This is a genomic window from uncultured Tateyamaria sp. (assembly GCF_947504105.1).
Lineage (GTDB): Bacteria > Pseudomonadota > Alphaproteobacteria > Rhodobacterales > Rhodobacteraceae > Tateyamaria.
In genome coordinates, this window is record NZ_CANNGP010000015.1 from 1 (window position 1) to 57,671 (window position 57,671).

46 protein-coding genes and 1 pseudogene are annotated in these 57,671 nt (G+C 57.5%); 24 read left to right on the forward strand and 23 right to left on the reverse strand.

What is annotated here, in order from left to right:
- Positions 1–266, reverse strand: a pseudogene (locus Q1A75_RS11050) (IS3 family transposase); the annotation flags it as partial.
- An 89-nt stretch (positions 267–355) separates the two neighbouring features.
- Entirely contained in the window at positions 356–1,330 is a 975-nt protein-coding gene (locus Q1A75_RS11055) for a siderophore-interacting protein (RefSeq protein ID WP_299546278.1), read from the reverse strand.
- A 128-nt stretch (positions 1,331–1,458) separates the two neighbouring features.
- On the opposite strand from Q1A75_RS11055, the gene Q1A75_RS11060 reads away from it, so the two are divergent.
- Together Q1A75_RS11060 and Q1A75_RS11065 are read left to right on the forward strand one after the other, a co-directional pair.
- The gene (locus Q1A75_RS11060) at positions 1,459–2,742 is read left to right on the forward strand and encodes an MFS transporter (protein ID WP_299546280.1); all 1,284 of its coding nucleotides are present in this window, start codon (positions 1,459–1,461) and stop codon (positions 2,740–2,742) included.
- Positions 2,742–4,910 carry a TonB-dependent receptor gene (locus Q1A75_RS11065; RefSeq protein ID WP_299546281.1) on the forward strand — a complete coding sequence of 723 codons (2,169 nt, stop codon included), beginning with the start codon at positions 2,742–2,744 and terminating at the stop codon, positions 4,908–4,910. Before Q1A75_RS11060 ends, Q1A75_RS11065 begins: the two co-directional genes overlap by 1 nt.
- Before the next feature lie 51 nt (positions 4,911–4,961).
- Here Q1A75_RS11065 and Q1A75_RS11070 read toward each other — a convergent pair whose 3' ends face one another.
- Positions 4,962–6,269, reverse strand: a complete 1,308-nt coding sequence (locus Q1A75_RS11070) for a SidA/IucD/PvdA family monooxygenase (RefSeq protein WP_299546283.1) — start codon at positions 6,267–6,269, stop codon at positions 4,962–4,964.
- 1 nt (position 6,270) lies between these two features.
- The gene (locus Q1A75_RS11075) at positions 6,271–7,371 is read right to left on the reverse strand and encodes a hypothetical protein (RefSeq protein ID WP_299546285.1); all 1,101 of its coding nucleotides are present in this window, start codon (positions 7,369–7,371) and stop codon (positions 6,271–6,273) included.
- 93 nt (positions 7,372–7,464) lie between these two features.
- Here Q1A75_RS11075 and Q1A75_RS11080 point away from each other — a divergent pair, with 93 nt between their 5' ends.
- The 10 genes from Q1A75_RS11080 (at position 7,465) to Q1A75_RS11125 (ending at position 22,543) form a co-directional block, all read left to right on the forward strand.
- Complete coding sequence (locus tag Q1A75_RS11080; RefSeq protein WP_299546287.1) at positions 7,465–9,111, forward strand: IucA/IucC family protein; 1,647 nt, start codon at positions 7,465–7,467, stop codon at positions 9,109–9,111.
- On the forward strand, positions 9,108–9,998 hold the full coding sequence (locus tag Q1A75_RS11085; RefSeq protein ID WP_299546289.1) for a GNAT family N-acetyltransferase: 891 nt from the start codon (positions 9,108–9,110) through the stop codon (positions 9,996–9,998). Before Q1A75_RS11080 ends, Q1A75_RS11085 begins: the two co-directional genes overlap by 4 nt.
- Positions 9,995–11,767, forward strand: coding sequence for an IucA/IucC family protein (locus tag Q1A75_RS11090; RefSeq protein WP_299546291.1), 1,773 nt, complete (start codon positions 9,995–9,997; stop codon positions 11,765–11,767). The genes Q1A75_RS11085 and Q1A75_RS11090 overlap by 4 nt, the downstream gene beginning before the upstream one ends.
- Before the next feature lie 154 nt (positions 11,768–11,921).
- A complete protein-coding gene (locus Q1A75_RS11095) occupies positions 11,922–12,956 on the forward strand; it encodes a hypothetical protein (RefSeq protein ID WP_299546293.1) in 1,035 nt (344 codons plus the stop codon).
- Positions 12,957–12,961: 5 nt separating this feature from the next.
- Positions 12,962–13,612, forward strand: a complete 651-nt coding sequence (locus Q1A75_RS11100; RefSeq protein WP_299546295.1) for a hypothetical protein — start codon at positions 12,962–12,964, stop codon at positions 13,610–13,612.
- A 167-nt stretch (positions 13,613–13,779) separates the two neighbouring features.
- Positions 13,780–15,204 carry a biotin/lipoyl-binding protein gene (locus tag Q1A75_RS11105; RefSeq protein ID WP_299546297.1) on the forward strand — a complete coding sequence of 475 codons (1,425 nt, stop codon included), beginning with the start codon at positions 13,780–13,782 and terminating at the stop codon, positions 15,202–15,204.
- Positions 15,197–16,786 carry a glycosyltransferase gene (locus Q1A75_RS11110; RefSeq protein WP_299546299.1) on the forward strand — a complete coding sequence of 530 codons (1,590 nt, stop codon included), beginning with the start codon at positions 15,197–15,199 and terminating at the stop codon, positions 16,784–16,786. The genes Q1A75_RS11105 and Q1A75_RS11110 overlap by 8 nt, the downstream gene beginning before the upstream one ends.
- A gap of 100 nt (positions 16,787–16,886) precedes the next feature.
- Positions 16,887–18,302 carry a mannose-1-phosphate guanylyltransferase/mannose-6-phosphate isomerase gene (locus Q1A75_RS11115; protein ID WP_299546301.1) on the forward strand — a complete coding sequence of 472 codons (1,416 nt, stop codon included), beginning with the start codon at positions 16,887–16,889 and terminating at the stop codon, positions 18,300–18,302.
- 197 nt (positions 18,303–18,499) lie between these two features.
- Complete coding sequence (locus Q1A75_RS11120) at positions 18,500–19,894, forward strand: nucleotide sugar dehydrogenase (protein ID WP_299546302.1); 1,395 nt, start codon at positions 18,500–18,502, stop codon at positions 19,892–19,894.
- A 36-nt stretch (positions 19,895–19,930) separates the two neighbouring features.
- Complete coding sequence (locus tag Q1A75_RS11125) at positions 19,931–22,543, forward strand: calcium-binding protein (RefSeq protein ID WP_299546303.1); 2,613 nt, start codon at positions 19,931–19,933, stop codon at positions 22,541–22,543.
- Between the two features lie 17 nt (positions 22,544–22,560).
- Here Q1A75_RS11125 and Q1A75_RS11130 read toward each other — a convergent pair whose 3' ends face one another.
- Positions 22,561–23,175, reverse strand: a complete 615-nt coding sequence (locus Q1A75_RS11130; RefSeq protein WP_299546391.1) for a response regulator transcription factor — start codon at positions 23,173–23,175, stop codon at positions 22,561–22,563.
- A gap of 350 nt (positions 23,176–23,525) precedes the next feature.
- On the opposite strand from Q1A75_RS11130, the gene Q1A75_RS11135 reads away from it, so the two are divergent.
- The 4 genes from Q1A75_RS11135 (at position 23,526) to Q1A75_RS11150 (ending at position 29,288) form a co-directional block, all read left to right on the forward strand.
- The gene (locus Q1A75_RS11135; RefSeq protein ID WP_299546304.1) at positions 23,526–24,017 is read left to right on the forward strand and encodes an oxidoreductase; all 492 of its coding nucleotides are present in this window, start codon (positions 23,526–23,528) and stop codon (positions 24,015–24,017) included.
- Between the two features lie 24 nt (positions 24,018–24,041).
- A complete protein-coding gene (locus Q1A75_RS11140; protein ID WP_299546306.1) occupies positions 24,042–26,561 on the forward strand; it encodes a PAS domain-containing hybrid sensor histidine kinase/response regulator in 2,520 nt (839 codons plus the stop codon).
- Between the two features lie 88 nt (positions 26,562–26,649).
- On the forward strand, positions 26,650–27,291 hold the full coding sequence (locus Q1A75_RS11145; protein WP_299546307.1) for an ABC transporter substrate-binding protein: 642 nt from the start codon (positions 26,650–26,652) through the stop codon (positions 27,289–27,291).
- A gap of 431 nt (positions 27,292–27,722) precedes the next feature.
- Positions 27,723–29,288, forward strand: a complete 1,566-nt coding sequence (locus tag Q1A75_RS11150) for a glucan biosynthesis protein (RefSeq protein ID WP_299546309.1) — start codon at positions 27,723–27,725, stop codon at positions 29,286–29,288.
- A gap of 43 nt (positions 29,289–29,331) precedes the next feature.
- On the opposite strand, the gene Q1A75_RS11155 is transcribed toward Q1A75_RS11150, so the two are convergent.
- Genes Q1A75_RS11155 through Q1A75_RS11175 form a run of 5 tightly spaced genes read right to left on the reverse strand, consistent with a single transcriptional unit; the run spans position 29,332 to position 34,987 of the window.
- Entirely contained in the window at positions 29,332–30,930 is a 1,599-nt protein-coding gene (locus Q1A75_RS11155; RefSeq protein ID WP_299639890.1) for a hypothetical protein, read from the reverse strand.
- A gap of 1 nt (position 30,931) precedes the next feature.
- Entirely contained in the window at positions 30,932–31,693 is a 762-nt protein-coding gene (locus tag Q1A75_RS11160) for an SDR family oxidoreductase (protein ID WP_299546313.1), read from the reverse strand.
- The gene (locus tag Q1A75_RS11165; RefSeq protein ID WP_299546314.1) at positions 31,690–33,015 is read right to left on the reverse strand and encodes an FAD-binding oxidoreductase; all 1,326 of its coding nucleotides are present in this window, start codon (positions 33,013–33,015) and stop codon (positions 31,690–31,692) included. The genes Q1A75_RS11160 and Q1A75_RS11165 overlap by 4 nt, the downstream gene beginning before the upstream one ends.
- On the reverse strand, positions 33,012–33,431 hold the full coding sequence (locus Q1A75_RS11170; RefSeq protein WP_299546316.1) for a GtrA family protein: 420 nt from the start codon (positions 33,429–33,431) through the stop codon (positions 33,012–33,014). Before Q1A75_RS11170 ends, Q1A75_RS11165 begins: the two co-directional genes overlap by 4 nt.
- Before the next feature lie 11 nt (positions 33,432–33,442).
- A complete protein-coding gene (locus tag Q1A75_RS11175; protein WP_299546318.1) occupies positions 33,443–34,987 on the reverse strand; it encodes a UbiA family prenyltransferase in 1,545 nt (514 codons plus the stop codon).
- 552 nt (positions 34,988–35,539) lie between these two features.
- On the opposite strand from Q1A75_RS11175, the gene Q1A75_RS11180 reads away from it, so the two are divergent.
- From Q1A75_RS11180 to Q1A75_RS11205, 6 genes are all read left to right on the forward strand, one after another.
- On the forward strand, positions 35,540–37,324 hold the full coding sequence (locus tag Q1A75_RS11180) for an AsmA-like C-terminal region-containing protein (RefSeq protein WP_299546320.1): 1,785 nt from the start codon (positions 35,540–35,542) through the stop codon (positions 37,322–37,324).
- A 74-nt stretch (positions 37,325–37,398) separates the two neighbouring features.
- Positions 37,399–38,946 (forward strand): DUF2723 domain-containing protein, encoded by a 1,548-nt coding sequence (locus Q1A75_RS11185; protein ID WP_299546322.1) that lies wholly within the window; start codon positions 37,399–37,401, stop codon positions 38,944–38,946.
- A 207-nt stretch (positions 38,947–39,153) separates the two neighbouring features.
- Positions 39,154–40,353 carry a DUF4185 domain-containing protein gene (locus Q1A75_RS11190; protein ID WP_299592458.1) on the forward strand — a complete coding sequence of 400 codons (1,200 nt, stop codon included), beginning with the start codon at positions 39,154–39,156 and terminating at the stop codon, positions 40,351–40,353.
- 290 nt (positions 40,354–40,643) lie between these two features.
- The gene (locus Q1A75_RS11195; RefSeq protein ID WP_299546326.1) at positions 40,644–40,898 is read left to right on the forward strand and encodes a hypothetical protein; all 255 of its coding nucleotides are present in this window, start codon (positions 40,644–40,646) and stop codon (positions 40,896–40,898) included.
- Complete coding sequence (locus tag Q1A75_RS11200) at positions 40,895–42,385, forward strand: sulfotransferase (RefSeq protein ID WP_299546328.1); 1,491 nt, start codon at positions 40,895–40,897, stop codon at positions 42,383–42,385. Before Q1A75_RS11195 ends, Q1A75_RS11200 begins: the two co-directional genes overlap by 4 nt.
- A complete protein-coding gene (locus Q1A75_RS11205) occupies positions 42,382–43,674 on the forward strand; it encodes an arylsulfotransferase family protein (RefSeq protein WP_299546330.1) in 1,293 nt (430 codons plus the stop codon). Before Q1A75_RS11200 ends, Q1A75_RS11205 begins: the two co-directional genes overlap by 4 nt.
- Before the next feature lie 242 nt (positions 43,675–43,916).
- Here the strand turns inward: Q1A75_RS11205 and Q1A75_RS11210 are convergent, their stop codons facing one another.
- The 5 genes from Q1A75_RS11210 to Q1A75_RS11230 all read right to left on the reverse strand — a co-directional run bounded on the left by Q1A75_RS11210 (position 43,917) and on the right by Q1A75_RS11230 (position 47,015).
- Positions 43,917–44,333 carry a rhodanese-like domain-containing protein gene (locus Q1A75_RS11210; protein ID WP_299546332.1) on the reverse strand — a complete coding sequence of 139 codons (417 nt, stop codon included), beginning with the start codon at positions 44,331–44,333 and terminating at the stop codon, positions 43,917–43,919.
- A gap of 54 nt (positions 44,334–44,387) precedes the next feature.
- Complete coding sequence (locus tag Q1A75_RS11215) at positions 44,388–44,867, reverse strand: Rid family hydrolase (protein WP_299546334.1); 480 nt, start codon at positions 44,865–44,867, stop codon at positions 44,388–44,390.
- 24 nt (positions 44,868–44,891) lie between these two features.
- Positions 44,892–45,659, reverse strand: a complete 768-nt coding sequence (locus Q1A75_RS11220) for an alpha/beta hydrolase (RefSeq protein WP_299546336.1) — start codon at positions 45,657–45,659, stop codon at positions 44,892–44,894.
- Between the two features lie 260 nt (positions 45,660–45,919).
- Positions 45,920–46,360 (reverse strand): MarR family transcriptional regulator, encoded by a 441-nt coding sequence (locus Q1A75_RS11225; protein ID WP_299546338.1) that lies wholly within the window; start codon positions 46,358–46,360, stop codon positions 45,920–45,922.
- Between the two features lie 118 nt (positions 46,361–46,478).
- Complete coding sequence (locus Q1A75_RS11230) at positions 46,479–47,015, reverse strand: peroxiredoxin-like family protein (RefSeq protein WP_299546340.1); 537 nt, start codon at positions 47,013–47,015, stop codon at positions 46,479–46,481.
- Between the two features lie 221 nt (positions 47,016–47,236).
- Between Q1A75_RS11230 and Q1A75_RS11235 the strand changes: the two genes are divergently transcribed.
- Complete coding sequence (locus Q1A75_RS11235) at positions 47,237–47,869, forward strand: AraC family transcriptional regulator (protein ID WP_299546342.1); 633 nt, start codon at positions 47,237–47,239, stop codon at positions 47,867–47,869.
- A gap of 242 nt (positions 47,870–48,111) precedes the next feature.
- Here Q1A75_RS11235 and Q1A75_RS11240 read toward each other — a convergent pair whose 3' ends face one another.
- On the reverse strand, positions 48,112–48,531 hold the full coding sequence (locus Q1A75_RS11240) for a heme-binding protein (RefSeq protein WP_299546343.1): 420 nt from the start codon (positions 48,529–48,531) through the stop codon (positions 48,112–48,114).
- A 66-nt stretch (positions 48,532–48,597) separates the two neighbouring features.
- Here Q1A75_RS11240 and gndA point away from each other — a divergent pair, with 66 nt between their 5' ends.
- Positions 48,598–50,019, forward strand: coding sequence for an NADP-dependent phosphogluconate dehydrogenase (gndA, locus tag Q1A75_RS11245; protein WP_299546345.1), 1,422 nt, complete (start codon positions 48,598–48,600; stop codon positions 50,017–50,019).
- Here the strand turns inward: gndA and Q1A75_RS11250 are convergent.
- From Q1A75_RS11250 to Q1A75_RS11280, 7 genes are all read right to left on the reverse strand, one after another.
- Complete coding sequence (locus tag Q1A75_RS11250) at positions 50,008–50,931, reverse strand: SMP-30/gluconolactonase/LRE family protein (protein ID WP_299546346.1); 924 nt, start codon at positions 50,929–50,931, stop codon at positions 50,008–50,010. The genes gndA and Q1A75_RS11250 overlap by 12 nt on opposite strands.
- On the reverse strand, positions 50,891–51,634 hold the full coding sequence (locus Q1A75_RS11255; protein WP_299546347.1) for a cytochrome b561 domain-containing protein: 744 nt from the start codon (positions 51,632–51,634) through the stop codon (positions 50,891–50,893). Before Q1A75_RS11255 ends, Q1A75_RS11250 begins: the two co-directional genes overlap by 41 nt.
- Positions 51,634–52,569, reverse strand: a complete 936-nt coding sequence (locus Q1A75_RS11260) for a carbohydrate ABC transporter permease (RefSeq protein WP_299546348.1) — start codon at positions 52,567–52,569, stop codon at positions 51,634–51,636. Before Q1A75_RS11260 ends, Q1A75_RS11255 begins: the two co-directional genes overlap by 1 nt.
- Complete coding sequence (locus tag Q1A75_RS11265; protein ID WP_299546349.1) at positions 52,569–53,480, reverse strand: sugar ABC transporter permease; 912 nt, start codon at positions 53,478–53,480, stop codon at positions 52,569–52,571. Before Q1A75_RS11265 ends, Q1A75_RS11260 begins: the two co-directional genes overlap by 1 nt.
- A gap of 74 nt (positions 53,481–53,554) precedes the next feature.
- Entirely contained in the window at positions 53,555–54,883 is a 1,329-nt protein-coding gene (locus Q1A75_RS11270; protein ID WP_299546350.1) for an extracellular solute-binding protein, read from the reverse strand.
- 28 nt (positions 54,884–54,911) lie between these two features.
- The gene (gene ugpC / locus Q1A75_RS11275) at positions 54,912–56,000 is read right to left on the reverse strand and encodes a sn-glycerol-3-phosphate ABC transporter ATP-binding protein UgpC (RefSeq protein WP_299546352.1); all 1,089 of its coding nucleotides are present in this window, start codon (positions 55,998–56,000) and stop codon (positions 54,912–54,914) included.
- A 98-nt stretch (positions 56,001–56,098) separates the two neighbouring features.
- On the reverse strand, positions 56,099–57,091 hold the full coding sequence (locus tag Q1A75_RS11280) for a LacI family DNA-binding transcriptional regulator (RefSeq protein ID WP_299546354.1): 993 nt from the start codon (positions 57,089–57,091) through the stop codon (positions 56,099–56,101).
- Between the last annotated feature and the right edge of the window lie 580 nt (positions 57,092–57,671).

Genomic DNA, 57,671 nt, shown 5'->3' on the forward strand with positions numbered 1-57,671 from the left:
CGGAACCGCTGGCCATCTGCAAACGCGTCAGACACGAAGTCCAGTGACCAGCGCTGATTGGCGCGATCCGGCACCAGAATTGGCCTGCGCGTCCCCAAGGCCCGCTTGCGCGACCGTCTACGGCGCACAGCCAGCCCTTCTTCGCGATACAGCCGGAACAGCTTCTTGTGGTTCACCTCAAAGCCTTCCCTAGCCAGCAAGATGCCCAGACGACGATATCCGAACCGCCGACGCTCATTCGCCAACTCACGTAGCCGCTTGCGCAGGGCCTCATCGTAAGCACAACAACCGTCATTCTCTGGTTACAAGTCCTGGGTCTGACGCAATTGTCCGAATAGCCAGGCCAAATCGTCTCCTATTTCCAATAGGCGGCCATGTACCTGCTCTCTGGACCAATACCGTGATCGGCAGCAAATGATCGTGCGATAGCCACCTCGTGAGAGCCCGCTGCAAACCAAAGATATGTATCAGCCTCGCGCATCCCTTCATCAATCAGGGTTTGAGCAAGATCCGCGGCGCCATTTCGAACAATCCAACGGACATCAAAACCTGCATGATCAAATGCTGAAATGTCGTCAGGTTCATGCACGGCGATTGTTACGGAACCGACAGCATTGCCAGATGTTTCTCGCAGGATGCGTCGGATCGCTGGCAAGGCGGTTTCATCCCCCCAGAGTGAGAGCCTGGTTGCGACGGGCAGTCCGCTGCCCCCCGGCCCCATCAGGCCAACCGGGTCCCCAACAGACAAGGTCGCTGCCCAAGTGTTTGTCCGACCTTCGTCATGGCAGAAGATGTCAATGTCCACGCTATCGTCGCGCCAATCGGCGATGGTGTAGACAGGCCGATGCGACAAGGGGCTATTGTCAGGCCAGATGGTTCGCCCTGTTGTGTCGATTTCGGGCCACTCTATCTTTCCTGCACCCGGTGCAATCAAGCGGACGTGGTAACCGCCATGCGCCAGGTGATCCGTTGTACCCGCAAGCGAAAGTCTGAGAAAAGAGGGAGAAATCGGGTATATGTCGGCAACCTTCAGAATGGTCAGATTGGCAGGGTGCCCGGTTCGCACATCGTTCCAGTCCAAAGCGAACTGCCCTTCAACGTGGGCGTTCACCGCGTCGCGCAGGACCGCCAACCGCCCCTCATCCTCTGCAGACAGGTGCAGGCGCACCCCGCGATCTTCAATCCGGGCCGAGATCATCCCGTATTGCGTAGAAACATCCAATCCTTGGGCGGTTGTCTGAACAGTGAGGTCATGATCCGCCGCCTCAGCGCGCAACAAGTCGAAAATACCGGTGGCGCTGCTTGGCAAAAGAGCGGTGTTTTCAGGCATCCAGAGTGTTCTCCTTGGTGGGTCTGGCACCTGAAGCTATCACCCTCACCTTTCATCTCGTGTTCCAGGGACACGGTCAAGCCAATTTCCTGACAGAAACACTTGTCTTTAGGCGGCGGCCATGATGTATGAACCCGCCAGCCGAGTGCGAGCCTGAAATTCTGCAAGACAGGAACGGCTCACAGGTGCTTCCCAATTCCAAGATATCAGTCGCCCTGACGGGGCTTTATCTGGCGCAGGCCGTGCCGCTTTATCTCGTGGCTGCGGCCTTGCCCCCGATCCTGCGCGCCAACGGTGTGGGTCTGGATGTAATTGGCGGTTTGGGGATCCTGCTGGCACCTTGGGTTCTGAAAGCCCTCTGGGCCTCTTTGGTGGATCACTACAGTCATCACCAGAAGATCGGGCGCAAAATGATCGTCACGGGCTGTCTGCTGGTGACGCTTAGCGGCATTCTGGCGCTGTCCACGCTTGATCCTGTCAATGATGCGACAGTTTTCTTTCCCATCCTGATGGCGATGTCCTTGTCGTCAGCCACGCAGGATATCGCGTCGGATGGCTGGGCGGTAGAACACCTTCCGCCTGCCGACCAGCCGGGCGGCAGTGCACTGCAAGGCGGTGCTGTCGCACTTGGCGTGGTGATTGGAGGGTCGGGCACACTGGTGCTTTATGACCTGCTGGGCTGGTCGCAGGCCTTGTGGATGATGGCAGGCCTGACTGTATTGCTGGTTCTGCCGTTCCTGAGGCTGCCGGAAGAAACAGGCAGGCGTCTGCTGCCGACTGATCGAGGTAGACCAAAGCTCATGCGCTTTACGAGCGTCGAAGGGGCATGGTCCATGCTCGCCTTCGCCCTGATCTTCCGCCTGCCAGAAGGGTTGGTGAAAGCGCTGGAACAACCGTTCCTTGTCGACCAAGGCTTTACCCTGTCGGAGGTCGGCGCGATATCGGGTGGCTCTGCCGCCGCGGTGGGCGTTTTTGGCGCTCTCGTCGCCGCGTGGTTGATCCGGCTGTGGGGCCTGCTGCCCTTTCTTATACTTCTGATCTGTGGGCGCACGTTGGCTTTTGGTGCCTTCTACGCTGCCGCCACCACGGGCATTACACAGTGGATGCTGATCGCCCTATCAGTCTTTGACACCTTCCTGCGCTATATCGAGATTGTGGGACTGTTTACCGCCTTCATGCGTTTTGCATCGCTCAGGCAGGCGGCCACCGATTTCACCCTGCTCACCAGCGCCACGCTGCTGATGTATATGATCGGCGGAATTCTTGCCGGCCAGCTGGCCGAAGCGATGGGATACGGGCCTGTCTTCCTGACCGCCGCATTGCTTTCGGGGATCGCAGGCTGGATCGCACTGATCCTGCTGCCAGTGCGTGTCCGAACCGCCCCACTTACACCCGCCACGGAGACGTCCTGATGACATTTGCCCGCCATTTATTGAGTACCAGCACACTTGCGCTTGGTGTTGCCGTTCCCGCGTTCGCCCAGGAACAGGAAGAACCCGTCGAGCTGGGCGAAATCGTTATTCAGGCCGTGCGCACCGGCGCGTCCGAGAGCTCCATCCCCGGCACGGTGCAAGTTGTCGAGGGCGAAGACGTCATTGAACGTGTCCGCCGCGGGCAATCGCTTTCACGCGCTCTGTCGGACCTGGTGCCGGGCCTCGCGCCCGCCAATGGTACTATTGGCGGAGCCAGCCAAACCCTGCGGGGCAGGACCACGCAGATCCTCATCGACGGCGTGGCGCGCACGTCGGAATTGCGCGGTTTCGACAGGGAGTTGTCTGTGCTCGATCCCAATTCCATCGAGCGGATCGAAATTGTCAAAGGCTCCACTGCGCGTTTTGGCAACGGGGCGACGGGCGGCATCATCAACATCGTAACCAAAAAGCCGTCTGATGAACCAAAGACAACACTGGAAACCCGTCTATCAGCCCAAAGCGGCAGCGGTAGTGTCAGCAACGATCTTTTCCTGTCACAAGACACGCGCGCTGGTGACCTGGGTCTGCGGTTCGAGCTGTCACGCAGCGATACAGGTGCATCTTTCGATGGCGACGGCAATCGCATACCTTCGGACCCGCTGATAGGACAAGGCGGTGGCAGTGACGTCGAGCGCTATTCATTTGGCGTGGCTGCAAACTGGGCACGGGGACCACACGAGCTGGACGTCCGGCTTGACGCCTATCGGCTGGAACAGGAAATCGATTTTTTCACCGACTACGATAGCAACCCGGCGCGGATCACAGACCGGCCCTACACTGGGGAACCTGTTGAAGATCGTGGTGTAAGTGCGAATGTCACTTATCGTTATGACAACACGGCCTGGGGTGATCTTGAAATCAATGCGTACGCCACAGATATCGACCGCCGCGCCTCTCTGGCCGAGCCTGGGCCAGCAAACCTGCTTTACTATACACTCAGCACCACCGATCTAGCTCAGGACCCGCTATCGCAGAGCGAACTTTTTACAACAACTTATGGCATCTCCGCCACCATACGAACGCCGATGGCATGGCTTGCTCCGGATGCAACACTCACATGGGGCATCGACCTTGGCCGGGATGAGGTCGAACAGAAGACGCTCGATGGCAGGGATCTGCTTGCACCAATGAAGCAGGATAACGTCGCTGTGTTTGCACAGGCCGAAATTCCGATCGGACCGAGGCTGGATCTGAGCACCGGGTTCCGGGCTGAGCGTTTCTCGCTCGATGTCTCTGACTTCAATCGGCCCGCTGCTGCACAATTGATCCAAAGAGACGATGGATCCTTTGTGCAGTTTCCGCTTGCGCCGGTCGATGTGATCGGTGGCGAGTTTGACTATGACGCTGTCGTAGGCAACCTAGGTCTGGTGTACGAGCTCTCCCAAACGACATCAATTTATGGTGGGTTCAGCCAAGGCTTTTCACTGCCCGATGTGGGTGCATTTACCCGCAGAGCAGCAGTCCTGCCGGGAGAGACGCCGGTTGTTTCCTTCGCCGATATCCGGCCCGAAGCGCAAATCGTGGATACGTGGGAACTGGGGATGCGGTACAATACTGACCGTTTGTCCGTCGATAGTTCCATTTACTATTCGACCTCCGATGAAGGTGTGACCTTCAATCCCTCTACAAGCGAGATCAGCCAGCAGAAAGAACAGGTGTGGGGTGCGGAATTTAGTCTGGACTATGATATGCGCGACGATTGGAGCGTCGGCGCGCAACTTGCCTTTGTCGAAGGGCGTCTGGACAGCGATGGCGATGGTGATATGGACAGCTGGCTGCCCAATAACCGTATTCCAACGCCATTCACCGCCACGTTTTACACCGACCGATCCTTTGACAATGGCCTGAACCTGTCCGGCGAACTTGTCTTCTCTGCCGAGCGGGATCGCCCGGGGCTGCCACAGCTTGAGGACATGTTCCGTGTCAATGTCGGCGGCTCCTATCCAGTAGGCCCGGGTCGTGTGACATTCGGGGTGACCAACCTGTTCGACCGCCAGCAAGAAAACAGTGCGGCCAGCAGCGTACGCGAGAACGAACTGACAGAGGATGCGGTGCGCGTCGCCGATGAGGGGCGTCGGGTATCGGTTGGCTATTCAGTGTCGTTCTAGCCTTTTGACCTGCCGCGCCCCGATGTGCCGGGCGCGGTAGGCAACACTTGATCACGCTGGAATGCGAACCGTATCTTCGGACACCCGGCCATCAGCCCAGTCGACCAACCCAGCCGATACGCGCCGCAGTGCGTCGAAGATGGGCTTGCCGGTGAAGTCCTCCAGTATTGCAGCACTCCTCCAGGCGGTCAGGCTGAGTTGCGGATCGACGATGCCATGCGATTGCCGCCCATGATTTAGCCCGTAGATTGGCGTCTCCTCCGGACCATCCCACTGCACACGGTAGCGGGTATCCAATTCCAGCGCTCCGCCCGCCTCGATGTTCAGCCGATCGCGGATCGGGTCCAGACACGCAGGAACCGCGGGCCGGAACCCTGTCGCAAGGATTACGATATCAGCAGTGAGTTCCTCCACTCCGCCAACCGGCGTTTCGGCGTTCAGATGGAAACCGCCAAAGCGCCGTTCGATCCGCGTCACCGTCCGCCCAGGGTGCAGGGAAACGATATCGCGCCCTTCCACGTACCGATGGCGATAGATCTGTCGGTAAATCTCGTCCGCTGTGGCTGGGGTTAACCCGTCGCTGCTGTACTTTTGCGCAGATACAGCCGCCTCTTTGACGGCGTCTGTCAGGTTCAAAAACACGTCGTGGTAGGCCGGGGTATAGATCTGATCGACCAGCCCACCTTCCTGCAGTTGCCAGAACGCGCTGCGGCGGCTGAGCCATGTCAATTCGGCAGGCATGGGGTCGGCTCCCAGCAGGTCAAGCACAATCTCCGCTCCGGTCTGGCCTCCTCCGATCACGGCAACGCGTTTGCCGGTGATGTCCGGCTGGCGTTCCAGATATTCGATCCCGTGGAAGCAATTCGGGCAGACGGGTGCGTCCTGCGGCAGGTTGGGTACGGGCCCGGTTCCCACCGACAGCCCCCGGGCGCGCAATATCTGGCCAGAGGCCATGCGCAGAACAAAGCGCTGGCCATCATGATCTACCTCACGCACCGCGGCGTCGAATTGACATGTCCCAAGTTCATGGGCGACCCAGGCCATGTAGTCGGTGAATTCCCGGCGCGACACGGTATCGAACCGGGCGGCCATGAAGTCATAGAAACGTCCTTGCTGGACAAGGTAGTTCAGGAAGCTCCACACACTGGTCGGAAGGACAGGTGTGACCATGTCCTTGAGGTAAGAGGTCTGCATGGCGCTGTTGTCAAAGGCGAGCCCCGGATGCCACGAGAATGTGCGCTTCTGGTCAAAGAATCGTGCGTTCAGCCCGGGCACGTTATGGGCCAGCGCCGCAAGGCTAAGGTTGAACGGGCCGATGCCGATACCGGCAAGGTCCGTGGAAGAGATGTCGGGTGTCATTTCAGGTCCTTTGTGTTGAGGGAGGAGCAAAGGCCAAAGCGGCACCGGAGAGTGCAACAATGGCAAAGGGCGCTGCCGGGGAAAGCGCCATCAGCGCCGATCCCGATGCCACCCCGCCGGCGAGCGATGCGATCTGGATCGCGCCATTCCAACCGGTGACCTGAAGCTGGGCATAATCCTTGCGGGTCATGATTTCGGATAAGTTGAGCGTAAAGAGCAGCCCTGTCGAGCCGCCAATGACAAAGCTGAGCACGAAGAAAACCAAGAGCTGATCCGCCAAGGGCACGCACGCTGCGGCGAGAACAAGCAAAAGGCCTGCAATACGCGCGCCCTGCTGATCCACACGCTGTACCAGCAGGCGCAACGACAGAAACAGGCCCAGATTGGCAGCGGCAAGGCAGAGCCCTGCATAGCCCGCTGATCGCATGGGATCAGCATCCAGCCGGTCAAGGATCAGGGGGGCAAGCCCGATCTGCGACGCCCCGACTGCGATCTGTGTCAGGACCGTGACGCGGAATGCGGTCAGTTTGGGCGGTCGAATAGAGGCGCGCAGACACGGTGCAAGCCGCCCCCGGCTCATTCCAAGGCTGATCGCCGCACCAAGCGCGGCTGGCAGCAACGGCGCCAGCGGTGAAAGCATTAGAAGCGGACCGATCAGGGCGGCAGAAAAAATACGTCCCACGCTGCCCATGGACTGTACGATTCCCAGTCCGCGCTGACTGTCCTTCTGCGCCACGCCTTGTGTCTGCGCGACCAGTATCAAGCCCGCCGCAGATACACCTTGTACGGACCGGATCAGGGCCAGCATCACCAGGGCAAGCTCTGCGCCCAGACCCTGTGCGCCCGTCCCAATCAGGTAGAGCAACGCAAGATTTGCGAGCAGAAGTCCGCCGAGCCCGGCAAGAACGACTACCCGTCCACCGAGCAAACTGACAAAAGGCAAGGCAACGCCCGCTGTGACCAGTCCAATGGCCACCGCCAGCCCAATCTCACTTTCATGCAAGCCCAAGGCCAGCGCTAGAACCGGTACCATGCCGATCAGCGCGGTCTGCTGGAATGCATGACCGGCAAGAACCGGCCAGAAGTTCGAGAGAGGTGACATGGCGACCTTGCGAATCCTGATAAAAAGAGTCGGTAATACCTGCGAGACGATGAGTAAACGCGATTATTCCTGTTCGGCGAAAGGGCGCACATCATGACTCACCCCCACATGGCCGGCGATCTTGCCGCCCTCGATGCTTTTTTGAACTCGGCTTTGCGCGAGGGCCAACTGTCCGAAGCACGGCTTGACGATACCTATCTCTGCTTTGCCGATCAGGTTGGGCGAAACATCATAGTCGAGGTCCGGCAGAGGTCTAATTTCCGCACGTTGTTCGGCCCCGGGGTTTGGCGTCGTGCCGCAATGGGTTGGGAAGACATCAGCGTCGCCCAGCTTCTGACCCATCTGTCGAAGACCGGGGGTGATACTTTTCGCACCCGCGTGATGGACAGCCTCGCCGCCCTGCGCCGTGCACCGGCGATGAACACCGATGCCGGGACGTGGAATTTCCTTGATGCGGAGCAGGCCCTGAAGGCGGGTCATCCGTTCCACCCCAACCCGCGCAGCCGGGACGAGATGACGGTAGAGGATGCTACACGGTACGCACCGGAGCACGAACAAACGTTCCAGTTGCGCTGGTTTGCGGCAGACCCGCATCTCGTGACACGGAATACCGGGGCAGCAGGTCATTTGCGCCTGTTGGCGGATGCTGATCTGGGTCCGGTTGACCCCAAAAAGATCCCCCTGCCCTGGCATCCGTGGCAGGCCGAAAGGCTTGTCCCGCAGCATGCCATCAAGGAACTGATTGATTGCAAAGCCCTGGTCGATCTTGGCCACGGCACCGGAAAATGGGGCGCAACATCGTCGATGCGCTGCCTACATGGTTGGCACGCGCCATTCATGATCAAGACATCCCTGTCTTTGCGTCTGACCAATTCCATTCGACATCTTTCAATGCGAGAGGTGGTGCGAGGTGTGCACATCTCTGATTTGCTCCGCTCTGACCTTGGCGTCCGTATCAAGCGGGACTTTCCGACCCTGAACATCCTCGGGGAACCGGGCTATGCAGCGCTGCGCGATCTGGCAGGCGTGGTGCGTGACGACACGATTGTCGTCTTGCGCGACAACCCCTTCCGTGACGCCAGCCAAACCGGGCCAGTGATGCTGGCGGCACTGTGCGAAGCACGGCCCAATGGGCGTTCCGCGCTGGGGGATTTGGTGCATACGCTTGGACCAGATGCCGCGCCACGCTGGTTCACCCGCTTTCTGGAAGTCGCCATTTGGCCGCTGCTTGAATTGCGCGCGCGGTACGGACTTCTGTTCGGTACCCACCAGCAGAACATGATGCTTGCCCTTGACCAAGGCTGGCCCGCGTCCGTCTGGGTGCGCGATTGCCAAGGCACCGGCCATCTGGATAGTTTTCACGAGATGCTGACGCAGCAGTGTCCCGGCATCGGTGAAGGTTCGGAAAATGTTGTGGACGCAGAGTTGGGCGACGGCCTTGTCACCTATTACGTGGTGATCAACAGTGTTCTCAATACACTCTCTACACTCGTCCTGGATGGGTTGGCGAGCGAGGACAACCTGACCGGCCTGTTGCGCGATTTCCTGCGGCGGGCCCGGGGGCAGACCCCGGGCGATACCGCGCTTTACACCCGCCTCCTCGATCGACCGACCCTCACCTGCAAGGGAAATTTCGCAACCAGCCTCAGCGGCGTGAACGAAGCCGATGGCGACGCGCGCGGACAGGTAGCCAGCTTCCTCGATCTTCCCAACCCTCTATTGGAGCCTGTCTACGCATGACCCTTGACGCTGCCACGCTGACCCAAGCCGTCTTTCCGTCCCCCAACGACCCCGCGCCATTCGCCCGCTGGGTCGAAGCCCGCTTTGCCGAAGACCACAAAGCGACACATATCGACCTGCCGTCGGACATGGTGCGCGCGGGCCTGTCATCCCGCCTGCCCGGGTATGTCGATACGCGGGATGGCAAAAGACGCATTCACCGCTCGGGCTTTCTGCAAACACCCGAACCGTGGCTCAAACATCCGCAGACCCGCTTTCAGATGGCGGGGCTGATCCCGGGCCCGGACAGGCGTGACCACCCGTTGCGGCCACCCAATCCGCAAGGCCTTGTCTATGAACGGTTCTTTGCGGATGCAGGTATCACAGTGTCTTTTCGCGCGGTGGACATCGCGCGTGACCTTGACACCTTCCACCGCTGGCAGAACGACCCGCGCGTAGCCTATTTCTGGGAAGAGGACCGATCAAAGGAAGAATTGCGTGGCTTTCTTGAAAACCGGCTGTCGGATGCGCACAACTTCTCGGTCATCGGTGAATATGACGGCCAGCCTGTGGGATACTTCGAGATTTACTGGGCGCGCGAAGATCGGTTGGGCGCATATTACGACGCAGGTCCATGGGATCGTGGCTGGCATGGTCTGATTGGTGAGGTTAGCGCGCTTGGGCGCGCCAGAACGTCGGCCTGGATCCGAGCGTTGACCCACTACATCTTTCTTGATTGCCCGATGACTGATCTGGTTGTAGGCGAACCGCGCGTCGATAACGCCAAGTTGCTGCGCTATGCCGATGCGCTGGCCTATCGCAAGATCAAGGAATTCGACTTTCCGCACAAACGGTCTGCCCTGATGCACTGCGCACGGGACGATTTCTTTGGACAGGTGCATCTATGAGCCAGACGTTTGACGCCGTGCGGCGCCGCCTGCTGGCCAAGATGATCAGCGAATTAAGCTGGGAAGAAGTCCTGCATCCAGAGCATGGCGATCCCTGCCAGCTTAAACTCGCTTCAGGCCGGATTTATCGCTTTCGGGCGACGCGGCGCATCTGGGACAATCTTGATATCGCCCCGGAAAGCCTGTTGGTCGATACCGGAGAGACACCCTGCCCGCTACGCTTTGTCATTGATGCAAGGGTCGAGCTTGGGATGACCCCTGACACCGAAGCCATGTTTCTGCGCGAGCTGTCCAATACACTGCGGCAGGATATCGAGCTGGAGCGGCTTTATGGTGATCTGGATGCCGCGGCGCTGATCTCTCTGCCCACACGTACCCTGCATGCAGCGCTTGAGGGGCATCCTAAAGCCGTGGCCAACAAGGGGCGCCTTGGCTGGGGCACGGCCGACGTGACCGCATATGCGCCTGAGTATGCGCAACCCATCCGGCTGTTCTGGCTGGCGGCGGATTCCGATCTGCTGCGCAGCGGAACATCAGGTGACATCGACGAAACAGAGTTGCTTGATCAAGTACTTGGAGTGGACGAGGCCAATGCGCTCAGGCAACGCGCGCAGCAGGCGGGTGCAGTCGACGCACATGTCCTACTTCCGGTTCATCCGTGGCAATGGCGCAACCATCTTGAACAGGCCTTTGTGGTCGAGATCGCCCAAAGTCGGCTGATCCCGCTGGGTCAGCACGGCCCTGATTTTGTGGCTACCCCCAGCCTCCGCACGCTGACGCCCGTCAACACAAGGCCATACGAGGTCAAGTTGTCCTTGGGTATTCTGAACACGTCCGCATGGCGGGGCATGCCTGGGAAATACATCGAACTCGGAGGTGCATTGTCGGATTGGCTGGACGGGCTGGTCCATGCCGATCCCCTCTTGAATAGTCGTGTCATGGTTTTGCGCGAGGCGCTTGGTCACTGGGCGGCTCACCCGATCCTATCTGATTGCCCCGACGCCCCCTATCGCCATCACGAGATGCTGGGCGCAATCTGGCGCGAGAACGCATGTGCGAAGGTCGGCCCCGGCAGGCAGGCCGTGATGGCCGCCGCCCTGTTTCACCACGGCGCGTGCGGCACGCCTTTGGCGCAGACTTATGCAATGGCGGCTGGGGTTCCTATCAAAGTTTGGCTGAAGGCGCTGTTCGAAGCCACTGTTGTACCGCTCTGGCACATGCTTTGCCGCTATGGTGTCGGCTTTATCGCCCATGGGCAAAACATCACTGTCATCCTTGAAAACCACATGCCTGTGGGCATGGCGCTCAAGGATTTCCAAGGCGATCTGGACCTGGTCGATCAGGATTTCCCGGAAATGCATGGGCTTGATCCTGCAATACGTGCGCTGCTGCCCCGCAAACCACCCGCTTACATCATCCACGATATCCAGACGGCCCATTTCGTGACCGTACTACGTTTTCTGTCAGCGGCCCTTGCCCGCGCCGGACAGATGGAGGAAGACCAGTTCTACCACGTGCTGCAACAGGTTTTGCTGGACTACAAAAAGCGGCATTGCAGCCTTGCGGACCGTTATCGAATGTTCGACCTTTTCGAACAGATGATGCCGAAGGTCTGCATTAATAAAGTGCGGCTTTCCATCGGGTATGGCGACAGCGGCGAACGTCCCTTGCCCGCTCGGGGCACCGATCTTGTGAACCCTCTTTCGGGCAGCTGGCACCACCAAGAGGGTGTCCGCCACGATCCGACACTGGCTGATCACCTGTTCTGACGCGAACGCAGGCCACAATTACCCGCTGGCAAAACTGCAAAACGCATGGAATTCCTGACTTGTGAACTCATCGCACCCGCGACACACTCATAGCGTGTGGGTTATTTCGCCCGCCGTATTTTAGAACTCAATCCATTTTTTCTGGAGCATTACAATGAAAATGAATTTGGACGAAGTCCCCTTGGGGGCGCGACGTCGCGCATCCCAAATGCTGGAAAGCATCCGTGGTACCGACATGGACCCGACCAAGGGCAGAGCTGCCCTGTCGGGCGAGGTCAACGCAGTCTTCCGCCCTGACTTGAAAGACGTGGCGTATTTCGAATTCGTCGTCGATCTTGGGCGCGAGCGAGGGCGTAACGTGGCCATTTCGGGGCGCGGCGAAGAGGTCAGGCGCGTGCCTGCGAGGCACGGTTTCATCATCGCCTCAAGCGATACACACGATCACCCGATATCGCATTGGTCGCTTGACCGCGAACCACCAAGCCATCAGCTTGCCCTGGCCGCGAAGGAAAAAGGGGCCAAGGTTGCACGTTTGTTCAAGCTCGATGCCCTGTCCTATGCGGGCGAGGCAGAAGACGGCGAAATGGTTGCGCAAACCGGTCAACTGCCCATGCCAATTGATGGTCTGCTCAAAGATGTGGAAAAGATGCGCGGTAAGATCTCGGGCACCATGGCGCGCCCCGCGAGTGCCCGAAAGAACGATGAGGTAGCCAGCAAGGAACCGCACGAGGTGCGCAGCACCGGCCAGCGTCGTCAACAGACCAAGATCGGGTCGGCAGGATCGTGGAAGGAATTGCGCGACATCTATGGCGAAACATTCGGCCCACTGCTGAGCGCCCTCAGGCAGCAGGCCGCCTCTGCCTGGGAAATCGAGGAGCTGGTCGCGGAATTGGGCGAAGGCATCATGACCGGCACAACCCACAAGGTTGCACTGCTTGAAGCGGATGCCAACGTCGAAGTCTCTGGCGACGGTGCAGGATTGGTGAAGGTCGAAGTCATGCCAACCACTGACACCGGCGGTTGCGTCGTGCTGCACGTGACCGACGAGAAGTTGCGCGAGGAAGTGTCATTCGACCTGCACATTTCCTATCGCTCCGGCCTGCAAGAACACCTGCACTTTTTCGCAGTTTCCCCCACAACCCCATCCAACACCAAGCCCAACAGCGGCATGGCCGAGTTCGAGGAGTAATCATCATGGCATATACATATTACTGGGCCGATGGCTCCGCATCACAGCAACCTTACAACCAGTACACCGTGAACGGATGCGCGATCGGGTGTGGCAGTCTTGCATGGACGATCCTGTTCCTGTGGGGCGACCGACAGGCTGGAACCGGCAACAGCTACTGGGCACCGCGTTGGGGTCTTTACCGTCAGGATGGTGGTACGGGGGCAGACGTTGTGTCTCCGACGTCGCAAACGGCAGGCGTGAACAACGTGATCGAAGAGATCGCCGACGATGTCGACACGTTCTGTGCCTTCGGGCAGGGGGCCACGCACCCCGCGACGATGGGTCAGGCCAGCCGGTACTTCTCCGGACGGACGGGCACAACACTGGTCGAACACCACAACATCTTCGGTGTCAGTGAATCGCGCCTGCGCGAATACGCCCGAAACTCGATCCGAGATCGTGATACGCCGGCTGTGATCGGAACAGGCTGGCTCAGCCACTACCCGGTGGCCTATGGCTACGCGTGGCAATCGCGCATCGTGCGCAAATGCTTCATCTTCTGCTGGAACGAAACGGTCTATGACCGTTGGTTCTGGGTGAACCAGGGCTGGGGCGGCAGCGGCAACGACTGGGTGCCGGCAGACACTTGGTTCGCGGGTGAAATTTACCCTTAAACCCAACCGGGCCAACTGAAATTCGGGTTGGCCCGCCTTCTATCGCTTCCCTATCCTTTGGTATAATCGGCTGACCTTTCTTTCTACCCACTGACCCCACGCACATCACCACGCCATCACGGCTCTTACTATTGTCGGCATGTAGTTCGCGACGGAGCACATGCGTTTTGAAAATCGTTCACCAAGCCCCGGGGGTCGACCTCGACTGGAAAGTAAAGGCCCCCCTCACATTCGAGACGCCAGGCGGCGCGGTCGTGGGCATCGAAAGCTGGTCGCTCGCGGGTCTCAGATGGCCCACGGACGCAGGTGACGCACCCAAGGCAGGGACGCTCAGCATTCCGTTCCAGGGTGTCGACATCCGGTTTCCGGTACGCCTGCGCAAGACCGATGACGCGGATATCCTTGCGTTAGATGGCCTCAGCGGGCGGCAACGAGAAACGCTTGCCCTCTTCTACCGTTCCCTTCTGTCCGGGCGTATGGCCAGCAGTGACGAAGTGATCACCAGCCTTGATACACCACTTGATCTAGTCCCGATGGAGGAAACGGAAGCTGAACGTACGCAGCTGCCGGGCAGGCAGATATTCCGGGCGCTGCGTGTGGTTGCCAATGTAATGACCTACCTGTTGCTGGCAGCGACCGTCGTGGCAATTGTCGGCAACAACATCTTTACCAATCTTGATCGGATTGACATTCAGCACGGCCGCGTTGTCGCCCCCATGAATACTAACTTCCCAAAACGGGCTGGGGTTGTTGAGAAGGTGTTGGTCACCCGCGGCCAGGCCGTGCACGAGGGTGATATCCTGATCCGGATGTACGACCCCAAGCTGCAGGCCGATCTGTCAGATACCGAGGCACGGATGACCGCGGCTGCCAAAGCATATGACGACGTCAAACAGGCATTGATTCAACTCGACGGACTGACAGACACAGATGCTCCGGTCATTAGAATGGCCACCGCATCCCGATACCACGCAATGTTCATCGGCTCGGGTCAATTTGACGACATGCGGCGCCAATGGCTCGCACTCAGAGACCAGCGCGCACAACTGGCCGACACGTTTGATCCGGTTAGTATCGTTCGCGAGATGCTGGCTGCGGAACTGACACACAGACAAGCGGACATCGATAGTCTGCACGCCCAGCACACAGCAAGGCTGGACCTGATTGCCCTCAACCACATCACAGCGCCATCGGACGGCATCGTGCAGGAGGTTCTGGTGCACAAGGGGCAGCCTGTATCCGCCTCCCCCGCCCCCTTGGCTTTCGAAAGCACAGAGCCCCGCGTGACAATCGGTTGGGTGTCCGAACGCTTCGCCGAAACCATGTTCATTGGCATGCCGGCCAGCATTGGGCTGAACGAAGGTGCGGAACGCATCAAGTTCACAGGCACGGTCACGGACCTGCAGGCCGGCGACCACCCCGAACGGCCCGGTGAGTTCGGGATCATCGTGACCGTAACCCCCGCGGACCTGTCCGCCGCGGGAACCAAAGCCCGCTTGCGTGCAGGCGCCCCCGTGAATTTGGATGCAAAACGACACATCGGACAGCGGCTTACTGAATGGTTTGTAGGACTGGTGAACACCAATGGCTGATCTGAATTCCGAATACGCGTTCGACAAGGATCTGACCGCGCGCCTGCAAGAGCTGCAAAAGCCGGTGCCCAACTATTTCAGCAAGTGGTCCCTGCCCCAGTTCACCCTGTTTCTGCTGCTATTCATGGGTCTGTTGTGGCTGTTGGCCAATGTGCCCAACCGATTTTTCAACCCCGGCGCTCTGCATGTCACAATGGTGCTTGGCACCTTGGGCCTTTGGCGATTTGGTTGGTGGTTCACCCATGCTTTGCGGGCGCAGGCCTATGCCCGGATAAAATGGCCGCGCCTACGGCGCCGGGCGGATGCGCTTTGGAATCAGGGGTGGCGGCCCAAACGGCTGCACATCCAGATGACGACCTATTATGAAGAACCTTCGATCACCAAGCGAGTGATTGGGTCGATCCTAGGCCAGATCCGGCGCGAGCAGATACCGACAACACTCTATATCGGGACGGGCAGCGCCTATGACGAAGGGATCATCAAAGAGTTCGTCGAAACCTATGCGCAGGATATTCCTGATGATCTGGCCCAGCTGGTGTTCATTCGCCAGAACCAGCCCGGCAAACGGATGGCAATTGGTCTGATCCTGCGGGCCATCTGCCGTTCAGGCGCGGCCCCGGATGACCTGGTCATCTTCATGGACGGTGACGCCTTGTTCGGTTTCGACGTGCTGCGCAAGACATTGTCGATGTTTGGCAGCGATCCCGAATTGCAGGCCCTGACCACGGACGAAGAAGTGATCTGCTACGGCCCTCAATGGATCGCCAAGTGGCTCGACATGCGGTTCGCCCAGCGTCGGCTGGCGATGCAAAGTCACGCGATGTCGAACCGTGTGCTGACGCTGACAGGGCGGATGAGCGTCTTTCGCGCGCAGCATATCCTTGATGAAAAGTTCATCCGCACGATCGAAGCGGATCACCTTGACCACTGGCTGTGGGGCCGGTTCCGGTTTCTGTCCGGCGACGACAAATCGACGTGGTACAGGTTGCTCAGCGTCGGGGCCAAGATGATCTATGTACCAGATGCCACCGTCTACACGATCGAAGTGATCAAGGAAAACGGCATGAAACGGATGGTGCAGAACTTCCGCCGCTGGTCGGGGAACATGCTGCGCAACGGCCGCCGCGCCATCGCACTTGGTCCAACCGCCATGCCGTTTTTTATCTGGTGGTGCGTGGTGGATCAGCGGATTGCCATGTGGACCATGATGGTCAGCCCGGTGATGGCGGTTCTGGGCAGTATGGTCGCCCCCGGCTACTTCTGGAACTGCATCATCTGGGTGCTATTCTCGCGCATCGTCCTGTGTCTGTTCCTGTTTGGTTACAGCCGTCGGGCGGACATGACATGGCCTTTCATCCTGTACCTCAACCAGGTGATCAACGCGTCGGTGAAAATCTACATGGTCTTCCACCTCTCCAAACAGAAATGGTCGAACCGCGGGAACCAAAGCGCGGGCGGCGGAACAGGCGGCGTTGAAACGGTCAAGAACGCCTTTGCCAAGTTTCAGCTGATCACCGCCGTGTCCGTCTTTCTGATGCTGACGATGATGTATGTGGGCCTGATGGAAACACCCTTTCGGTAACCTCACCTATCCTTTTGCGTCCACCGATAATCCTCGGAGACACAGCACGAACCAAAGCCGACCAGTAGTGTCATCTCAGTTGTTAAAGTGAGGTTCTAAAATGATACATCCCGTTGTTTTGGCCGGTGGTTCCGGCACACGCCTGTGGCCCGTGTCCCGCAAAAGCTACCCCAAGCAGTTCGCGCGTCTGGCGGGCGATGACACTCTGTTTCAACAGACTGTCGCACGGGTGACCGGCCCCCAATTCGCGGCACCCATGGTGATCACGGGTGAAGATTATCGCTTCATCGCGCATCAGCAATTGGATGACATGGGCGCCCGGGCCGCAGATCTGGTTATTGAGCCGGTAGGGCGTAACACAGCCGCCGCGATCCTGACGGCAGCACTTTTGCGCAAGGATACGCCAGAGGCGGTGCTGATGGTGTTGCCGAGCGACCACGCCATCACGGACGAAGCACAGTTTCGCAACAAGATCAGCAAGGCCGCGGCGCTGGCCGCCAAGGGTCCCATCGTGACGCTTGGTGTCCAGCCTGACCACCCGGCCACGGGCTACGGGTATCTGCATGTCGATGGTGGCAATCAGGACGCACTTGTCGTGTCCGAGTTTGCGGAAAAGCCAACCGAACTTCGTGCGGCCGAAATGCTGGCAGAAGGGGGTTGGCTCTGGAATTCGGGCATGTTCCTGTTCCGCGTGGATACGATCCTGCGCGCCTTTGAAGATCATGCACAGGACCTGATGGCGCCCTGCGCTGCCGCTGTCGCATTGGGCAGTAAGGATCTGGGGTTTCACCGTTTGGCTAAGGATGCCTTTGCCCGGTGCCGCAACATTTCCTTCGATCATGCCGTGATGGAACATGTGGGCGAATGCATCGCACTTGAACTAGAATGCGGTTGGTCCGATCTGGGTGGCTGGCAAGCCATGAAAGACACTGGTCCGGAAGATGACGACGCCAACGTCACGGTAGGCAATGCCACCGCAGTTGATTGCGAAGGCAGCCTGCTGCGATCAGAAAACCCGGATATCAAGCTTGTGGGCCTTGGCCTCAAGGACATTATCGCCGTGGCAACCGATGACGGCGTGCTGGTGACCGACATGGCTCACAGCGATCAGGTTGGAAAAGTCGTCGAAACTTTGCGCACAGAAGGTGCCGTTCAGGCGGACGGGTTCCGCCGCTGCCACCGTCCCTGGGGCTACTACGAAACCCTGTCGCTGGGCGACCGTTTCCAAGTCAAACGGATCATGGTGGAACCGGGTGCGCAACTGTCCCTGCAAAGCCATGTGCATCGCGCCGAACACTGGGTTGTTGTGAACGGCTCTGCCCAAGTGACAGTTGGGGAAGAGGTCAAATTGCTGGCCGAAAACGAATCCACCTACATCCCGCTTGGCGCAGTTCACCGCCTCGAAAATCCTGGAAAACTACCCCTACACCTGATCGAAGTGCAGTCCGGCTGCTACCTCGGTGAGGACGATATCATACGCTACGAAGACGCGTATGATCGGGTAGCGGCAGCATAAGTCGCACCTAATACGACCCTCCAACTTGCCACCACTCACGGCCCCGCGTGTCAAAGACACGCGGGTCTTTTTTTGCCCTCAGCCAAGATATAACCCTTGGTATAGTTGGCGATCCGTTCGCCACCGAACACTATCCCTTCGCCCGAAAATTTATTTTATTCAGTCGGTTACAAAGACCTCAAATAGGAGGTCACACCATGGAACTGAAAAAACTGAACCTGCACGACGCACAGATTGTCGTGCCCGCAAACAGCACCAAGGCACGGATCAGCATCGTCGGTCTGGGTTATGTGGGTGCGGTCTCGACCGCCTGCCTGTCGTCGCTCGGACACAAAGTCATTGGTGTCGATGTGGACCAAACCAAGATCGAACAGATCGCACGCGGTCAAAGCCCGATCCACGAGGATCAACTGGGCGAGACCCTGGCCATGGGTGTGGCGGAGGGGTTGATCACAGCAACCGATGATCTCAGCGCGGCTGTGCGCGAAACAGATGTCACCTTTGTCTCGGTTGGAACACCAACGGCGGCAGATGGCGGGTGCGACTATTCCTATATTGAACAGGCCGCTCGTTCGATGGCGGTGGGTCTGATGCAAAAGGACGGGTTTCATGTCTTTGCCATGCGCTGCTCGATCCCGCCCGGCACAACGATGAAGGTTATGGCGAATATCCTGGAATCGATGACGAACAAGAAGGCTGGGCGCGATTTCGGCATCTGCTTCAACCCCGAATTCCTGCGCGAAGGCGTTGCCATCGACGATTTCCATAATCCGCCCAAGACGGTCATAGGCACCTCGGACGTGCGCACGGCACAGATCATGCGCCAGATCTATGCGCCGGTGGATGATACCCCGATCCTGACAACGGTCGAAGTGGCCGAAACCATCAAGTATGTCGACAATGTCTGGCATGCGACCAAGGTGTGCTTTGCCAACGAAGTTGGACGGCTCTGCAAACCGCTGGGTGTCGATAGCCACGCTGTGATGGACATTTTCACACAGGATCAGAAGCTGAACCTGTCCCCCTACTACCTGAAGCCGGGCTTTGCCTATGGCGGCTCTTGCCTGCCGAAGGAAGTGCGGGCCGTCCAGCATATCGCCGAAGGATTGGGCGTGTCGCTGCCGCTGATCAGCAATCTTGACCGATCGAACCAAGAACAGATCGCACAGGCCCTGCACATGGTGCGCGAGACAGGCGCAAAACGGGTGGGCATTCTTGGCCTTGCATTCAAACCTGGCACCGACGATCTGCGCGAAAGCCCGATCCTCGAGGTTATGGCGGCTCTGCGTGAGGAAGGTGTCGAGCTGATCGTGCACGACACCGCTTTTACCCGCGACACACCGCTCGACGGCCTGATGTCTTACGTCAAGCACGGCAGCACAGGTTTGGCCAAGCTGGCTGATGGGCTCAGAGACATGCTGCGCGATGACGTGGCCGCGGTCACAGATACTGCGGACGCCATTGTGGTCTGCCACAGCAACGACACCTACCGACAGGCGGTCATGGACGCGCCGGACACTCCTGTGATCGATGTGGTCCGCCTATTCCGTGAACCCCCCCAAAACGCGCAGGTGAATGGGATCGGCTGGTAGGCCCTGCGCACCCCACACAATTCAAGGATACTTAAGATGAGTACAATTACCCAACCCCAGTTGGTGGGCACCGGTTTGTCCGATCAAATCGACGGCACCACCGAAAATGACATGGTTACAGGCCTAGCGGGCAACGATGCAATCACCGGGCATGCCGGTGGCGACCTGCTCTATGGCGACTATGCCAATGACAACTTGCTTGATGGCACTGATGGCGCATCGTCGTTTGGCGATTATGCGTCGACTGGTGTCTGGCAGGTTACGGCGCTGGACAATGGTCACCAGCAAATGACCCAAGAAATTACGACCGAGATCGGCGGAGTCTACAACCTCAACCTGTCACTTGCCTCCAACTTTGCAGCCGGACGCACTGACGCAGCGGTCGAAGTGCTGGTAAACGGCGAAATTGTCGAAACCTTCACAACGCAAAGCGGCGCCTTTGGCGACCACGTTGTTCAGTTCACAGCGCTGGACACCAACGCCGAAATCACCCTTCGGTCGATCGATGGTGAAACCGATGGACCCACCATCGACACCTCGGGCCCCGCCTTTCACTACACGACATCGATGGAGATCGGCGGAGAGATGGTCGACGTGGCCACCTTTGCCGACGGTCAGTCGAACTTCTACCAAGTGCTGAACGGCACATTGCACGTTTATGACGTCGACACACAGACCTACACGCCTGCCGGCGCATCCGGCACGGTCAACGTGAACGCCTTGGGCTACAACGCGCAGAACGACCTGCTTTATTCGATTGCTGTTAGCGAAGGCGTTGACTCACGCGGGGTCGAGGTCAATCGCAACGATCTCGTCATGCTTGATGCAGAAGGGAATTCCTACCGCATCGGTGAAACGCCTTACCGCTCATGGACGGGCGATTTTGATGATCAGGGCAATCTCTGGACGTTCCAGTCCAGCATGGACCATATCGCGGTCGTGGACGTCGACCAGATGGATGCGCACGGTAACCCGGTGACCGAAGTGTACCGACTGCCCAACGATCTTGTTGGTGCACGTGTTTACGACGTTGCCTTTGATGCCGCAACGCAGTGCTTCTACGGCGTGGCCCGCCCATCGGCAGAAGGGGCCGATACCGTTCTTTTGGTCATCGACATCACAAGCGGCGCACCAGAATTCAGAACTATTCCGGTCACCGGAACGGTCGTGGACGGCGAGACGCTGGATGGCGTTCCGGCTATGACATTCGGGGCCGCGATCATGGATGCAGACGGCAACCTGTTTGTCGGCGGAAACTCTGGTAATCACGACATGAACGACAGCACCGGGTCGTCCGGCGGCATTTATCAGGTGATTATTGATCCCACTACAGGTGCGGCAACGCTGCATCTGATGGCGGATGCCCCTGGATCCTACTCCAATGACGGTGCAGCGGATCCGACAGCAGAAAGCCCATTTGGTCCGGTTGACCTGACATCAAGCTTGCTTTTGCGCGACATTTCCCTCGTGGCGACAACCGAAGGCGATCTGAGCTATAACGACAGCCTGTCAGGTGGTGCAGGAAACGATACCCTCGACGGTGGGATCGGGGTCGATATGCTGGTGGGCGGCAGTGGTGGCGACCGGCTCGAAGGGGATAGCGGCAACGACACCCTGGATGGCGGTGCAGGCGACGGCGGGTCCAACCCGATCACGTCGACCTACGACGACACCGGGGCGCGCTATGATCAGTTCGGCAACTTGCTGGCCCCGGATGACGACATTCTTTTCGGTGGCGCAGGCGACGACCTCCTGTCTGGTTCCGCCGGGCACGACACCATCGATGGCGGCGTCGGAGACGACATGCTGCGCGGTGGATCGGGCAACGACGAACTACACGGAGGCGAAGGCGCCGACAACCTTGGAGGCGGGTCCGAAGACGATCTGCTACGGGGGGGTGATGGTGCTGACACACTTGACGGCGGGTCGGGTAACGACGCGCTCAATGGTGGTGCAGGGACGGACCGGCTCATAGGTGGGTCCGGCAATGACGCCTTGAACGGCGGCGCGGGCCATGACGAACTCCGCGGCAGTTCTGGGGCTGACGTACTGAACGGCGATGCCGGTGACGACACGCTGGGCGGCGGATCTGGCAACGATGATCTCAATGGTGGTGCAGGCAGCGATAGGTTGATCGGTGGATCCGGTAGCGACAGTCTGAACGGTGCGGCGGATGCCGACACGTTGATAGGCGGATCTGGCAACGACGACTTGTCAGGGGGTGGCGGACGCGACCGGCTGAACGGCGGATCGGGCGATGATCTGCTGCATGGGGAGGCGGGCCATGACCTTCTGAACGGGTCGACCGGCGATGACACCCTGCATGGCGGTGACGGCAACGATCGCCTCTACCTCGGGGCGGGAGATGACTTTGCATCGGGTGGCGCAGGGGCTGACCGGTTCATCTTCCGTGACCGGGACCTTGATGGCGGGTCGGATGTGATCAGCGATTTCAACGTGTCACAAGGCGACAGTCTCGACCTGACACGGCTCGACATCGATACGTCAAGCGCGGCTGACTGGCTTGCGGCTGCAGGTCAGGTGGTGGACGGCAACGATCTGCAGATTCAGCTGGACGACACCACGACGCTCACGCTTCTGGATGTCGGCAGCGACCTTGAACAGCTCTATGATAACATCCTGCTGTGATCAAAAAACGGTGCGGGCTATTCAAAGCCCGCATCTTTGGCAATCAATGCCGCCTGCGTGCGGTTCTTGGCATTCAGCTTCTTGCACAGGGTCCGCACATGCAGCTTGATCGTGACCTCCTGCAAGTCCAACTCGCGGGCGATCTCCTTATTGGACCGCCCATAGCACAGGCCGGTCAGCACCTGTCGTTCGCGCTGGCTCAACTGCTTGGTGAATTCGGTCTCGGCTTCCTGACCCGCATCCTGCATGACGGAAGCTGGCACATATGTTTCGCCCGCGATCATAAAACGCACCGCATTCACCAAAGACTTGGCGCCCATCGACTTGGGAATGAAACCGATGGCCCCCGCCTCTACGGCCTCTTGCGCGATGCGGTTGGGTGCTGTGCCGCTGAGAATGGCAAAGGGCTGGCCCGGGTGGGACCGCATGGCATCGGTCAGGCCATCAAGACCGTTCATGCCCGGCATGCTGAAATCCAAAAGCACCAGATCAAACGGCCCCTTGGCATCCAGCGCCTTCATTGCAGACGGGTAGTCGGCAACCGACACCACGGCCGCGCGCCCTTCGGATTCCAGGTAAGCCGAGATCGTGTCCCGCACCATTTCATGATCGTCTGCCAACAAAATACGCATCGAAACTGCTAACCCCGTGTTCACCATAGAAGTTGAGCCTAGCGGACCCGCAGAGCGCGAACCAGCAGGATTGTTGGGGTGCTGTGCACTGGTGATCATCATGGCAACTCCTGTTCATTTATGGCCCCCAAATCTTTCGGATACGTTTCAAATCCAAAGGTCATCGGCGCAGTGCCCTCGGGTATGTGACATGGCATTTCGATAAAGTCGGACACACTTCCGGCCACTGATGTGCCTCCAACGGTCAGGGATTCTATCCTTTTGGATAGGTGCCTCTCCTTTTGCACCCAAGCACCGTCTGCGGATTTCGGGCACAAATGAACCAACACCCGGATCAAGGAAGCAAAACAATGATGAACGCTCTGAAAACCGCCGCCGCTCTGGTTGCACTTTCGGTTACACCCAGCCTGGCGCAGGATATCGTTCTGACCATCTCTGGGGCGGTCGATACACCAGACTCCGGCACGGACTGGACCTTTAACATGGACAGCCTGCAAAGCATGACCACGACAACCTTCGAAACCACGACAATCTGGACGGAAGGCGTGCAAACCTTTCAGGGCGTGTCGCTCAAGGTTCTACTGGATCGCGTAGGTGCGCAGGGGGACACATTGCGCGCCGTGGCCTTGAACGACTATGCCGTCACGATCCCGAAATCAGATGCTGTCATAGACGGACCCATCGTTGCGTACATGCGCAATGGGGCCGATATGTCGGTACGCGACAAGGGGCCGTTGTGGATTGTTTACCCATACGATGCTAACGAAACGTACAAGTCTGAAGAGTATTATTCGCGCAGCATCTGGCAATTGGCAAAGCTCGAAGTTGTCGCAGCACAATAGGATGAGATCGCTATAGGCAAGACAATGCCTCTCACCGCACAGGGCAAACGACGGGCGGCACTGTTGGTCGGTCTGTTTGTACTTGGGCTCGGGCTGATCGCTTTTCTGGGTCGGGCCGTGGTGTCCGACCTTGATGCTTTGTCGACAGCGCAAACTGACGATATCAGCTGGAACATGGCCCAGATCGAGGTCGAGTTGCTGCGTCTGCAAGGGGCCGCACGCGCAGCCCCGACCACTGCGGATGACCTCACGACATTTCGCAAGCGTTACGACATCTTCTACAGCCGGTTCACCACACTGGCGCAAAGCCCGCTTTATCGCGGGGTTCGCGCCAGAACCGAAGCGCAAGCTGGACTGCAAGCGGTGCAGGATTTCCTGATCACCTTCACACCTCTTGTCGATGGCTCCGACGTTGCCTTGCAGGCCGCCCTGCCGCAACTGGCTGCTGCAACGGAAACCCTGCATCCTAACTTACGGCAGCTTGCTCTGGTCGCAATCGAAACCACCGCTCACAATGATGCGGCGGGTCGGCAGACCCTTTCAAGAACCCTGGTAAAACTGGCGGCGGCCGTGCTGGCTCTGGTCCTGGCACTGTTTGTGGCGGCCGGTGTATTGCTGCAGCTCTATCGGCGGGGGCAGGCCACTTCGCACGAAAACCAGGTTGTCAAATCGCGGTTCGAGGCGGCGGTTGCCTCTTCGCTGGATGCGGTTCTGGTTGTTGATGTCCACGGCCGGATCATCGAATTCAACGGGGCGGCGGAAACCGTGTTCGGTTACACAAGGGACGAGGCATTGGGCGGTGACATGGCCGACATGATCGTGCCTCCCCACCTGCGCGACATGCATAGGGTCGGCATGCAACGCTATCTCGACACTGGCGTGGAAAAAGTGATTGGTGCCGGGCGCATCCGGTTGGAAGGGATGCGCAAATCTGGCGCGGTCTTCCCCGTCGAACTGTCTATTTCGCTGGCAGAAACCGGTAGTCAAAAGGTGTTCGTATCCTTCTTACGGGACATCACGAGCGAGCTGGAGGCGGAACAGGACCTGCGCACCGCGCGGGACAAGGCACAGGAAAGCGAAAAGGCCAAATCGGACCTGCTTACGGTCATGAGCCACGAAATGCGCACGCCATTGAACGGCATCCTTGGTGCGCTGTCCTTGCTGAAACAGGACACCCCAACCGACAGGCAAAGCCGCTATCTGAACGCTATCGAAGTGTCCGGTGAACTTCTGTTATCGCACGTCACGGACGTTCTGAACCTTTCGAGCCTTGATGCAAATGGCGTGCAGCAAACGAAGACGCGGTTCGACCTGCAAGGCGTGGTCCAAAGTTCGATCGACAGCCTGTCCGCAGCGGCAGAGGCACGCAACAACACGCTCAGTGTCACGTTCTTCCCGAAGGAAATCGGCGTTGTGAACGGGTACAAAACGCAATTGCAGCAATGTCTCGTGAACCTTGTTGGCAATGCCATCAAGTTCACCAAGGACGGCGCCGTGTCTGTAGAGGTCGAGCAGTTGCCGGATGCCGCGACGTACGAATTCCGCGTGTCCGACACCGGGGTGGGCATCGCTCCGGACGATCTGGCGCATATCTTCGACGAATTCTTTACTGTGAACACCGACTTTGCCCGCGACCACGACGGCACCGGTCTGGGCCTCGCGATCACCCGACGTCTTGTCGGCGCGATGGGCGGTGATATCGACGCTGACAGTATCCCGGGCGAAGGCAGCATGTTCTCGTTCCGCATCCCCCTTGCCACCGCCGACGCATACCAAACAGGGAAAGCCAATGCGCAAGACGGCGGGCAGGTCACCATCGCCGGAACCAAGCGCGCGCTTGTGGTGGATGACAATGACATCAACCGCATGATCCTGTCTGACATGCTGGGCGATCTGGGCGTTACAACGGTCGAGGCTGAAGACGGCTTTGCCGCCATCAAGGCTATCGAGGCTGAACCTTTTGACGCGCTCTTTCTCGACATCAGCATGCCCGGTATCGACGGCCTTGAAACACTGCGCCGTATCCGCGCGCTGGAAGTCGACTGGAACACCCTGCCCGCCGTGGCCGTCACGGCCCATGCCGGGCAGCGGGATCATGACCTGATCCGCCGCGAAAGCTTTCTGGACCTTGTGGTTAAACCCATCAACACCGGCGATGTGCATAAAACCCTGCTCAAGATGCCCGGCTTTGCGGATGACATGACTGCCACAGACCAAGCGGACACACCTACGTCAGAGTTCGAAGCCCGCTTCGGGCGCGCCAAATACGCCAAGGCGATGGGCGACATGCACGACGAGTTGGCAATGCTCCTCGATGGGTTGCACACGCACCAACCGCTGACGGACGAAATCCGCGCGCATGCCCATAAGATTGCAGGCTCTGCCGCCGTGCTCGGCAACACCGCCCTGCGCCGCAGCCTGCAAGCGCTCGAAGGGGCCGGTGACGGCGCATGGGCCGAACAGGCCCCCGAAACCCTTCGATCGCTGAAAACCGAACAGAAGGATCTGGCCACACACATAGCCATGCTCGTTAAAACAACTTGAAAACGCACATTCGCGATTCCTGATTGTTTTTCTTGGAATTAAGGCGGGTCTGTCGTACACGTCGATTCGTAGCCAATAGGAGACCGCTATGACGTTCATTACGAATGTCAGCGGCTTTTTCGTTGCGATAGCAGCCAGCGCGACCGTGATTGCGTCAGCCCCTGAAGTTCACGCAGAAGCCCTGACCCTCACCGACATCGCCGGACGCGAGGTCACGCTGACCGAAGCCCCCGACAAGATCATTCTGGGCGAAGGGCGGATGATGTATTCCATCGCCGCCATCACCGAGGGAAACCCATTCGAAAAGGTGGTCGGCTGGAAAGACGACCTAATCCAATATGACCCCGATGCCTTCCGCAAGTTCGAGGCGGCCTTCCCCAAAGACGCGGGCCGGATGATCAACTTTGGCAACCCGTACGCGGGCGATTTCAGCATCGAAGCCGTGCTCGAGGCAGAGGCCGATCTGGTGATGCTGGACCTTGGTAACCTGTTCAAGGCCGAAGAGACCGGGTTGATCGAAAAGCTCGACAAGGCGGGTGTGCAGGTGGTCTTTATCGACTTCCGCCGCAACGCCACCGAAAACACGGTGCCCTCGTTACTGATCTTGGGCCGTCTTCTGGGCGAAGAGGAAGGGGCACTTGAATTTGTCGATTTCTACGTCTCCGAGATCGCCGTCGCTTTGACATCTGTCGGAATGAGTGCCGAGAAAAAGCGGACGCCATCGGATTGATTTCCAATCATAGCGATTGCGAAACTGTATCCTAGCCTCCAGTCCCAGTGATCTCAGCTTTGTGTCACACTGCGTCGACAAAATACTGAGCGGTGGTGCTTCTGAACCTTTTGACTAGGCGACGCACAAAAGCCTGCCTCAGCCGGATGTTCCAACCAAGCCCAAGGCTGAGGATCCACGCCACTCACCTCAAAGCATATCGCGCCTTTTTTAGTCATTCATCTTCAGTTCAAAGGCGGATGATTGCAGTTTCGGCGAAGTTGCGCTGGTCCTGGCATGAAAAATTGATGGCGCCCCGCAGGCGCCTATACATTCAGTCAACGAATTTTCACTCGAATAACGACATCTGAATGCGGTGAGGCCCCGTGATGAAATCGATTAACTATTCAGCTTCCAAGACACCGACAAATTGCCGCAAAGGACGGCGCCCCATGTTCTCACAACCCTCACGCCGCACGGTGCTTGTCGGATCAGTTGCGTTTCTGGCGTTGGGTTTATCGGACAGGGCAAGATCGGACGCAGCAGGTTCGGAAGGACCGATGACCTTCGACGGGCTTGTCGAAAAAGCCCGCAATGCTGCCACCCAACCGTTTGAGCCCGCCACCATCCCCGCGCCTGAACTCATTGAAAAGGTCAACTACAGCGCTCACTGGCAGATCCAGTTTCGGGAAGACGCGACGCTCTACATCGGAAAGAACAAAGCACCTGTGCAGCTTTTTCACCCAGGTCGCTACTTCCCCGAACCGGTTCGGATCTATGTCCGCGACGAAGCTGGCACATCACACGAAGTGCCCTTCATCCGTGACTTTTTCTCGATGCCAGAGGACAACCCTGCGCTCGACCTGCCGGAGGGTTTCGGCTTCGCTGGCTTCAGGGTTATGAGACCGGGCCTTGAGCCCGACTGGATATCATTTCTGGGCGCCTCGTACTTCCGAACGGATGGTCCCGACGCACAATACGGTCTGTCAACGCGTGGCATCGCAATCAATACCGGATTGAACATACCGGAAGAGTTCCCTCGTTTCACCGCATTTTGGCTCGGCCCACCTGAAACCGATGACGAAGAACTCTCAATTTGGGCCGAGCTTGATGGCCCCTCAATCACTGGTGTTTATCGGTTCGGCGTGGTTCGCAATGCTGCGTATGGCGGGCACCTGACGCGTATATCGGCGCATCTTTTCCTGCGCGCAGGGATCGAGCGCTTGGGTGTGGCACCGCTTACCAGCATGTATTGGTATTCAGAGCGCGACCGCGCTGGTGGCGAGGATTGGCGCCCTGAGATACATGATAGCGATGGCCTCGCTATGGCGGCTGGAAGCGGTGAACGACTGTGGCGCCCGCTCAGCAATCCTGCAAGCGTCGCAACGTCAAGTTTCATGGATGAGAATCCTGCAGGCTTCGGGCTGATACAGCGCGATCGCACCTTCGAAAACTATCAGGACGACGGTGTCTTTTACAATCGCCGCCCCTCAGCTTGGGTCAGGCCGATTGGTGATTGGGGACCTGGACAAGTGCAACTTGTTCTGATCCCGACGGAAGATGAAACCTTTGACAATGTCGTGGCATATTGGGTGCCAGACGGCACAACCGAAAAGGGTGCAGCCTTCCAGTTCGATTACGAGATTGAGTGGCGCGCGCGCGATCCTCTGCCCGAGGCGGTGGCTTGGGTCGTGGCTACGCGGCAGGGTCAGGGCGGCGTACCGGGCGACCCGCTTCCTGAAGGTGTCGGAAAAATGGTGATCGACTTCGAGGGGCCGTCCCTGACCGGTCTTGATCGCAATAGCGGAGTTCTTCCGGTCGTCGATGCCGTGAATGGCCGTATCCTTGAACCGATTGATGCCTATCCTGTCGTGGGAACTGACTATTGGCGGCTGACTTTCGATTTTGAACAAACAGGGCCCGAGCCTGTGAGTTTGCGCGCCTATTTGCAAACCAGGGACCGCGCATTGACGGAAACCTGGCTAACAGATGCTTGGGTGGAACGGGGACAGGGCTAAACCCCTGCCCGGCCCGTCCAATTGTTAAGGCGTGTCACCCAAGCTAGCTGCTGCGAGGGGCGATCAGGGCTAAATCTGTCCCGGTTGCTGAGCGGCGCTGGTAGAGGGACCAGAATTCCGTTTTCCTTGTGAGTTCAAAATGCTGCTCGAGATACGGGCCGTAGATCTGCTGCATCTTTTCGGTTGTCCCCTCGGCGACAGGTTGCGTTGGGATCATCACCACATCAACACCGCCCAGCATCTCTTCGGCAGGAAGATGGAACTCCAGATCGAAGTTGCGGTTATCATGCATCCAGGCGGTGCCACCCTCTGGTGGGGGCAGTCCTGCAAGCGAGGTGAAGGGACTAACGAAGTCCATAACAAGGACCCGCGATGCCGATGAGTCGAGCGACGCAAGCAAAGTCGCTCCGCTTCCAAGGGTGTTTCCATAGTCACTGTAAAACTCGAATTGGCCCTTGTTGAGGATGTTGACGATCCGCAAGCCCTTGCCGTTGGGGGTGTCAAGCGCGACGCCCGATTTTGTGGCTGCAACAGTGGCATGAACACCAATTGCTGTGGCCGACGATAGCGCGATGGGCAAAAGCAACACCGCAACGGCAAACGGTGCGCCGCGGGCAACCGTCTGCATTGCCGGGGATCGTCTCGGTTGCTCTTCACGGGCGACTATCTCGGCTGCAACAGCAGCTCCTGCCAGCATGCTGACAATCCCGATAGTCTGGAAATTCTGGTTGAGCAGCGCAAAACCTGCCGCGCCGCAAAAGCCATAGAACAGAAAGTCCGTAAATCTTGGTCGGCGCCAAAGTGCCAAACCCGCGATCAGTGCAAAAACCACATATTCACCGGAGGTAAGAAGAAAGGAACGTACGTAAATGTATGGCTCGATAACACCACTGACCTTGGTTGCTTCCACCAGATCGTTGATATGCGCCCAAGTACCGCCCCAGAACGCTTCGACCACAAGCCCGACGAATACGCACAAGGCAATTGCGCCCGCCGCCCAGCGGCGCTGTGCCGATTGTAGCAGCAGCAAAACAAGGAAGCCAGAGGCGACAACACCGTATGTCATCTTGGTATAGGCCAGTAGCATCGTCAGCGTCGCCGCCGATGCAGCATCAAGCCAACCCTGCTGTCGAACTGGGCGGTTGGGCTGTATGTGCATCACAAGCAGAATACCAAGCAGGACCCAGCCGATGCGGTTATAGAACATTGCGAAGGAAACCTTCGATGGTATCTCGCCGGTATTCATTGGGGTGGCAAGCAACAGTACAAAAAATACTGCCAGCGGAACCCCGATCAGTGGACGCATCCTTGATCGTAACACATGGATCATGATCGGCGCTGTCACCAGAACCAGCGTGGCCATACCGATCGGCATCGCCATACCAAGCCGTCCGGTCAGCCAATAACCAAGACCCGGGATGTAGTAGTTAAGTGGTCCGAGCGCAGTGTGGAAATCCTGATTTGGTACTTGGCCATGAACAACCCGATACGCACCGTCCAGGAAAATCAGAATATCGTTGAAGTACATCGACGTTGCAGTCGCGCCCGGCAGAACCAACAATGCGCAGCAAATCACCGTCGTCACCAGTGTGGCTAGTGTAATGGGCGAGAAAAAATCGCTTAACTTGGACACGCCAGACACCTCAAAGCTTCAGTTTCTTGAAAACTGCTTCCGGGATGGCCCGGATGATAAACATGACCAAGCGCCAGGCGCGCAGCACATAGATAACGTTTGCGGGGCGCATCTGAAGCGCGGCAATACGTGCGGCCACGGTCTCTGGTGCAGCGGTCAGGGGGCCGATCAGGTCCATGTCCGCAGTCATACTGGTCCGAACAAAACCTGGTTTAACGGTGACAACCTGTACGTCCGTCCCTGCCAAACGGTTGCGTAATCCCGAAAGATAAGCGGTAAACCCGGCCTTCCCCGCCCCATAGACATAGTTCGAAGCCCGCCCCCTGTCGCCAGCGACAGAGCTTACTCCGACGATCAGCCCATGGCCGCGCTCGACAAAGCGCGACGCCAGCATTTCAAGAAGCAGGGCCGGACCCTCGAAATTCGTGCGGATCACCTGGGCGGCGTGTTTTGGATCGTTCTGCGCACGGGTTTGATCGCCCAGCATGCCGACGACGCAAACGACCGTGTCCGGCAATTCATCAAGCTGGTCCAAGAAGCCGGCAAATGTCGCTGTTTCCAGAATATCGAGCGGACGCACAGTGACGTGCGCTGCTTCGTACCGGGTCCGGATATCGGCTGCGTTGCGGTCCGCTGCTTCGATGTTGCGCGCAGCCAGCGTGATCTTCCATCCTATCGCGGCATAGGCAGATGCCACCGCTCGGCCGATATCCGAGGTGCCCCCAATGACAAGTAGGCTTTTAGGGGGCGCTTGCTGATCAATGTCGCTCATATTCCAAGCCTTTCTGACAGTTTTGAAGCCATCCGGTCCTTGGCCCCGATTTCGCTTCGGAGTTGTCGAAAGCGATCAAGTTGTGGATAGCCCGCAGCAAAAGTCGTAGGCGATTGAGTGGCATCCTTTGCCAAGTACATCCGCCCTCCCGCTTCAACGACGAGCGCATCAATCTCGGTCAACAGCGTCATCAGTTTTTCACTGACCGGAATATCGAGAGCGAGAGTCAGGCCCTCCATCGGGAAGGACATCAGACCAGAACCGGGCGCAAGACGTTTGAGCACGGCAAGAAACGATCCCGCACCATGGCTTGAGATACGATCAAGGATCTCTGACACCGCGCTTTCGGCCTTGGCAACGGGGATAACACATTGATGCTGCACGAAGCCGCGGCGCCCGTAGATACGGTTCCAGTTCGCAATACTGTCGAGCGGGAAGAAATAGCTATCCCAAGGGACATTCGTCGTCTGACCAGTCTTGCGCGCACCATTCCTGTAGTACAGTTCGTTAAATGCCCTGACGGTCCTTGCGTTCAGCATCCAGCCCGGCATGTCGATCGGAACTCCGACCCGACCATTCGCAGAGGATGGGAAGCGAACGTCGCCCCAGGGCAGTTGTTCTGTCGTGGCATGCTCTCCTTCCAGGATCAGCGACCGCCCTAGCGAATCCCCGCGGGCCAAAACGTCGATCCAGGCCACTGTGTAAGTTGCGGTTCCGGTCTGACGCAGCAATGCAACCGCCTCGCTCAGGTTGCGCGCAACGTGAGTGGTTTGACGGATCCAGCCCGTCTCGATCTGCTTTAGCCGGAACGCGGCCGACAGGATCGTTCCGGTCAGGCCCATACCGCCGATGGTCGCGGCAAAAAGCTCGGCGTTTTCATCCCGACTGCAACGTATGACGCGATGATCTGGCAGCGCCAACATCAGCCACTCGACATGATCTCCGAAGGTGCCGTCGATGTGCTGGTTCTTTCCATGGACATCCGAGGCAATCATCCCACCAACGGTCACAAAACGCGTGCCTGGGACAGAACACGGAAAATAACCGCGGGGCAGAAAGGTCGCGATGATTTCTGCAAGCGACACCCCTGCTTCGGTGGCAAGAATCCCGGTTTCAGGATCGAACGCCTGCATTCGGTTTAATCCCGTTGCGTCGATTGTATTGTCGCGCCCGATGGCTGCGTCACCATAAGACCGTCCAAGGCCCCGCGCGACCACCCCGGGCAGGTTCGCCGTGGCCGCGGCGGCCGGACCAATGTCAAACGCTACATCAAGAGGCCCCGACAGGCGGGGATACCGGCCCCAACCGCTCAAATCCTTCAAACGGTGCTCTCCCTGAAGACGTGACGTCGATCAAGCCAGAACTTGAGAACATATCCGATGCTCAGACCCACGACCGCACCAAGATACTTTGCGAAGTCAGTCTGCCAAATGGCATGGAAACCAAGTTCGAACGTCCAGAAGATCAGCGTCGTCAAAACACTGAACAGACCCGACAGTGTGATACGTTGCGCCTCGCCAAATGGCGTGGTGTAGCGTTCGCGAAAGGTCCACATTTTATCGACGACGTACTTTATGAAAAAGCCGACGAGTGTTCCGACCACGATCGAAACCATCAGGTGCGCATCTGGCACCCCGCGCACCGTCATCTCTTGGGCAAGCAGATTCGCCAGCACAGAAACAACTGCGGTTGCCGCGTACCGCGCAATCGGGTGACCTTCTGACAGAACTCTCAGCATCACCGGATCCGTCAGATCGCCGACACGAACACCGCGAGCATCGCCAGCCCGCTCAGTCTGCTCAGCGGATCCTTGATCGCAAAGATCACAGGGTCGTCCTGCATCTGACGCCGCTGCGCCAGAATGAGGGCTCGACCGATCCAATAGGTCAGGATGGGACAGGCCAGAAGAAGGTACTCGGGATTGCTGTAAAGCATCGTGACCGAACTGCCCGATACATAAAGCGCGAGCACGGTTACAGCATTGAAACCGGCAGCTGCAGACAGTGCTGCAATCATGCCGCGGTCCACATGCTCGTAGTCTCGATTGTCCGGCGATGCACGGTCTGCATCCTCACATGCCGTCAGTTCCACAAATCGCTTCATCAGTGCCAGAGATACAAAAATCGAGAGCGCAAAGACGATCAGCCAGGATGATAGCGCCACGCCGACGGCGACCCCACCACCCAGAAGGCGGATGGTGTAAAGACCTGCCAGCGTAAGCACGTCGACCAGCAGAATCTTTTTGAGAAAAAAGGAATATGCCGTCGTCATGGTGAAGTAGATGGCCAGAACCATTGCGAAAGCCGACGATATCGAAAGAGCCATCGCCATCGCGAGCACCAGCAGCAAGGGCACGACAAGCATGGCGTGGATTGGTGGAATGTCACCCTGCGCCAGCGGGCGATCCCTCTTGGTCCTATGCGCACGATCATCCTGAAGATCGACCAGATCGTTCAGAATGTAACAGGCTGACGCAGCAAGGCAGAATGCAATGGCCGCGATGGTGGTTATGAACAGGTTTTCGAAGCTCAGCGCGTGCGCTGCAATCATCGGCACGAAAACAAGGGCATTCTTGGCGTACTGATGGACACGAAACTGACGCATCCAATCGCTCAAAGTCGCCCGATTATGCTCAATAAATTGTGCATGCGGGGCGAGCTTGCGCAGCCGCGTGGCAACGCGCTGCGTAGTCCGAATGGCAATCGGCTGCCTTGCATGTTCCCAGACCGGCAGGTCCGCGGCGTCGTTGCCTATGTAGTCAAAACCTCCGCTGCCAAACTCCTTTACAAGCCGGTCTGCCTTGGCTGCGCCAGACAGATTTACCGAAGCCGTCGTCGCGAAGTATCCTTTGAAGATCCCCAGATGATCTGCAACGGCTTTCACCATATCCTGGTGGGAAGCAGATGCCAGATAGACGGATCGCCCTGCGAGGTGTGCAAGACGGATCATGGACAGGATGGTTTTGTCATAAGGCAGCGTTTCAGGCGCGCAGTCGGTATTTGCGCAAAGAAAGTGTTTCAGTGCAGCCTTGCCATCAACAAGCGACTGCAACATGCCGATGATCGCGCCAGGGTTGCGTCCCAACCGGCGAAACGCGGTTTCAACCAGCAGATCAGAGCGCAACAAGGTCCCATCAAGGTCGACCACCAACGGCGTGTCGATGGCGGTCTCAAGATCGGGCAAGCTAACTCGGGCTGTTGCAGCCCGATCCTGGACCGCCATATCGCGGTGTCCGCCTTGAAGCTGCGGTAAGTCAGAGTTGGAAATGCTATCGACATGGTGCTTGACCGACATGCGTGTACCTCTCTCTGGTTGTTCCCATTTCGGGGGCATTTAATCAGTGATCGATTTGTTGACGGCACACTCAGGTTCCTGTTCAGCATCGTACGGTGAGCCTGACCGCCAGCCCTTCAACAACCTGATGCAACTTTGGTGCAAAAGGCGGCTGATGGGCCATTCGCGGCAACGTGGCTGCAAAAGCAAAAAGGTTGCAAACCAGTTCCAAAGGCAAGTTTGACATCGGCAGGGATGCGCCCAATTGCGAGTGGTATCGGCGGTAGAAGGCCGGGAAATGGGCTGCAATAACGTCCATCTGGGCCGAACAGATTGCCTTCGCGGTACCCCAAACCGTATCTAAAACACTGTGTCTTGGGAATCATTTCTCAAAGTGGAGAATGGGTCTGCGTTACCAAACCGACTGCTTGGTAGGATCAGCTCCACAGCATGCAGCGCGCCAATTGCCGACGTGATCCAGAGACATGAGCCACCGCGGCACTGCTGACGGTTGGGAGGAGTGTGATGAGAATACGAAACAAGCAAAGGCCCGTTTCCCTGGCGCAATGGGGCATGACAGCCTTTGCCTTTTTGTCGATCTGCGCCGGCGCATTCCTACTGCGTCCAAAGCTGGATCTGGACGATGTTTTGCGTGACGGTATCAATCAAGAAATCGGGCGGATCGCGGGAGAGGATGTAAAGTTGCATCAGGAGGCCGCCGTATCGGTACGTCCGAATTTTCGCGTCGTGGTCACTGACCCGCTCTTTGAAAGCGCTGAAGGTAGTGGGCCCGAAGGGTTTCTGACATCTTCGCGGATCGATGCAGCGCTTAGGATCGCGCCGCTATTCATGGGCCGGGGGGAAATTGCAAACTTGCACTTATACCGTCCCCGGATTTTGCTAGATCACAACAGCATGCCTGTATTCTCATCCCCCGGAGGGCTGAACGCTGGCAACGAGACGGGCGGCCCGACACGGCCAGCAAGTATCGTGATCACGGACGGTATCCTCGACTTCGCAGGTGAATCCAGTATCTCCGGTCTAAATCTGTCCATCGTACCGCGCAATGCTTCGCAGGGGATCTCGGCCAGTGGCGATTTCATTTCCGGGCAGCGTCGAACCTATGTGGAATTGCAGGCGGATGATCCGCAGAGTCTGTTTTCGGAAAGAGGTAGCAAAGGGACGGTGTCCATCCGCTTTGAAACGGTGGACTTGCCGGAGGACATCGATCAATCAGGTGACGCAACCGAAAGCAGCTTTCTTACTAACCTGCGACACACACTAACTTACATGACGGTGTTCGGATCGGGTCCGTTGGTGATCGATGGGCATTTCACCGTAACGCCTGATGCGATTAGGATTTCGAGTGCAACTTTTTCAAAAGGCGGTATCGCGCTGCAGGGGAACTTCGAGCTGCAAGCCACGGAAGACACTTCTGTCTTTCCAAAACTGCAAGAACTCCAAGCGTCGGTTGATGCAGTCATTTCTGACGTGGTGCATAAAATAGGTTCTGGCGACTGGCCGACGGCGTTGATCACGACAAACTGGCTAAACGGTCTTGAGATCGATTTCGATCTGGAAGGACAGGATATTGCGTTTGGTGGTGCTGCATTTGACACAGTTTCTATTGCGCTCGCGGCGCGTAAAAACGGCCTGTCCTTCGACGTAGCCGCACAAGGCGAAACACTTGGTCGGTTTGAGGCAAGCACCGCAATCAACCAAGCGACCGAGGTGGCGATGTCTGCCAAAATATCCGACGCGTCGCTCCGCGAGATCATGCAGCCGATATCCCGCAAGATGCAGATTCGGTTGATCGGTACTCCGCAGCTGCCCGAGGGCGCTCTCAACGCTGAGCTTGAGCTTGCAGGGCGGGGGCAAACATTTGGTGAGGTATTCGATAGTTTCGCTGGTTCGCTGACGGCCTCGATGGAGGACGGCAGCCTGACCGGAGCCGATGTGACCGCAACCCTTGAGACGCTGGCAAATGGTCGTCAATTCATGACCAAGGAAAAGGGCCCGCTCATTCCCGCCGCAGGCCGGACCCGCTTCGACTTGATCGACGGCGAGGTCGGCATCGAGGCCGGAACCGCGCGGATTTCGCGGTTGAGCATCGCCGGAGAGCGGCTTGAGATCGATATGCTTGGAGAAGTTGGCCTGAAGGACGGCGCAGTGTATGTATCAGGCAACGCCCAACTATCTGCTGCACAGGAAACCGAAGCGGAACAGATCGCAAGAAACGTAGACCTGCCCTTCGGCATTGGGGGAACACTCTTTTCACCCATGGTCGCTGCGGGTGTGCCCCAATTCGAGGTTGCAGCGACAGGTACTGCCCAACCCAGCAACACCATCCAGAAATAGGTCGAAGGCTCTGACGCGATATGGTCTTTGCCCGCAGATATGACTGCCGACCAGGGCATTTGAAGCGAGAAAAGATGTCCACCAATGCCCTGACACCCCATCGACCCGCGTACCAGAGTCCTTGGCTGTTCATCGCCATCTTCCTGGTCTGGCTAACATACTACGCGAGCCTTCTCTTTCCCGGCCTCGGTGGGATGCTGAACGCAGGCGACTCTGCCAAGTTCCAAACCCTTGGCCATACCTCCATTCTTGTCCACGGGCCTGGATACCCGTTTGTCCTGATGATCGGAACGGTGGTGCGCGCGCTCGATCTGCCGTTCGAGCCGTGGCGCGTCATGACCATCGCACTGGCATCCGTGCCCGGCGCGCTTGCAAATTCAATGGCTTTCCTCATCGCGGGACGGCTGACTCGTAGCGTGTTATTTGGTGTTTCGGCCGCATTTCTTCTGGGCAGTGCCGGCCTGATGGCCGTGCAATCGACCGAAGCAGAGGTCTATCCCCTCGCACTTGCCTTCATTCTGTCCATCGTATTTGCGCTGATCCTTTTCGTCGAAACGAAGCAGCCGTCCTATTTTATCGCCGCCTGTGCAATCTATGCGCTGTCTTTCGGCAATCATCTCATGATGGTCATGCTGGCACCCATTGGCCTACTGGTGATAGCCACGCATCACCATCTTCTGCTGCGCCCGCGTATCCTGCTTGCGGTTCTGGCGCTGCTTCTTGTCGGTGCCAGCCAATATCTGTTTCTCGCGTGGGTCACACATGCCCCATCAACAGCCTATTCCGAATATCTGCCACTCCCGCCGACGACGTCAGAGTTGATCGACTACATCGCGGGGACCTACTTCGGCGATCTTTACGGCTCTGGGCTTCAATCGCTACAGACCGCATCGGTTCTCCTTGGCACACTCAGTCAAGCTCACCCGATGATTTCACTACCTATCATCGGATTTGGCCTTTTGGCCTTCATCGTCGGCTGGCGTCGTCGTGACGCCGCTTGGTCGGGTCTGGCGCTTGTTCTGGGTACAGCACTTGCCTTCCTGCCCTTCATGATCTGGTACGGGGCCTATGATATCCAGGCCTTCCATCTGCCGGTTCTTGGTCCACTCCTCGTTGGTGCAATTGCAGCGATTGGCTGGTGGCTTGCGGGCTGGCCACGGCTGCGTCTTTGGCTTGGTGTTCTTCTTTTGGCCTTTGGCGTTCTGCGCGCGGGTGAAATGGCAGGGTACCTGAGCGCACGTGAGCCCGACTATGCCGATTTGGTCGAGGCGTTGGACGTGGTGATGGCGCAGTCACCCGTCGACAATCCCGTTGTCTCCATGTCCTATGAGCTTCGAATGGCCACGCTCTATCACGAATTGCTGGGCGCTGTGCCCAAGCCTGCGACCTATCGCGTCACCTGGCGCACCGAAGAGGCAATTTCGAGTGGTGAGCCAGTGAACAAGGTGGGTGGCATTGTCATTCCCACAGATGGAGAGCAGATGCTGCGGTGGATTGAACACCGCAATCCGCACTTGTCTTGCAGGACACTCCCGATCGAGCAGCCTGAGCCTGCGACTTGGCCAGCCTACGGTTTTGTCTGCGACCCGGCAGGTCCATCGGCCAAACTCCCGAACGACTGAATATCTTATGTTCAAAAGCGAGGCATGGGCCGCGGTCCTGCGCCGAATGGGCTGTCAAGATTTCTTACATTACGTCACATGAGCAAGAATCCGCTTGATTTGGGCGCGGGCTCGGATCACACACGTCCAAAGGGTGTCGTCCCAATTGGGAAAGCGCCCGAGAAGTCCCGAACTCAGAAGTGTCCCGTTTAGTGAAGGTGTTTTACCTTGCGTGTATCCTCTGCCCTGTCTGGCATTTTCCTCTCGGCCTTTATCCTCTCCTGCTCCAGTCAGTTGCCCATGGCAATTGCTGACGTCGAGAGTATGGAACCGGTCGATACAATGGCGCTGTCGGATGTTCGACAGCTAGAAGAGCTCCCGGAACCGTCTAGCCCTTTGGGACTTCGGGTCGTGGAAACCGAGATTGTAAATCAACTGACCGGGTCAGGATCCCCGAATGCCACCGACGCGCGGTGGAACGTGCATGGCACTGACCTTGGCCATATGTTCACCCACAAGGGCGAACTGTACATGGTCTTCGGTGACACATATGGCCCAGATGGCGAGGATTGGCGCAGCAACACCATTGCGCGGATTGCCGATCCTGATCCGGCCAACGGGTTTTCCATCGCCGCGATGATCGAAAGCGCGACTGGAGCCGCCAAGGAAATTATCCGTTCGGCAAAGGTGCCGGGCCTTGAATGGACCGTTATCCCGACCAATGGTATCTCTCTTGGTGAACGGATGGTCCTTCATTACATGTCCGTCCGCATGTGGGGTGCTGACGACAAGTGGTATGTCCGGCGCTCCGGCCTCGCCTATTCGGATGATGACGGCCAGAATTGGACAAGATCCGAAACGGCGATGTGGCCTGCCGGGACGGGTTTTGAACAGGTGGCCTACGTTGAAAGCGAGGGGATGATCTATGTATTTGGTATTCCGCAGGGACGTTTCGGTGGTGTAAGGCTTGGCCGTGTGACACCTCAGCATGTGTTTGACCCTACGGCATACACATACTGGGATGGTCAGGGGTGGTTGGGCAATGTTCACGCCGCAAAAGCAATTGTGCCGGCACCAGCAGGTGAATTATCCGTTGCGTGGAGTGACGCACACCAATCTTGGCTGATGATGTACCTCGAACCCGTCGAAAGAGCAGTCATTCTGCGAAGTGCTCCAACAATGACCGGTCCATGGAGTGACGCTCAGATCGTCGCACATGCCGATGAATATCCGGGCCTCTATGCGCCCTACATCGTGCCGGGTCTGGACATCGACGACGCTGTCTATTTCACGATGTCGCGTTGGAAGCCTGTCTACAACGTATTCCTGATGAAAGGTAAACTCGAAGCTCCGGTAGTAGACTTGGCAGCAGTTGAGACAACCGGGATCGCCAAGCCAGATATCGAATTGGACCAGGTCGACAAGTAGCGAGTCAATGGGTGCGACTCTCTCGCACGTGATACCTGTTTTCTTAGCTGGAGCTGGTCAAAACTTCTTGACCAAAGCAAGCTTCCGCCTTTTTGAAGCCTCAGACTGGGCAAACGGGCAAAAATGCTCCGTCCCGAGGGGGCGATATGGCAGGCTTTCGCCGCTTTCCGCTCCATACCTTGCCGCTGCACCCGCAACTTACAACTCTGTTGCGAGAAGAGCGAGTAGCGAGGCAGTTGACCTGTCTGATTTTCCCGCTCCTTTCGTTCGTCTGAAGCGAGGATTTCGCCATGAAGCGCGACAAATGGGTTTCGGGTGCTGTGCAAGCGCCCACTTTTCTGGTCATCACACTGGTTGTGATACCTGCAGCAGCACAGGCTTACGTCGGCCCCGGGGCGGGCCTAACCGCAATTGGGACGATGATTGCGCTTATCGCAGCGTTACTTCTCGCGATTGTCGGGTTCGTCTGGTACCCGATCAAGCGGGTGCTGCGTGCGCGCAAGGCCAACACAGATGCCCCGACATCCGGTGAGAAGCAAAGTTGAGCGTCGCAGCCCTTTTTCTGGGACTCCTCGCTTTTGTCGCTGTCCTGCGCGTTCTCGATGCACAGAAAGTTGCGGGCGGTATCATCGATACGACGCAGCAGGCGCTGTCGGTTATTGTGAATGGCGATATCGCTGACGAGGACAAGGAGGCGCAGGTTCGGCGCGCATCTATCAAGCTTTTGGGCGGATTCTTCTGGATTGCTGCCATAGGTACTGCCGCGCTTTGCGCATCGGCCTTGATTGTTTGGGGCGGCGCACTTCTTGAGCTCTATTCCGTTGACCACGCAATGGCTGTCGCCCTTGGCTGGCCCTTCATCATCGGCTCCACTGCGGCGGCAATCCTGCTATGGCTAGGGCTCGACAAGCTGCGCAAGACCTCGGTCGAAGTTGATGCGCACATCGAGGTACCTTACAGCCCGCTTGACAAAGCCTTGCACGATTTTGCTTTTGCATCGCCTGAGCGCCAGATCAGACTTGGAGAACTGGAAACCAGGCTCTACCGCCGACGCATACGATCAGAGACCGCCGAGCGGCCCGTTTTCATCACGTCTCTGCCACGTGCAGGTACAACCATAATGCTCGAAGGCCTCGCCAATCTGCCAGACTTCTCTTCGGCGACCTACCAGCACATGCCATTTACTCTGTCGCCTCTTCTATGGGGTGGGTTTTCGCGCACCTTTAGAAAGTCAGGGGACAAGGCCGAGCGGGCACACGGAGACGGGATCGAAGTCGGGATGGAAAGTCCGGAGGCGTTTGAAGAAATGCTTTGGATGGCATTTTGGCCTCAGCACTATGCAAACGACCATATCACGCCCTGGGCACCTGAGGATCAGAAGCTGGCGTTCGAGTCATTCTTCCGCTCTCACATGGCGAAGATTGTTGCGACAAAGCCCGGTGCAAGCCGCTACATCTCAAAAAACAATGCCAATATTGCACGCTTGGGTCTTCTTGAACGCCTCTTTCCTGATGCCGTGATCGTCGTGCCCATTCGCAACCCACGCGCTCAGGTGCGATCACTTCTGGGGCAGCATCTTCGCTTTGCCGACTTGCACGCCCGCGAACCTTTTGCGCGCAGGTACATGGAAGGGATTGGGCACTTCGAGTTCGGCGCGGCCCTGCGCCCAATTGCATTCAACCCGTCGCCAACGGATATGACTGCCGCAGAACACACTGATTTCTGGCTGCGATACTGGATTGCCGCTTACCAGCACGTGCTCGCTACCGCTGGGCCGCGCACGGTATTTGTCGATCACGACGCGCTGTGTACCGAACCCGGCTTACTGCTACCCGAACTCGCCACCGTCATTGAGCTTGAGGATCAAAACAGCATCTCAGCCATGGCAGAGATCTTCCGTGCACCCCGCCCTGCCCCGGATTTGGACCACGCGTCCCGGGACCTGATGCAGCGTGCGGACATATTGCATGGGGAGCTTTGCAGGCAGGCGATTGGCCACTCACACTCGTCGATTGCAAAGGTAATAAAATGAAACTGCTCTCATCCGATCGTCTCGCGCGCGGGTTCTTCATCCTGTCGCTCGCCTTGATCGCAATGATATATGGGATCGTATCCTCGTGGTGGGGGTGGTTTCCCGCCCCCCAGATCGGCGAGGCGCATCGCACCTATCTGGATGTTTCGCGTAATTGGCGAAACGATATCGGGCTGGAACCGACACGCCATCTTGTTGCTCCGAATGATCGAGGCACAGCCTCTCTCGACCGCGGTTACAACCGTAGGCCGGGAACCGAACGCGCGCCGGGTTACATTCTGATCGCCGGGCTCAGCGACGATCAGGACACCTCGGTCTTTGCCGTACGCCTGATCGACACGGAGGGGAACGAGGTCCACCGCTGGCCAATCCATTACGAAAACTTCGATCCCGACACCCCACCCCAGAATGTGATGCTGCATGGCATGGAGGTATTCGAGGACGGCTCCTTGGTTGTGACGTTTGACGTGGGCAATGCCATCGCACGGGTCGATCAATGCGGCCAAACCATGTGGAGCGTGCGCGGCGGCTTTCACCACTCGATCACGCGCGACGGCGCCGGGGGTATCTGGACCTGGTACGGCGAAGATATGGTGCGACTTGATGCAGCGACAGGCGAAAAGACCTTTTCATTGAACTTGCGGAACGACGTCATCGCGGCCAAGGGCGGTGATCAGCGCGGAATCTTCGACATTCGTGTACGTATGCCAGGTGACGCTGCGGGGCAAGTTACCTATCTGGATGATCCGTTTCACCCCAATGATGTTGAGATGCTGCGCCCTGAAATGGCCGACGCCTTCCCGATGTTCGAGGCGGGTGATCTGATGTTTAGCCTGCGCGAACCGAACCTCGTTGCGGTGGTCGATCCGCAAACAGGTGAGCTGAAGTGGTGGCAGCATGGACCGTGGTTCAAACAGCATGATCCGGATTTCGAACCCGATGGCACGATCACGGTCTTTGACAATGCCACAGGTAAGATGCAGTCCCGAATTCTACGTATCGATCCGCGCGATAACAGCACATCTGTGGATTTTGAAGGGACGGAAGACGAACCATTCTATACTTGGCGACGCGGCAAGCATCAAACACTTCCGAATGGCAACTTGCTCCTGACCGAAGCGGAGCATGGTCGTCTGCTCGAAGTGTCAGCGGCGGGTGACGTCTTGTGGACGCACGATATGGTTTGGGACGCCGAAAGCAATCTCATCGTGACCGAGGCGCGTCATGTCCCCGAAACGTTCTTCACCGGTGGTATCCCGTCCTGCAACGAGGTGATCGCATCACAATGACGGCTCTCTGGGAGTTTCATCCCCCAGCTGTTTCCTACTGGCCGGCATCATCCAATGTTCTCATTTAGGGCATTTGGCGATTTCTCTGCGAGTGCCAACGGTGCCGTCTGCGGGAGCCAAGTACATGTCGATAAAGCCCGAAGAGGAACGGGATGTGATGCCACCGGCGCTGCACAAAGTGTTCTGGGGGCCGGTGGCCCCCAGTTGAGTTCTTTAAGTTGAACCTGCATCGTCAATTTGGCTCATGTAGCTTCCATGGGCCCGCCTGCTTCTTTCCACGCCCCAATGCCGCCGACATTCGTGACTGATTTGTAACCCATGTCGATGAGTGTTTTGCCCGACAAGGCGGCTTGTCCACCTAGGCCACAGACCAAGTAGATGTCTGCGTTTTTTTGAAGTGCATGGTTGTGGAATCCCATACCAGGGTCGGCAGCGAACTCGATAAATCCGCGTGGGATGCGCAGGGCTCCTTCAATTGTTCCGGTTTTTTGAATGTCGGAACTGTCCCGTACATCGACAAAAATACCGCCGCCTGCGGCATGGATTTCAATGGCTTCTTCCGATGACAGCTTTGGGACAATGGCGTTCGCTTCATCAAGATAAGTTTGAGCGGTTTTTACAGCGTTTTCTCCAAGGAGTGGATGAAAGAGAACCGGCAATAGTGCCAGTCCTCAGGGGTCAGATGGTCATGCCAATCAGTTTCGGAATGAAGTTTATTTATAGGCGATCATCGACACTTCGACCAAAACCGGTGCGCCGGGTTTTCCGCCGGGCAAGGCTCCGACTTCGACTGCGGCACGTGCCGGGGGCATTTCGTCCGCACCCCAATAGGTGCCGTAGATCTCGTTGAAGGCGCCATAGTTGTCCATATCGGTTATGAACACGGTTGCACGGACTGCATCGTTGAAGTCGTAGCCCGCTTCCGCCATGACGCTCTTGATGTTCTCCATTACGATCTTTGTTTGGTCTTGAACATCATTTTCGCCATCGCGTGCATGCTCTGGGATTTCTCCGCCGATGTATGCAATTTGGCCTGACACATAGAGAAAGCCATTGGCTGTTTTAATTCCCGGTGAATAGGGCGCGATTGGTACGTTTCCGGCGGGGTAGATACCTGTGCGGGCGTCTTCGGCAAAGGCCGCACCGGAACAAGCCAGCAGTGCGGCCAGGCTAAAGGTCCATAATTCTTTCATTGTCGGTCTCCCTGTATGTGGCGATTACTTCGCCGCTTCGATGATCATGTTGGCGACGACCTCCGGGTAGGTCAGCATCGGCACATGACTGGTGTCGACTTCGACGGATTTGGCGTTCAGTTTACCAATCTGATCGCGCTGGATCTCAGTCAGGGTCATGCGGTCTTGCGTTGAGACAACCGCGAAGTTCGGTTTGTCCTTCCAAGCGAGCTGCGTGACTGGCGTGCCCAATGAAGCGCTGTTTATTGGGCCTTGCGATGCTGCGATCGCGGCGATCTCTGTGTCCAGCAGATCAAAGGCAAAATGTTCGGCGACGCCTTTGTCTGTCAGGCGGTAATAGCCCGCCGTGTCCTTTTCCAGGTGATCCAGCCCGTCGGCGTGAGGGTAGTCGGAGATATATTCACCAAGGGATTGACCCTCATTGGGGGCAAAGGCGGCGACATATACCAACGAGTGCACTTTATCCTGCGAGCCTGCTTCCGTAATCACCATGCCGCCCCAAGAGTGCCCGACAAGAACGACCGGGCCTTCCAGTCGATCGATTGCTCGTTTGGTCGTCTCAACATCCGCTTCGAGTGAGCTGAGCGGAATTTGTGCAGCAATCACATCAAGCCCGGCTTTTTCCAAAAGAGGCGTCACACGGTTCCATGCGGACCCATCGGCAAAGGCGCCATGAACAAGCACAACAGATTTGGCAGTCAGGTCTTCTTGGGCATGGGCGGCGTATCCAAAGCTGAAGGTGGCTACGGCAACCGCCGTAGAAAGGGTTCTTAGGGCAGTTCGGCGTTTCATATGGGTATCTCCTTATATATGTCTAGTGCACTAGACATATATAAGGCTAGTGGGCTAGGTAAATAGCTATTCGGACGATTTTTCCGACTTTTTGGCGTGAACGTAGCGGGACTTGCGCAATGGAGTACATCTTCAGCCAGCAGTGTACGGCGAAGGTCGTTCCTTGTTCAGCATTGTTTGAGCGATGTCGCGACGGAAAATTGTGAGCAGGAGAAACGTTTAATAATCAAAGAGATATTCGTTTCTGTCACCACCATTTACTAGACGATGGCTGCGCGCAGTCTCTTTATCTCGTCCAACAATGCGTATGCTTTTTCATCTGTAATGTTCAAAGCACAGCCCAGCCGTTCTGGAACGCTTGAGGCATGGACACCCAAAGCCCTGCCCTTCTCAGTCAGAAATACGTCTTGTCTGCGTTCATCAGTCGTGCTGCGTTTCTTTAGTACAAGACCCATCCGTTCGATCCGTTGGATCAAAGGCGTCGTTGTTGCGCCTTCCAATTGAAGACGATCGGCGATCTCTTGAACACTCAAGCCATCCTTTTCCCACAGCACAAGCATTGCGAGGTATTGTGGGTAGGTCAGCCCAAGTTTTTCGAGCAGATCTGCGTAGACCTTCGTGATTGCACGTGATGTTGAATACAGCGCAAAGCAAAGCTGTTGATCCAGCAGTGGCGGAGCTTTTCCCATAGTATCAGTCATAAGCGCGTTTCCGAGATATGAAACGCGCTTATATGGCTAGCGTGCTAGGCAATCAAGACCTCTGGCCGAATGCTTCAGTATTTTATTCAGCAGGTGGTGCAGGTTGGTCGGCGCTGCATTACACAGGACCGCCGTATTCTCCGCGGGCGGGGTAGTCATTGGCAATGACAAAGTCGAGTGCACCGACGAAATCGCCAAAGTGCGGTCGTACAAATGGCATTGTCTGGACAACACCAAAATATAGGGACTGATCCGGGCTGACCAGGAATACCCCAGGCTCTGAAAAGAGCGCGGGCTCTTCAACGCCAATGGATGTTTTCCCGCGAGACGTCGAAACGTAGAGCCCCCAGTCGCGCGCCAGATCAAGTGGCAATCCGTAGCCGAAGCGGAGACTTTTGGATTCGATCTTGCCCTGCATCAGCCGCGCACGTTCTTCGGTATCGGAACTGATTGCCACCACGTTTACGCCGCGTTGCTCGAACTCACCCGCCTTGCGATCCAGCTCCGTTAGATAATTGGCGCAGATCGGGCAATGGTAACCGCGATAAAAGCAGATCAGTGTCCCGCGCTCTGTGGTTTCAGACGTTAAATCAAACGTGCCGTGATCCAATGTCTCAACAGACAGGTTTGGTGTTTTTTTGCGCGGCATCAGCATTTAGAGAGCTCCATTTCGATTGTTTGAAGTTGCTTGACGCACTCTATGCCCGTCCTTAGTGATGTATTGGTCTTGATTTTCCGACTGAAAGGACGAAAATGACTAAAACAGACCGCCTAACTTCTCTATTGAATAATTTTCGCCTTCAAGCAGCGGTCGCGCCAGCTGAAGACGCGAATCTGGCGGCCATTCGCGATCCAGCCTCCAGGGAGGAGCGTTTGGTGTTCACGCCGCGGGCCGTCGGGATCGACTGTCGTGAACGGCACCTGTTGTTTTCACTCCACATTGATTTCGGTACACGAACCAGCCCACTTTGCGCTGCTCTGCCTGATCAGGTGATTGAGCATGTGGCCCCTGAAGGAGATCTTGCCAGCATTGTGTCGCTACTTACGTCGGAACAGCAGGCAAATCGGTGTGGTTCGCCCGCAGTTTTGGGTCGATTGGGTGAAGTTTTGGTTGTTCGGGTGCTCCGGTTACAGCTTGATCGCGGTGTCACAACACCTGGTCTTTTGGCGGGTCTGGCAAACCCGCGCATCAGTCAGGCCATTGTCGCAATGCATGAAAACCCCGGGCATCACTGGCGGAACGCAGATCTGGCAGAGACCGCGGGTCTGTCCCATAGCCGTTTCAAGGAAGTGTTTTCTGAACTTGTTGGCGAAACGCCCGCCAGCTACCTGCGCAGGTGGCGTCTAACCTTGGCCCGTGTTGACCTTGAAAAAGGAGAGCGGGTAGATCGTGTCGCCCATCGATATGGCTATCGCGCACCTGATGCATTTTCTCGGGCCTTTCTAAGGGAATTCGGTCAAAGGCCGAAGGCAACACTAAGCCGGGCAAGTGCAAACACTTTCGTTTGAATCAGGCCACCGGTGAGCTCAATGTGATGTTTCCGGCGAAGCGTAGCACCCATTTGGTTCGATGCAGAGATTTTCGTAAACGCCGTAACGCTCAAGACCTGAGATTGCCAAGACTGTGACTTTTGGAGCAAAAGGTTCGAAATAGCAGCCTCACCATTCAGCAAAGCGGGGGGATAAACATGTCCTGATTGTACCACTTTCATCAGGTTTTCTTAGCAGCAATTCAGTTTTTATTCCGACCGTTACGGCTCCGCTTGTGCACCGATTGCGACCAGCGCGACCATTGCAACATCCTTGTCTTGGTCCGGCGTACCGGACCCCACGCCGATACCGCCTACGCATGTACTGTCCACATAGATCGGCAAGCCACCGCCGAGCCTCGTGACTGAATTGTCGGTCGCCGCTGCAATGTACAGACCAACCTGTTCCGGGATTGCATCGCTGGCGGTACGGATGGAGGCGGCAGTACGGGCCTTGGTTTCGGCACTTTTCAGGCTGAGGTACTTTGCTCCAGTCATCCGGATCTGCCCAAGCGTGACACCGCTTGCATCCACGATAACAATACATTGCGGTTGGCCCATCTTCTCTGCCTGCACAACCGCAGCCTGCAGCATCGTCAACACGCCCTCGTGTGTAAGAACGAGTGACTTTTCGACATGCATGGCTTCCATCCTCCCTTAGCGTTTGTTATCGGTAACATAACAGCCGCTCTTGGAAGAGGAAAGCATATGTCTGCAGCAGAAATCGGTGTGATCGGGTTGGGCACTATGGGGGCCATGTTGGCGCTGAACATTGCTGATAGCGGGTTTTCGGTTGCGGTGCACAATCGCACTGCTGCGCGTATCCCCGAGTTCATGGACAAGGCGGGCGAGCTTACCGATCGCATTACCGGTTATGCCCAGTTGGAGGACTTTGTGCGGGGCCTTGCCAGCCCACGCAACATCATCCTAATGGTGCCAGCAGGTGACGCTGTGGATGCGCAGATCGAACAGTTGCGTCCGCTGCTGGATGCCGACGATATGATTATTGATGCCGGCAACGCTAATTTCCATGAAAGTGAACGTCGCGCAACAGAGGCAAAGAAGTCCGGTGTGCCGTTCCTTGGTATAGGTGTTTCTGGCGGGGCGGAAGGCGCGCGGTTTGGTCCGTCGATTATGGGGGGCGGTACGCTCGCGGCATGGGATCGTGTCGCTCATATACTCAAGGCGATTTCAGCGAAATATGAGGGCAAACCCTGCGCAACCTACATGGGCACAGGTGGGGCCGGTCATTTCGTCAAAACGGTACACAATGGAATTGAGTACGCCGACATGCAGCTGATCGCGGAAGCCTATGGTGTGATGCGCGACGGGATGGGCATGGATGCGGCGGCCTGTGGATCCGTGTTTGATCGGTGGAACGAAGGGCTGTTGCAAGGCTACCTGGTCGAGATTTCTGGCAAGGTGTCGGCTGCGATAGACCCTGAGACAGGACATCCGATGCTGGACATGATTCTGGATCGTGCGGGGCAGAAGGGGACGGGTCGCTGGACGGTCATCGAAAGTCAAATGATGGGTGCGCCAGTGCCGGTGATCGAGGCGGCTGTTGTCGCGCGCAACATGTCTGCTGCACGCGATTTACGTCTGGCCGGTGCGGAGGCGTTTGGATCAACAGGTGGCATGATGTCTGACGGCGAGCTGACTTTCGGTGATCTGGAACAAGCGCTGATTGCGGGCAAGGTTCTGTGTTATGCGCAAGGGTTCGAATTGCTAACCAAGGCCAGTGCCGACTACGGCTGGGATCTACCGATGGCCGAGATCGCAGAGGTCTGGCGCGAGGGATGCATCATCCGATCAGCCATGCTGAATGACATGGCGTCTGCCCTGACCGAAGCACCGGAACGCAACCTTGCCCTTGCTCCCTATTTCGCGGATATCCTGAGAACCAACATGGCAGGCCTGCGCAAGGTAGCGGTGACGGCTATGGGCGCGGGGCAACCGGTGCCCGCGCTGGCGGCCGCGCTCAATTACTTCGACACTTTGACCAGCGCACGCACGACAGCCAACATGCTTCAGGCGCAGCGCGACTATTTCGGTGCTCACAGCTTTGAGCGTACCGATAAAGACGGTGCGCATCATGGGCCGTGGCTGGATCAGCACCTAAATGGGTGAGACGCCGTTCACATTCAGGAAGACCGAGTAGAGCGAGGTTGTTCCTGCAATGAAGAGCCGGTTCAGCTTTTCCCCGCCGAAACAGACATTCCCGACAAGTTCGGGGATGTGCACCTTGCCGATCAGTGTGCCATCACTGTTGATACAGTGCACGCCATCGGCGGCAGAGCTCCAGATGCGTCCATGGGTGTCGATGCGGAAGCCGTCGAACAGCCCTTCGGTGCAGGTTGCGAACACGTCGCCCCCGCTGAGCGTGTCGTCGGCGTTCACGATGTGGCGGCGAATGTGCTTGGGTCCGTTTGCATCGTGGGTGATGCCAGTGTCAGCGACGTAGAGCAGCGACTCATCGGGGGAAAAGGCCAGTCCGTTGGGTTTAACGTAGTCATTGGCAGCGACAGTGATCTCGCCCGATGGGTCGACGCGGTACACGTGGCAGGCGCCGATTTCGCTGTCGGCGCGGTCCCCTTCATAATCCATCAGAATGCCGTAGCTGGGGTCAGTGAACCATACCGAGCCATCAGACTTTACCACCACGTCGTTAGGTGAGTTCAGCCGCTTACCCTGATAGCTGTCAGCGATCAGGGTAATGGAGCCGTCATGTTCGGTGCGCGTGACCCGGCGGGCGAGGTGTTCACAGGACACCAGCCGCCCTTGCCGATCGATCGTGTGGCCGTTGGAGTTGTTGGACGGCTGGCGAAAAGTCGAGACTGACCCGTCCGTGTCGTCGTAGCGCAAAATTCGGTTGTTTGGGATGTCGGACCACAGCAGGTAGCGCCCAGCGGCAAACCACACAGGCCCCTCGGACCAGCGGGTGCCGGTCCAGAGCCGTTCGACCCGTGCGTGGCCCACGAAGCATTCCGCAAATTCGGGTTCAATGACTTCGAACCCGGTCCCCTCGATCACTCCGTACATCGTCTTTTCCTTCTTTCGTCTTGCCAAACCGGTGTACGCCCCAGCCCGGAGGCGGTCCTTGATTGCCAGGGTGTGCCGGGTCCGTGCCCCATATCGCTTGATAGGTGTCGATGGCCATGCCGCGCCGTTGCATAGATACGAATAGAACCACCAACAGAGTCCACCATACCCCCAAAACCAGCCACATCCAGACCGGGCCGTTGGCTTTCCACAGGCCCAACAGGATTGTGACCACGGCTAGCAAGATTACGCCGTATCCGATCATTTTGTGCAGCGCTTCGAACATACGACGCCACGGTGTCATGTCGTAGTGATGGCCGCGCATCTGGGTGTCGGTCGGACCCCCTTTGGACCCGCGGAAGACACCTAAAATTACCTGCGCCCCGGCACCGACCAGAACTGCGTAACCGAGCCAGTTGTGCAGTGTCATCGACGCCAAATCGCTCGGCAGCACAAGTGCAACGCCAAAGATAGACAGGCCAACAACCAGCGACTGGCCCATCCAGTGGCTGCGCCACCAAACCAGGTTGTCGACCTCGCGCGGCCAGTCTTGCCCAGGCATGACCTTAAAGAACCGCGCTATGATCACGGCAAGTGGGGCCAAGACGCCCCAGGCCAGAACCATCGACCGGGCGTGCCACGAGATGGCGAACCCCACCTCATGCGCACGGCTGGGATCGATGGGGGCGATGAGCCAATCCATCAACCTTTGACCGCCCCTGCTGTCATGCCGGTGATGATCTGGCGGCTGGCCAGCAGGGTGAAGATGATGGGAGGGATGGCCAGCAACATGCCAGTGGCCATGATGACCCCCCATTCCACGTTGAATTCCGACATGTTGTTCACGATCAGGATCGGCACGGTGCGCGTGTCACGGTCCGACAGTGCGGATGCGAGCAGGTACTCATTCCACGCGATGCGGAAGGTGAAGATGGCGGCAGCGGCGAGGCCGGGCTTGATGAGCGGTAGAACGACTTTGAAGAAGACTTGAAACGGCCCTGCCCCATCTACACGCGCGGCTTCTTCCAGTGATCGCGGCACTTGCACGATGAAACTCTGCAGGATCCAGATCACGAAGGGCAGGTTCATCGCCACGTAGATCAGGATGATACCGGAGTGCGTGCCCGCAAGGCAGACATCACCCCGTCCACCAAACGTGTCCCGGATCGCGCCGCCGATCAGGCCATCGCGATCAAGGCAGAACTCGTTATTCCACAAACCGAAAACGGGGACGAGCAGTACAGCAGGCGGCACCATGCGCACCATGAGGGTGGAGAGTGACACGGTATCCCGTCCCATGAACCGGAACCGCACCAACGCGTAAGCCGCCATGCACCCAATCACCAACGTCAGTGCCGTCGAAACAAGCGCGATGATCAGCGAGTTGACAAAGGCGTTTCCGAATTTAAGCGAGCAGAAGTCGATATGGTCCGGCTCGTACCAGAGCACATCGCAGAGCGCCTTTTCATAGTTCTGGATCGTGGGCAGGAAGATCAGGCCAGAGGTGCCCGAGATGATGTCCACATCCAGCTTGAACGAGTTCATGAACATCAGGATCACAGGGCCCACGGACATGAACACCAGAAGGGCGATAACCGCATAGAAGGCGGGGTTGGCGCGGGAGTTGGGGGTGGACATCAGCTTTCCTCCTCGACCAGCGCATTCAGCCGGGCGGCGCGGGCTTCCTGCCAACGGTTGAAGGCGAACATGCCCACGGTCAGCAGCAGAAGCAGGATCAAGAGATAGTTGGACATGGCGGCGGCAACGCCCAGTTCACGGAATTCGGTGGCAGTGCGGCTGATCCGCAGGGCCAGAATTTCGGTCGACAGGCCCGGTCCGCCTTCGGTCATCACGAGGATCACTTCCAGCACTTTAAAGGCGTCGATCAGGCGCAAAAGGGCAGTCACGATCAGAACGGGCATCATCAAGGGCAGCTTGATGTGGATGATCTGTTGCCATCCCGTGGCGCCGTCGATGCGCGCGGCTTCCAGTGCGGAGCGGGGCAGAGACTGCAGCGCGGCCAGCGACAGGATGAAGATGAAGGGCGTCCACTGCCAGATGTCGGCAATGATGACGGAGGTCAGGGCGTAATCCCCCAGCCAATCCACGCGTGGCAGACCGATACTGTCGAGGAAGCGGTTAAAGGTGCCGACCGTTGGGTGATACATGTAGCGCCACATCAGGCCGACCACGACGGGGGCGATCATCATGGGCAGGATGAACATGGTGCGCAGGAGCGAGATGCCACGGATTTCGCGGTCGAGCAGCAGGGCAAGACCCACGCCGATGATCATCTCGATCGTCACCACGAAGAATGCAAAGCGCAACGTGACGCCAAGGCTTTCGTGAAAATTCGGGTCGTTCCAGAGGAAGATGTAATTCTTGAGGCCGACAAACTCGGCCTCGCCAATGTTTTGGCTCGGGTTCCATTCGCGGAAAGAGCCCCAGACCATGTAGCCCAGTGGGTACATCAGCGCGATTGCCATGATGATCGCGGCCGGAGCCATGAACATGTAGGGCGTCAGTCGGTTGGCCATCGCGGTGCGCATGGGTCACTCTTTCAAAGCTCATCAGGGGCAAAGGGCTGGGGCGTGACACCGCACGCCCCAGCAGGAGGAAAGGCTTACTGCCAGGTGTAGTAACCGGCGTCGTCCATCACGGCGCGGGTCCGTTCGGCCACGCCATCCAACGCTTCCTGAATGTCCAGGTCCTCGGTCAGCACCTTGGACATGGTTGTGCCGATATCAGCATTGATCTTGCCCCAGACGGGGATGATCGGACGCCAGTCGGGATCGGCATATTTCAGAGCTTCACCAAAGGTTGCTGCGAACGGATACTTCTCGTTCAAGCCCGCATCTTGATAGGTCGAGAAGCGCGAGGGGTTTCCGCCTTCCATGGCGACCATCAGGTCACCCTGCTTGGAGGTCAGCCATTGCATCAGAAGAAAGGCTGCTTCCTTGTTCTCGGCGTTCTTGGGGATGCCGATGCCGAAACCACCGGTTTGGCTGCCGCGACGCACGCCTTCGGGATGCATGGCATAGCCAACCTTACCCACGACCTGGCTGCGCTCTGGATCTTCGAACCCTGGCATGAACGCGATCGAGTCCATGAACATCGCCGCCTGCCCGCTGGCAAATGCGTTCGCCGCTTCAGACGGGCCAAAGCTCATCGCACCTTCGGGACCGCAATCGACGATGGTTTTCAGTGCGTTGGCTGCTTCGACACCCGCGGTGTTGTTGATGATCGGATTCCATGCTTCGTCAAAGACGCGACCGCCCAGTGGGGCGAGGTGCAGCAAGAACGCGTGGCTGGCCTGGTGGCCGGAGGCCGCGCGCGACGCCATACCACCCATGCCAGGCTCGACTTCTGGGATTTTGCAGGCTGCATTGAGCAGTTGATCGTAGTTCTCAGGCTCAGCAATCCCGTGCTTTTCAAAGATGTCCTTGCGGTATGCCAGAACCGAGGTTTCCGAGCCAAAGGGGATGCCAAACAGCGATCCGGTCTTGCCGGGCAAATACCCTTTGGTACCACCTGCGACGCCAATATTTTCGACATAGCCATCGATCAGATCTTCGGCGTCATAGCTGGGGTCGGCCAGCTTGGGGTTCATGAAATACTTGGCAAGGTTTTCCAATTGGTCGGCAAAGACATAGTCCGCCTTGGAAAACACAACATAGGCAATGAGGTCATATTCACCCTCGTCCTGCGCCAGCTCCAGCGTCTGGCGTTCGCGCATTTTGAGGTATGGCAGCTGGTCCACCTCGACCTCGATGCCCGTTTCCTTGGTGAACTCGGGCAGCACTTTCATCGCGGCGTTATAGTGCGGGTGGGCGGGGAAGTTCACGATCAGGGTCGTGCCCGCGTATTCTTCGTACGGGTTGGCAAAGCCTGCCCCCGCCATGATGGCTGCGGTCGTCAGACCCACCGCCGTGGTTTTCAATCCTTTGAACATGTGTTCCTCCCTAGAACGTTTTTTGGTGTCAAAGTGCGATTTCTGTTTTGCGGTCGAACAGGTGTACGCCTCTCTGATTGATCGCAAACGTGAGTGTTTGGCCCAAGGCGACGGGCGTTTCTGAATTCACCTCGACCATGACTTGTGCTGAGCCGCATTTGCACAGCAGGACTGACTGAGCGCCCACATATTCAGACACCTGCACATCCAGAGTGAGCGACTGTGCAGGGTCGGCTTTGTCCTCGTAGGTCAGGTCAGACGGTCGGATGCCAAGTGTCACATCGCGACTGTCATGCGCCTTGGCTGTTGCGGCCCTGTCCCCCTCGAGGCGCAGGTCGAAACCATCACCGGTGACAAAAACACCGCCGTGTCTTTCCTGGATCTGGCCGTCCAGAAAATTCATCGGTGGCATGCCCATGAAGCCGGCGACAAACTTGTTGACCGGGCGTTTAAACAACTCTTCGGGCGTACCTTGCTGCTGGATGTAGCCGCCATGCATGACTACGATCCGATCAGCGAGCGTCATTGCTTCGATCTGGTCGTGGGTGACATAGATCATGTTCTTCTGAACCCGCTGGCTCATCAATGCCAGTTCCGCCCGCATCTGTCCGCGCAGCTTGGCGTCGAGGTTGGACAGCGGTTCATCAAACAGGAAAATGCCCGAGTCCTTGGCGAGCGCCCGTGCCATGGCAACCCGTTGACGTTGTCCGCCTGAAAGTGCACCGGGTTTGCGGCCCAGGAATTCGGTCAGGCCGACCATATCAGCCACTTCTTTGACCTTCGCGTTGATCTCGGATTTGGGGCGGCGGGCCAAGCGCAGGGCAAAGCTGATATTTTGCGCGACGTTCATGTGTGGATAAAGCGCGTAGTCTTGAAACACCATCGCCAGATCGCGTTCCTTGGGCTCCAGATGGCTGACCGGCTTGTCGTCTACATAGATCTCGCCGTCAGACACATCCTCAAGTCCGGCAATCATGCGCAGGGTTGTGGATTTGCCGCAGCCTGATGGGCCGACAAGGACGGTAAATTCGTTGTCGGCCATCTCCAGTTCAATGCCGTGCAAGACCTCTACGTTGCCGTAGCGTTTTACCAGATTGTCGAGCCGAATGGTTGGCATAGGCGTGTTTCCGTTGTTGTTACCGGTCACATTAACAATTGTGACCGGTAACACAAGGGAAAACAAAGTGGCTAATGCTTTGAAATCCAGCGGTTTCGTTATTTCGTGCTGTCGCGAAAGGTCAAATCAACGGGCACCGATACAAGTGTGCGACTCACTTCTTCGTTCGCTGAGAGCAAGCGCCCGATCAGACGGCCGGTCTCGCGTCCAATGGTTTTGGGGTCAACCGATACGGTCGAGATCGTAGGCGTTGCAAAGCGAGACACTTCAAAGTCGCCAAAGCCCGCGATGCCGATGTCACCAGGTACGGCCTTGCCCAGCTTCAACATAACGGAAAGCACGCCAAATGCTGGTGCGTCGGACACGCAGAACACACAATCTGTGTCAGGGAAATCCTGCAGTAAACGTGTTGCCGCAGCGGCCCCCTCCTCGATCGACAACGGCGGCTTACCAATCTTTAGCACTCGATTCGTGGGTAAACCCGCTTGGACCATGGCATCCAGATACCCCTTGCGTCGTGCGGCTCCGCGGGTCCAGTCGTCGTCGGCCTCACCTACAAAGGTTATGTTGCGATAGCCCCGGTCGATCAGAGCGCGGGTCATGTCTGCTGACGCTTGCCGGTTTGAAAATCCTATCGTGTGACCGACGGGATTGTCTGGACGCTCCCACAACTCGATCACAGGAATATTTGAGTCGTTCAGCAACTCCAACGTTCGATCCGAATGCCCGTCATAGGACAAGACAATCGCCTCAGGCCGCCTTCTCAGCATGTCCTCGACCAGTTGTTCTTCCCGCGCGGTCGAATAGTCCGTGTGGCCAAGCAGGATTTGCTGACCTATCTGCTCAAGCTCTTCGGTCAGTGCTTGCACTGTTTCAGCAAAGTGCAAGTTGTTGAGCGAAGGAACCAATACGGCCACAAAGCCTGAGCGCTTGGTTGTCAGGCTGCCTGCCATCTGATCAGGGACATAATTCATCTCGCGCACGACCTTGAGGATGCGGTCGCGGGTGTCCTTGGATACGGGGCTGTCCTTTTTCAACGCCCGGCTAACTGTCATCCGGGATACGCCAGCGGCGCGTGCGACGTCGCGCATGGTGACTGGACTGTTTGATTTTGCCGGAGGTTGAGACATATTTCGCAGGGTGTTCGCGGTAACATCGTGCGTCAAGGCCGTTTTTGAACGATTTGAATAGGGAGATATGCGCGAGTGCGAATAATGGGTCGCTGACAAAAGCCCGAATAAGAAAATGTTGCCAGAACCTTGGAGAGGATTGTCCGCAAGACTGATGCCGAGCGCAGGATGACTGCAGGAAACATCAAGAAACGAGGGTTGCGGAAACGGACACCTCCGTACGTCGGCAGTGAACTTTCGCTCTGCGTTCTGTGGGCGGAAGAGTATTGGACTAGCCAGGCATTGTGCAATTCACGAAACAAGCTTTAGCTTTCAGAAGCTTCAAACAGTGTGTTTCGGTCTGAAATTCAAAAAAGGGAACCAAAATGGTGTTTAAATTTCATGCACTTACAGTCATTTTTTGTCTTTTTTCATCAAGTGCGTTCGCTGACATGATAGTTGTCAACGGAAGATACATCGTCGCGAAAGAGTCAATTCGTGGATACTTCTACCGCCAAAGCGATCAACGCACGGTGTTTGATGTTCGGTGGAGTGATTGGTC

Bases quoted from the DNA above. Each gene is read 5' to 3' on its own strand.
- Q1A75_RS11135 (WP_299546304.1), top strand. From the start codon at position 23,526: ATGATGAACGCTCTGAAAACCGCCGCCGCTCTGGTTGCACTTTCGGTT.
- Q1A75_RS11085 (WP_299546289.1), top strand. From the start codon at position 9,108: ATGACCCTTGACGCTGCCACGCTGACCCAAGCCGTCTTTCCGTCCCCC.
- Q1A75_RS11060 (WP_299546280.1), top strand. From the start codon at position 1,459: ATGAACCCGCCAGCCGAGTGCGAGCCTGAAATTCTGCAAGACAGGAAC.
- Q1A75_RS11265 (WP_299546349.1), bottom strand. From the start codon at position 53,480: ATGCGCACCGCGATGGCCAACCGACTGACGCCCTACATGTTCATGGCT.
- Q1A75_RS11075 (WP_299546285.1), bottom strand. From the start codon at position 7,371: ATGTCACCTCTCTCGAACTTCTGGCCGGTTCTTGCCGGTCATGCATTC.
- Q1A75_RS11170 (WP_299546316.1), bottom strand. From the start codon at position 33,431: ATGCTGAGAGTTCTGTCAGAAGGTCACCCGATTGCGCGGTACGCGGCA.
- Q1A75_RS11220 (WP_299546336.1), bottom strand. From the start codon at position 45,659: ATGAAACGCCGAACTGCCCTAAGAACCCTTTCTACGGCGGTTGCCGTA.
- ugpC (WP_299546352.1), bottom strand. From the start codon at position 56,000: ATGCCAACCATTCGGCTCGACAATCTGGTAAAACGCTACGGCAACGTA.
- Q1A75_RS11095 (WP_299546293.1), top strand. From the start codon at position 11,922: ATGAAAATGAATTTGGACGAAGTCCCCTTGGGGGCGCGACGTCGCGCA.
- Q1A75_RS11195 (WP_299546326.1), top strand. From the start codon at position 40,644: ATGAAGCGCGACAAATGGGTTTCGGGTGCTGTGCAAGCGCCCACTTTT.
- Q1A75_RS11120 (WP_299546302.1), top strand. From the start codon at position 18,500: ATGGAACTGAAAAAACTGAACCTGCACGACGCACAGATTGTCGTGCCC.
- Q1A75_RS11250 (WP_299546346.1), bottom strand. From the start codon at position 50,931: ATGTACGGAGTGATCGAGGGGACCGGGTTCGAAGTCATTGAACCCGAA.
- Q1A75_RS11205 (WP_299546330.1), top strand. From the start codon at position 42,382: ATGAAACTGCTCTCATCCGATCGTCTCGCGCGCGGGTTCTTCATCCTG.
- Q1A75_RS11065 (WP_299546281.1), top strand. From the start codon at position 2,742: ATGACATTTGCCCGCCATTTATTGAGTACCAGCACACTTGCGCTTGGT.
- Q1A75_RS11080 (WP_299546287.1), top strand. From the start codon at position 7,465: ATGACTCACCCCCACATGGCCGGCGATCTTGCCGCCCTCGATGCTTTT.
- Q1A75_RS11125 (WP_299546303.1), top strand. From the start codon at position 19,931: ATGAGTACAATTACCCAACCCCAGTTGGTGGGCACCGGTTTGTCCGAT.
- Q1A75_RS11140 (WP_299546306.1), top strand. From the start codon at position 24,042: ATGCCTCTCACCGCACAGGGCAAACGACGGGCGGCACTGTTGGTCGGT.
- Q1A75_RS11055 (WP_299546278.1), bottom strand. From the start codon at position 1,330: ATGCCTGAAAACACCGCTCTTTTGCCAAGCAGCGCCACCGGTATTTTC.
- Q1A75_RS11130 (WP_299546391.1), bottom strand. From the start codon at position 23,175: ATGCGTATTTTGTTGGCAGACGATCATGAAATGGTGCGGGACACGATC.
- Q1A75_RS11240 (WP_299546343.1), bottom strand. From the start codon at position 48,531: ATGCATGTCGAAAAGTCACTCGTTCTTACACACGAGGGCGTGTTGACG.
- Q1A75_RS11100 (WP_299546295.1), top strand. From the start codon at position 12,962: ATGGCATATACATATTACTGGGCCGATGGCTCCGCATCACAGCAACCT.
- Q1A75_RS11260 (WP_299546348.1), bottom strand. From the start codon at position 52,569: ATGTCCACCCCCAACTCCCGCGCCAACCCCGCCTTCTATGCGGTTATC.
- Q1A75_RS11225 (WP_299546338.1), bottom strand. From the start codon at position 46,360: ATGACTGATACTATGGGAAAAGCTCCGCCACTGCTGGATCAACAGCTT.
- Q1A75_RS11280 (WP_299546354.1), bottom strand. From the start codon at position 57,091: ATGCGCGACGTCGCACGCGCCGCTGGCGTATCCCGGATGACAGTTAGC.
- Q1A75_RS11115 (WP_299546301.1), top strand. From the start codon at position 16,887: ATGATACATCCCGTTGTTTTGGCCGGTGGTTCCGGCACACGCCTGTGG.
- Q1A75_RS11175 (WP_299546318.1), bottom strand. From the start codon at position 34,987: ATGTCGGTCAAGCACCATGTCGATAGCATTTCCAACTCTGACTTACCG.
- Q1A75_RS11110 (WP_299546299.1), top strand. From the start codon at position 15,197: ATGGCTGATCTGAATTCCGAATACGCGTTCGACAAGGATCTGACCGCG.
- Q1A75_RS11185 (WP_299546322.1), top strand. From the start codon at position 37,399: ATGTCCACCAATGCCCTGACACCCCATCGACCCGCGTACCAGAGTCCT.
- Q1A75_RS11180 (WP_299546320.1), top strand. From the start codon at position 35,540: ATGACAGCCTTTGCCTTTTTGTCGATCTGCGCCGGCGCATTCCTACTG.
- gndA (WP_299546345.1), top strand. From the start codon at position 48,598: ATGTCTGCAGCAGAAATCGGTGTGATCGGGTTGGGCACTATGGGGGCC.
- Q1A75_RS11145 (WP_299546307.1), top strand. From the start codon at position 26,650: ATGACGTTCATTACGAATGTCAGCGGCTTTTTCGTTGCGATAGCAGCC.
- Q1A75_RS11070 (WP_299546283.1), bottom strand. From the start codon at position 6,269: ATGACACCCGACATCTCTTCCACGGACCTTGCCGGTATCGGCATCGGC.
- Q1A75_RS11160 (WP_299546313.1), bottom strand. From the start codon at position 31,693: ATGAGCGACATTGATCAGCAAGCGCCCCCTAAAAGCCTACTTGTCATT.
- Q1A75_RS11270 (WP_299546350.1), bottom strand. From the start codon at position 54,883: ATGTTCAAAGGATTGAAAACCACGGCGGTGGGTCTGACGACCGCAGCC.
- Q1A75_RS11255 (WP_299546347.1), bottom strand. From the start codon at position 51,634: ATGGATTGGCTCATCGCCCCCATCGATCCCAGCCGTGCGCATGAGGTG.
- Q1A75_RS11230 (WP_299546340.1), bottom strand. From the start codon at position 47,015: ATGCTGATGCCGCGCAAAAAAACACCAAACCTGTCTGTTGAGACATTG.
- Q1A75_RS11215 (WP_299546334.1), bottom strand. From the start codon at position 44,867: ATGAAAGAATTATGGACCTTTAGCCTGGCCGCACTGCTGGCTTGTTCC.
- Q1A75_RS11150 (WP_299546309.1), top strand. From the start codon at position 27,723: ATGTTCTCACAACCCTCACGCCGCACGGTGCTTGTCGGATCAGTTGCG.
- Q1A75_RS11090 (WP_299546291.1), top strand. From the start codon at position 9,995: ATGAGCCAGACGTTTGACGCCGTGCGGCGCCGCCTGCTGGCCAAGATG.